This is a genomic window from Aeromonas sp. S18(2024) (assembly GCF_041402525.1).
GTDB lineage: Bacteria > Pseudomonadota > Gammaproteobacteria > Enterobacterales > Aeromonadaceae > Aeromonas > Aeromonas enteropelogenes.
Genome location: NZ_JBGLQV010000007.1, coordinates 114,939 through 170,596, shown reverse-complemented (window position 1 = coordinate 170,596; position 55,658 = coordinate 114,939). Strand labels below are relative to the sequence as shown.

At 61.6% G+C, this 55,658-nt stretch carries 54 protein-coding genes (2 of these 54 cut by a window edge); 20 read left to right on the top strand and 34 right to left on the bottom strand.

The window, feature by feature from the left end:
* Positions 1-230: the 5' portion of a diguanylate cyclase gene (locus ACB034_RS13685; RefSeq protein ID WP_371173045.1), read on the bottom strand. It extends 1,309 nt beyond the left edge of the window; only the first 230 of its 1,539 coding nucleotides appear in the window; its start codon is at positions 228-230; its stop codon lies beyond the left edge, outside the window.
* 167 nt (positions 231-397) lie between these two features.
* Positions 398-811: a large-conductance mechanosensitive channel protein MscL gene (mscL, locus tag ACB034_RS13680; RefSeq protein ID WP_371173044.1), complete on the bottom strand. Its 414-nt coding sequence runs from the start codon at positions 809-811 to the stop codon at positions 398-400.
* 275 nt (positions 812-1,086) lie between these two features.
* Between mscL and ACB034_RS13675 the strand changes: the two genes are divergently transcribed.
* The 4 genes from ACB034_RS13675 (at position 1,087) to ACB034_RS13660 (ending at position 5,342) form a co-directional block, all read left to right on the top strand.
* Positions 1,087-1,779, top strand: coding sequence for a disulfide isomerase DsbC N-terminal domain-containing protein (locus tag ACB034_RS13675; protein ID WP_371173043.1), 693 nt, complete (start codon positions 1,087-1,089; stop codon positions 1,777-1,779).
* Positions 1,745-3,475, top strand: a complete 1,731-nt coding sequence (recJ, locus tag ACB034_RS13670) for a single-stranded-DNA-specific exonuclease RecJ (protein ID WP_371173042.1) — start codon at positions 1,745-1,747, stop codon at positions 3,473-3,475. The genes ACB034_RS13675 and recJ overlap by 35 nt, the downstream gene beginning before the upstream one ends.
* Positions 3,476-3,625: 150 nt before the next feature.
* Positions 3,626-4,807 carry a MerR family transcriptional regulator gene (locus ACB034_RS13665; RefSeq protein ID WP_371173041.1) on the top strand — a complete coding sequence of 394 codons (1,182 nt, stop codon included), beginning with the start codon at positions 3,626-3,628 and terminating at the stop codon, positions 4,805-4,807.
* 31 nt (positions 4,808-4,838) lie between these two features.
* Positions 4,839-5,342 carry a GNAT family N-acetyltransferase gene (locus tag ACB034_RS13660; RefSeq protein WP_371173040.1) on the top strand — a complete coding sequence of 168 codons (504 nt, stop codon included), beginning with the start codon at positions 4,839-4,841 and terminating at the stop codon, positions 5,340-5,342.
* 93 nt (positions 5,343-5,435) lie between these two features.
* Here ACB034_RS13660 and lnt read toward each other — a convergent pair whose 3' ends face one another.
* From lnt to miaB, 5 genes are all read right to left on the bottom strand, one after another.
* Entirely contained in the window at positions 5,436-6,980 is a 1,545-nt protein-coding gene (lnt, locus tag ACB034_RS13655; RefSeq protein WP_371173039.1) for an apolipoprotein N-acyltransferase, read from the bottom strand.
* 132 nt (positions 6,981-7,112) lie between these two features.
* Positions 7,113-7,997: a CNNM family magnesium/cobalt transport protein CorC gene (gene corC / locus ACB034_RS13650; RefSeq protein ID WP_026455931.1), complete on the bottom strand. Its 885-nt coding sequence runs from the start codon at positions 7,995-7,997 to the stop codon at positions 7,113-7,115.
* A gap of 99 nt (positions 7,998-8,096) precedes the next feature.
* Complete coding sequence (gene ybeY, locus ACB034_RS13645) at positions 8,097-8,561, bottom strand: rRNA maturation RNase YbeY (protein ID WP_201940427.1); 465 nt, start codon at positions 8,559-8,561, stop codon at positions 8,097-8,099.
* Complete coding sequence (locus ACB034_RS13640) at positions 8,558-9,601, bottom strand: PhoH family protein (RefSeq protein WP_124238616.1); 1,044 nt, start codon at positions 9,599-9,601, stop codon at positions 8,558-8,560. Before ACB034_RS13640 ends, ybeY begins: the two co-directional genes overlap by 4 nt.
* Before the next feature lie 55 nt (positions 9,602-9,656).
* Positions 9,657-11,090 carry a tRNA (N6-isopentenyl adenosine(37)-C2)-methylthiotransferase MiaB gene (gene miaB / locus ACB034_RS13635; RefSeq protein ID WP_042025709.1) on the bottom strand — a complete coding sequence of 478 codons (1,434 nt, stop codon included), beginning with the start codon at positions 11,088-11,090 and terminating at the stop codon, positions 9,657-9,659.
* 263 nt (positions 11,091-11,353) lie between these two features.
* Here miaB and ACB034_RS13630 point away from each other — a divergent pair, with 263 nt between their 5' ends.
* Entirely contained in the window at positions 11,354-12,517 is a 1,164-nt protein-coding gene (locus tag ACB034_RS13630) for an FAD-dependent oxidoreductase (RefSeq protein ID WP_042025708.1), read from the top strand.
* A gap of 115 nt (positions 12,518-12,632) precedes the next feature.
* Here ACB034_RS13630 and ACB034_RS13625 read toward each other — a convergent pair whose 3' ends face one another.
* Both ACB034_RS13625 and ACB034_RS13620 read right to left on the bottom strand, forming a co-directional pair.
* The gene (locus ACB034_RS13625; RefSeq protein WP_042025707.1) at positions 12,633-12,860 is read right to left on the bottom strand and encodes a DUF333 domain-containing protein; all 228 of its coding nucleotides are present in this window, start codon (positions 12,858-12,860) and stop codon (positions 12,633-12,635) included.
* An 84-nt stretch (positions 12,861-12,944) separates the two neighbouring features.
* Positions 12,945-13,850, bottom strand: a complete 906-nt coding sequence (locus tag ACB034_RS13620) for a LysR family transcriptional regulator (protein WP_042025706.1) — start codon at positions 13,848-13,850, stop codon at positions 12,945-12,947.
* A gap of 111 nt (positions 13,851-13,961) precedes the next feature.
* Here ACB034_RS13620 and ACB034_RS13615 point away from each other — a divergent pair, with 111 nt between their 5' ends.
* Together ACB034_RS13615 and ACB034_RS13610 are read left to right on the top strand one after the other, a co-directional pair.
* Positions 13,962-14,207 (top strand): hypothetical protein, encoded by a 246-nt coding sequence (locus tag ACB034_RS13615; RefSeq protein WP_223380071.1) that lies wholly within the window; start codon positions 13,962-13,964, stop codon positions 14,205-14,207.
* On the top strand, positions 14,204-14,854 hold the full coding sequence (locus ACB034_RS13610) for an HAD-IA family hydrolase (protein ID WP_223380072.1): 651 nt from the start codon (positions 14,204-14,206) through the stop codon (positions 14,852-14,854). Before ACB034_RS13615 ends, ACB034_RS13610 begins: the two co-directional genes overlap by 4 nt.
* A 243-nt stretch (positions 14,855-15,097) precedes the next feature.
* On the opposite strand, the gene ACB034_RS13605 is transcribed toward ACB034_RS13610, so the two are convergent.
* Positions 15,098-16,546 (bottom strand): diguanylate cyclase, encoded by a 1,449-nt coding sequence (locus ACB034_RS13605; protein ID WP_371173038.1) that lies wholly within the window; start codon positions 16,544-16,546, stop codon positions 15,098-15,100.
* Between the two features lie 203 nt (positions 16,547-16,749).
* On the opposite strand from ACB034_RS13605, the gene ACB034_RS13600 reads away from it, so the two are divergent.
* Both ACB034_RS13600 and ACB034_RS13595 read left to right on the top strand, forming a co-directional pair.
* The gene (locus ACB034_RS13600; RefSeq protein ID WP_371173037.1) at positions 16,750-18,330 is read left to right on the top strand and encodes a diguanylate cyclase domain-containing protein; all 1,581 of its coding nucleotides are present in this window, start codon (positions 16,750-16,752) and stop codon (positions 18,328-18,330) included.
* Positions 18,331-18,529: 199 nt separating this feature from the next.
* Positions 18,530-19,015 (top strand): glycine zipper domain-containing protein, encoded by a 486-nt coding sequence (locus ACB034_RS13595; RefSeq protein WP_342010352.1) that lies wholly within the window; start codon positions 18,530-18,532, stop codon positions 19,013-19,015.
* A gap of 58 nt (positions 19,016-19,073) precedes the next feature.
* Here the strand turns inward: ACB034_RS13595 and ACB034_RS13590 are convergent, their stop codons facing one another.
* The 5 genes from ACB034_RS13590 to ACB034_RS13570 all read right to left on the bottom strand — a co-directional run bounded on the left by ACB034_RS13590 (position 19,074) and on the right by ACB034_RS13570 (position 23,971).
* Positions 19,074-20,030, bottom strand: coding sequence for a D-2-hydroxyacid dehydrogenase (locus ACB034_RS13590; protein WP_371173036.1), 957 nt, complete (start codon positions 20,028-20,030; stop codon positions 19,074-19,076).
* A gap of 142 nt (positions 20,031-20,172) precedes the next feature.
* Positions 20,173-20,925, bottom strand: coding sequence for a DUF3530 family protein (locus ACB034_RS13585; protein ID WP_124239546.1), 753 nt, complete (start codon positions 20,923-20,925; stop codon positions 20,173-20,175).
* A gap of 121 nt (positions 20,926-21,046) precedes the next feature.
* Positions 21,047-21,613 carry an elongation factor P gene (gene efp / locus ACB034_RS13580; protein WP_026457209.1) on the bottom strand — a complete coding sequence of 189 codons (567 nt, stop codon included), beginning with the start codon at positions 21,611-21,613 and terminating at the stop codon, positions 21,047-21,049.
* Positions 21,614-21,658: 45 nt separating this feature from the next.
* Positions 21,659-22,834: an elongation factor P maturation arginine rhamnosyltransferase EarP gene (earP, locus tag ACB034_RS13575; RefSeq protein ID WP_371173035.1), complete on the bottom strand. Its 1,176-nt coding sequence runs from the start codon at positions 22,832-22,834 to the stop codon at positions 21,659-21,661.
* 93 nt (positions 22,835-22,927) lie between these two features.
* Positions 22,928-23,971: a GMP reductase gene (locus tag ACB034_RS13570; protein ID WP_201976839.1), complete on the bottom strand. Its 1,044-nt coding sequence runs from the start codon at positions 23,969-23,971 to the stop codon at positions 22,928-22,930.
* Positions 23,972-24,350: 379 nt separating this feature from the next.
* Here ACB034_RS13570 and ACB034_RS13565 point away from each other — a divergent pair, with 379 nt between their 5' ends.
* Positions 24,351-24,851 carry an ATP-dependent zinc protease gene (locus tag ACB034_RS13565; RefSeq protein WP_371173034.1) on the top strand — a complete coding sequence of 167 codons (501 nt, stop codon included), beginning with the start codon at positions 24,351-24,353 and terminating at the stop codon, positions 24,849-24,851.
* 88 nt (positions 24,852-24,939) lie between these two features.
* Here ACB034_RS13565 and ACB034_RS13560 read toward each other — a convergent pair whose 3' ends face one another.
* The 7 genes from ACB034_RS13560 to ACB034_RS13530 all read right to left on the bottom strand — a co-directional run bounded on the left by ACB034_RS13560 (position 24,940) and on the right by ACB034_RS13530 (position 31,508).
* Positions 24,940-26,379, bottom strand: a complete 1,440-nt coding sequence (locus ACB034_RS13560; protein WP_371173033.1) for an ATP-binding protein — start codon at positions 26,377-26,379, stop codon at positions 24,940-24,942.
* On the bottom strand, positions 26,376-27,062 hold the full coding sequence (locus ACB034_RS13555; RefSeq protein ID WP_026457848.1) for a response regulator: 687 nt from the start codon (positions 27,060-27,062) through the stop codon (positions 26,376-26,378). Before ACB034_RS13555 ends, ACB034_RS13560 begins: the two co-directional genes overlap by 4 nt.
* A gap of 121 nt (positions 27,063-27,183) precedes the next feature.
* Positions 27,184-27,810, bottom strand: a complete 627-nt coding sequence (locus ACB034_RS13550) for a tetratricopeptide repeat protein (protein WP_371173032.1) — start codon at positions 27,808-27,810, stop codon at positions 27,184-27,186.
* A gap of 1 nt (position 27,811) precedes the next feature.
* On the bottom strand, positions 27,812-28,645 hold the full coding sequence (locus ACB034_RS13545) for an SDR family oxidoreductase (RefSeq protein ID WP_371173031.1): 834 nt from the start codon (positions 28,643-28,645) through the stop codon (positions 27,812-27,814).
* Positions 28,646-28,672: 27 nt separating this feature from the next.
* On the bottom strand, positions 28,673-29,326 hold the full coding sequence (locus tag ACB034_RS13540; protein WP_026457851.1) for a TenA family transcriptional regulator: 654 nt from the start codon (positions 29,324-29,326) through the stop codon (positions 28,673-28,675).
* Entirely contained in the window at positions 29,323-30,840 is a 1,518-nt protein-coding gene (locus ACB034_RS13535; protein WP_371173030.1) for an AMP-dependent synthetase/ligase, read from the bottom strand. Before ACB034_RS13535 ends, ACB034_RS13540 begins: the two co-directional genes overlap by 4 nt.
* Complete coding sequence (locus ACB034_RS13530; RefSeq protein WP_061475613.1) at positions 30,837-31,508, bottom strand: thermostable hemolysin; 672 nt, start codon at positions 31,506-31,508, stop codon at positions 30,837-30,839. The genes ACB034_RS13535 and ACB034_RS13530 overlap by 4 nt, the downstream gene beginning before the upstream one ends.
* Before the next feature lie 213 nt (positions 31,509-31,721).
* Here ACB034_RS13530 and ACB034_RS13525 point away from each other — a divergent pair, with 213 nt between their 5' ends.
* The 3 genes from ACB034_RS13525 (at position 31,722) to ACB034_RS13515 (ending at position 34,501) form a co-directional block, all read left to right on the top strand.
* Positions 31,722-32,363 (top strand): class I SAM-dependent methyltransferase, encoded by a 642-nt coding sequence (locus ACB034_RS13525; protein ID WP_371173029.1) that lies wholly within the window; start codon positions 31,722-31,724, stop codon positions 32,361-32,363.
* 66 nt (positions 32,364-32,429) lie between these two features.
* Positions 32,430-33,653 carry a winged helix-turn-helix domain-containing protein gene (locus ACB034_RS13520; RefSeq protein ID WP_371173028.1) on the top strand — a complete coding sequence of 408 codons (1,224 nt, stop codon included), beginning with the start codon at positions 32,430-32,432 and terminating at the stop codon, positions 33,651-33,653.
* Positions 33,654-33,712: 59 nt separating this feature from the next.
* Positions 33,713-34,501 (top strand): hypothetical protein, encoded by a 789-nt coding sequence (locus tag ACB034_RS13515; RefSeq protein WP_371143432.1) that lies wholly within the window; start codon positions 33,713-33,715, stop codon positions 34,499-34,501.
* A 67-nt stretch (positions 34,502-34,568) separates the two neighbouring features.
* Here the strand turns inward: ACB034_RS13515 and ACB034_RS13510 are convergent, their stop codons facing one another.
* The 3 genes from ACB034_RS13510 to ACB034_RS13500 are packed head-to-tail and all read right to left on the bottom strand — an operon-like array spanning position 34,569 to position 36,923.
* On the bottom strand, positions 34,569-35,693 hold the full coding sequence (locus ACB034_RS13510) for a M20 family metallopeptidase (protein ID WP_371173027.1): 1,125 nt from the start codon (positions 35,691-35,693) through the stop codon (positions 34,569-34,571).
* Positions 35,694-35,727: 34 nt separating this feature from the next.
* Entirely contained in the window at positions 35,728-36,195 is a 468-nt protein-coding gene (locus ACB034_RS13505) for a YjiG family protein (protein WP_026457021.1), read from the bottom strand.
* Positions 36,192-36,923: a nucleoside recognition domain-containing protein gene (locus tag ACB034_RS13500; RefSeq protein WP_342017597.1), complete on the bottom strand. Its 732-nt coding sequence runs from the start codon at positions 36,921-36,923 to the stop codon at positions 36,192-36,194. The genes ACB034_RS13505 and ACB034_RS13500 overlap by 4 nt, the downstream gene beginning before the upstream one ends.
* Before the next feature lie 40 nt (positions 36,924-36,963).
* Between ACB034_RS13500 and ACB034_RS13495 the strand changes: the two genes are divergently transcribed.
* Complete coding sequence (locus ACB034_RS13495; protein WP_201976848.1) at positions 36,964-37,146, top strand: hypothetical protein; 183 nt, start codon at positions 36,964-36,966, stop codon at positions 37,144-37,146.
* A gap of 45 nt (positions 37,147-37,191) precedes the next feature.
* Here ACB034_RS13495 and frdD read toward each other — a convergent pair whose 3' ends face one another.
* The 7 genes from frdD to mscM form a co-directional block, all read right to left on the bottom strand.
* Positions 37,192-37,548 (bottom strand): fumarate reductase subunit FrdD, encoded by a 357-nt coding sequence (gene frdD, locus ACB034_RS13490; RefSeq protein ID WP_026457019.1) that lies wholly within the window; start codon positions 37,546-37,548, stop codon positions 37,192-37,194.
* Between the two features lie 10 nt (positions 37,549-37,558).
* The gene (locus ACB034_RS13485; RefSeq protein ID WP_026457018.1) at positions 37,559-37,957 is read right to left on the bottom strand and encodes a fumarate reductase; all 399 of its coding nucleotides are present in this window, start codon (positions 37,955-37,957) and stop codon (positions 37,559-37,561) included.
* A gap of 16 nt (positions 37,958-37,973) precedes the next feature.
* A complete protein-coding gene (locus ACB034_RS13480) occupies positions 37,974-38,708 on the bottom strand; it encodes a succinate dehydrogenase/fumarate reductase iron-sulfur subunit (protein WP_026457017.1) in 735 nt (244 codons plus the stop codon).
* Positions 38,701-40,485 (bottom strand): fumarate reductase (quinol) flavoprotein subunit, encoded by a 1,785-nt coding sequence (gene frdA / locus ACB034_RS13475; protein ID WP_371173026.1) that lies wholly within the window; start codon positions 40,483-40,485, stop codon positions 38,701-38,703. The genes ACB034_RS13480 and frdA overlap by 8 nt, the downstream gene beginning before the upstream one ends.
* Before the next feature lie 511 nt (positions 40,486-40,996).
* A complete protein-coding gene (locus ACB034_RS13470) occupies positions 40,997-42,874 on the bottom strand; it encodes a methyl-accepting chemotaxis protein (RefSeq protein ID WP_042025687.1) in 1,878 nt (625 codons plus the stop codon).
* A gap of 132 nt (positions 42,875-43,006) precedes the next feature.
* Positions 43,007-43,714, bottom strand: coding sequence for a glycerophosphodiester phosphodiesterase (locus ACB034_RS13465; RefSeq protein ID WP_371173025.1), 708 nt, complete (start codon positions 43,712-43,714; stop codon positions 43,007-43,009).
* A 28-nt stretch (positions 43,715-43,742) separates the two neighbouring features.
* Entirely contained in the window at positions 43,743-47,015 is a 3,273-nt protein-coding gene (gene mscM / locus ACB034_RS13460) for a miniconductance mechanosensitive channel MscM (RefSeq protein WP_371173024.1), read from the bottom strand.
* 155 nt (positions 47,016-47,170) lie between these two features.
* Here mscM and ACB034_RS13455 point away from each other — a divergent pair, with 155 nt between their 5' ends.
* On the top strand, positions 47,171-48,508 hold the full coding sequence (locus ACB034_RS13455) for an MATE family efflux transporter (RefSeq protein WP_371173023.1): 1,338 nt from the start codon (positions 47,171-47,173) through the stop codon (positions 48,506-48,508).
* Between the two features lie 63 nt (positions 48,509-48,571).
* Here ACB034_RS13455 and ACB034_RS13450 read toward each other — a convergent pair whose 3' ends face one another.
* On the bottom strand, positions 48,572-49,396 hold the full coding sequence (locus tag ACB034_RS13450) for a M23 family metallopeptidase (protein WP_224211222.1): 825 nt from the start codon (positions 49,394-49,396) through the stop codon (positions 48,572-48,574).
* A 229-nt stretch (positions 49,397-49,625) separates the two neighbouring features.
* Here ACB034_RS13450 and ACB034_RS13445 point away from each other — a divergent pair, with 229 nt between their 5' ends.
* Positions 49,626-50,402 carry a BPSS1780 family membrane protein gene (locus ACB034_RS13445; RefSeq protein ID WP_042025682.1) on the top strand — a complete coding sequence of 259 codons (777 nt, stop codon included), beginning with the start codon at positions 49,626-49,628 and terminating at the stop codon, positions 50,400-50,402.
* Between the two features lie 46 nt (positions 50,403-50,448).
* On the opposite strand, the gene ACB034_RS13440 is transcribed toward ACB034_RS13445, so the two are convergent.
* Positions 50,449-51,348 (bottom strand): LysR family transcriptional regulator, encoded by a 900-nt coding sequence (locus ACB034_RS13440; RefSeq protein ID WP_371173022.1) that lies wholly within the window; start codon positions 51,346-51,348, stop codon positions 50,449-50,451.
* Positions 51,349-51,471: 123 nt separating this feature from the next.
* Between ACB034_RS13440 and ACB034_RS13435 the strand changes: the two genes are divergently transcribed.
* The 4 genes from ACB034_RS13435 to oxyR form a co-directional block, all read left to right on the top strand.
* Complete coding sequence (locus ACB034_RS13435) at positions 51,472-52,332, top strand: Vmh family MBL fold metallo-hydrolase (protein ID WP_371173076.1); 861 nt, start codon at positions 51,472-51,474, stop codon at positions 52,330-52,332.
* Positions 52,333-52,416: 84 nt separating this feature from the next.
* Positions 52,417-53,055 (top strand): DsbA family protein, encoded by a 639-nt coding sequence (locus ACB034_RS13430; protein WP_371173021.1) that lies wholly within the window; start codon positions 52,417-52,419, stop codon positions 53,053-53,055.
* A 168-nt stretch (positions 53,056-53,223) separates the two neighbouring features.
* Positions 53,224-54,864 (top strand): methyl-accepting chemotaxis protein, encoded by a 1,641-nt coding sequence (locus ACB034_RS13425; RefSeq protein ID WP_026456064.1) that lies wholly within the window; start codon positions 53,224-53,226, stop codon positions 54,862-54,864.
* A 155-nt stretch (positions 54,865-55,019) separates the two neighbouring features.
* Positions 55,020-55,658: the 5' portion of a DNA-binding transcriptional regulator OxyR gene (gene oxyR / locus ACB034_RS13420; protein ID WP_371173020.1), read on the top strand. It continues 261 nt past the right edge of the window; 639 of the gene's 900 nt are visible here — the first part of the coding sequence; the start codon lies at positions 55,020-55,022; the stop codon falls past the right edge of the window.

Sequence of the window (55,658 nt, the reverse complement as noted above, 5' to 3'; positions counted from 1 at the left end):
TCGGCCGCCAGAATGTTGAGCTGCTCCTCGACCGAACTCAGCGCGTTGTCCCACTGCTGGGCCGTGCTGCTGCTGAAAAACTCCATGCGATCGCGCACGATATCCTGTTGTTTGATGACAAACAGGTAGAAGCTGCTGGCTGTCATCAGCAACAGGGGCAGGGAGAGCAACAGCAAATAGCGCAGAATGAAACCATGTTTCGGTCTGGTCTTCACTGTTGGGGATGTCATGGCGATGACTCCTGTAGATTTTGCATTCATTCGGTCATGATGTTGCGCGAGAGCCGCGAGCGTTTAGCCCCGGGCTGGATTGTGCCGTAGTCTACGGTGTTGTGGCGCAGTGTCAGCAAAAAAACCGCCGAAAGGCGGTTTTTTGTACACACGACAGGGGCGGGTGCTTATTTCTCCTGCCGGGCCTTGAGCAGATCGCGGATTTCGGCGAGCAGTTCCTGATCCTTGGTCGGGCCGGCCGGTGCCGCCGCTGCTGCTTCCTCCTGCTTGCGCTTGAGGGTGTTGATGGCTTTCAGTCCCATGAAGATGGCGAAGGAGATAATCAGAAAGTCGATGATGGTCTGGAGAAACTTGCCATAGGCGATGACCACGGCCGGGGCCGATCCTTCCGCCGCCTTGAGAGTGATGACCAGATCGCTGAAATCCACCCCTCCCAGGATCAGACCTATGGGGGGCATGATAACGTCGCCGACGAACGAGGAGACGATCTTGCCAAAGGCGGCCCCTATGATGATACCGACCGCCATGTCGATCACATTGCCTCTGGATGCAAAGGCTTTGAACTCCTGGATAAGACTCATTATTTCCTCCGAAACCAAACAAGATAGAGTGTGGATCGCGTAGGCGATCCGCATCAGGAAAACGGAGGCCACGCCGCGTTGTTCCTGTCGTCTTCTCTAGCTTGCTGAGGTTGCATCTCCTTGGCAATCGGGGAACGCGGATTTTTTGGTGCCAAGGGAGTATTAATAATCAAGCAAATAACGGATTGAATAACAGGTGCCATCCATATTAGTGTGTTGGACTCAATCATTTATGCTGCAAGAGTAAAATGGTGAAGCATTTAATATCGATGGCAATGCTTCTATGCACATTTGCTGCCTATGCCGGGGTGAACCCGCAAACCCTGAAGGAGACGGTCTCCAGCCGGTTGGGGGTTCCCGTCTATCTGGTGGATCGCACCCCGATCCCCGGGCTCTACATGGTGGGCACCTCTCAGGGCGTGCTCTATAGCGATGCCAACGGAGACTATCTGGTGCAGGGGGTCATGCTGGACATGACCCGCGACATGAAAAACCTGACCCTCTCCGGCCTGCGTCATCAAAGGAGCATGGCGCTGGCGCAGATAGGTGAGCCTCCCATGCTGCTTCGGGCAACGAAAGAGACGCACCGGATCACCCTCTTTACCGATGACGCCTGTACCGATTGTCGCCGGGCGCTGGATCAGCTGCCCCGCCTGCAGGAGTTGGGTGTCACGGTGCAACTGCTGCCGATCGTGTCGCCCGCCGGCGGGCAGGATCGGATCTCGCCGGAGCAGTGCGAGGCTGGCGCCTGGCGTCACTCCCAATTCAGTGAACATTTGCCAGTGGCGCGCTGTAGTGAGATCCTCTCCCACTATATCGGCCTGAGCCAGTGGCTCGGGATCAAGGCGCTGCCGAGCTGGGTCCTGCCAAATGGCGACCTGGTGCGCGGTTACCAGAGCCCTGAACAACTGCTCAAGATACTGGATCACATCAATGCCCCTGCAAATCCGTCGTCGTCCGCGAGTTGATGATTCCCATCTGCCCGCCACCCTTCATCCCCTGCTGCGGCAAATCTTCGCCAGCCGTGGCGTAGCAGATCCCGCCCTGCTCGAGCGCAGCGCCAATCAGCTGCTGCCACCCCGGCGCCTGTTTGGCATGGCGCAGGCGGTGCCGCTGCTGGCGGATGCCCTGGCCGCACAGAAGCGGATCCTTATCGTCGGTGACTTCGACTGCGACGGCGCCACCAGCTCGGCCCTGTGCGTGCTGGCCCTGCGCGCCATGGGGGGCCGCCACATCGACTTTCTGGTGCCCAACCGATTCGAATTTGGCTATGGCCTCACCCCCGAGATCGTCGAGCTGGCGGTGGTCCGCGGCGCCGAGTTTCTCATCACGGTGGACAACGGCATCTCCAGCATCGCCGGGGTGGCAGCGGCCAAGGCGGCCGGCATGCAGGTACTGGTTACCGATCACCATTTGCCGGGCCAGGAGCTGCCTGACGCCGATGCGATAGTGAACCCCAACCAGCATGGCTGCGACTTCCCCTCCAAGTCGCTGGCCGGGGTGGGGGTGGCCTTCTACCTGATGGCGGCCCTCAACACCCACCTCAAGCAGGCGGGCTGGTATGAGCGCCACGGCATCCCGGCCCCCAATGTGGCGGACTATCTGGATCTGGTAGCCCTCGGCACCGTCGCCGACGTGGTGGCGCTCGATGGCAACAACCGCATCCTGGTCCATCAGGGGCTGCAGCGGATCCGGGCCGGCCGCTGCCGCCCCGGCATTCAGGCGCTGGTAGACGTGTCGGGTCGGGATGGCCGCCGCCTCACCGCCGCCGATCTGGGCTTCGCGCTGGGGCCACGCCTCAACGCGGTGGGCCGGCTCGATGACATGTCCCTCGGGGTCGCCTGCCTGTTGTGTGACGACCTCAACCTGGCGCGCCAGCTGGCGTCCGAGATGGACAGCCTCAACCAGGAGCGCAAGGAGATAGAGCAGGGGATGCAGCAGGAGGCCCTCGCCACCCTGGAGCAGATCCGTTTTCGCGATGGCGAAGTACCGTCGGGGATCGTATTGCATCGGGACGAGTGGCATCAGGGGGTGGTGGGGTTGGTGGCCTCCAAGGTGAAGGAGAAGTACTACCGCCCCGTCATCGCCTTTGCCGAGAGCAGCGAGACCGAGCTCAAGGGTTCCGGGCGCTCCATCCCCGGCGTGCACCTGCGCGATGCGTTGGAACTGCTCGATACCCGCCACCCGGGGCTGATGGGCAAGTTCGGTGGCCACGCCATGGCGGCGGGGCTGACCCTGCCCAAGGCCAATATCGAGGCGTTCGGTCGTGCTTTCGAAGCGGTCATCAGCGAGCTGGTGACGCCTGAGCTCTTGACCGGGGTGCTGCTCACCGATGGCGAGCTCTTGCCGGACGAGCTCAACCTCGAGCTGGCGGAGCTTATTCGTGCCTCCGGCCCCTGGGGTCAGGCCTTCCCCGAACCGCTGTTTGACGGCGAGTTCGTACTGGTGCAACAAAGGTTGGTGGGGGAGAAACACCTCAAGATGATGCTGACGACCGACTCTGGCCATGCGGTGGATGCCATCGCCTTCGGGGTCGATTTGCAGCGCTGGCCCGATGCCTCGGTCAAGCGGGTGCGGCTGGTCTACCGGCTCGATGTCAACGAGTGGCGAGGTAATCGCAGCGTGCAACTGCTGGTGGAGCATCTGGAGGCCGCCGGCCTCTGATCCCGTGAGTCTCTCTTGCTGCCGATAACGGTCACTCTGGGGTGGCCGTTTTTTTATGGAGTGAACCCGAATTTTGCCGTTGACCCGTCTATTGCTTCACGGTTTAAGCTTTCCTTCATCGGGTTACGGACCCCACTGCGAGTCGTTGTTATGAAAATATCCGAACTGGCCCGCCGCTGCGGTGTGGCCCGCTCCACACTGCTCTACTACGAGAAGTTGGGGGTGATTGCGGGAGTGAGAGCCGCCAACGGCTATCGCCACTACGACGAATCCGATCTGCAGCGTCTGCAGATGGTGCAGGCGCTGCAGGCGGGGGGGCTCAGCCTCAAGCAGTGCCTCGCTTGCCTGGCGGGGGAGATAGATCAGGAGGTATTGCAAGCCCGGGTCAGAGAGCTGGACGGCGAGCTGGCGTGGATGCAAAGAGCGCGGGATCTGCTGGCAGGCCTAGCTGGCTTGAGCACTCACTCCGGCGACGAGTTCAAGGCCTGGCAGTTGCAACTGCAGCGTGAAGCGCCAGAGGCCTACTTCGACTGGGTGATGAAGCAGGGATTCAGTGAAAAGGAGCGCTACCACTTGCAATGGCTCAGCAAGGACATGAACGAGCATGATCGCTACATCCGGGATTTTAAACAGTTGCTGGATGGCATGAGCTATTGGGGACCGGGAGATCGCGCCTTCACCCAGCAGCAATTCGCCGCGCTGCCTATTCAACCGCGCCGGATCCTCGACATGGGCTGCGGGCGGGGCGCCTCTACCCTGGCTCTGGCCCAGGTGACGGATGCTGCCATCGTGGCCATTGACCTCGACGAGGAGGCGCTGGCCGCCTTGGCCAGATCGGCCAGCGCGGCTGGCTTTGAGCAGGTCACTACCCTGTGCGCCAACATGGCGGCACTGCCGATGGATCTGGCCCCCGCCGATCTTATCTGGGCTGAGGGGAGCGCCTATACCATAGGGGTGTCCAATGCGCTCAAAGCCTGGCGGGCGCACCTTGCCGGCCCCGATGCCTGCATCGTGCTGAGCGAGCTGGTGTGGCTGACCGACACGCCGCCAGAGGAGGCGCTGGTGTTCTGGCAACGGGATTATCCCGCCATGCAGACCCTGGCTGGCCTGCTGAAGACTGTGCAGGAGGCGGGTTATCGCTGCTTGTGGCACACCCAGCTGCCGCAAAGGGCCTGGCACAACTATCTGGATCCCATCGAGCGCAATCTGGCTCGCCATCGCGCCGAGCTGGGGGATAGCCCAGCCTGGCAGGATCTGAGCCGGGAAGTGGCCATCCACCGCCAGTACCTGGGCAGCTACGGCTATGTGATCTGTTGCCTGCAGGTGGCCTGATCATCCCATCAAGCGAGAGAGAAAGAACAACATGAACATAATTATTCGACCCGAAACGGATGCTGACTATGATGCCATCGAAGCCGTGACCATCGCCGCTTTCCTTGAGGCGCCCCATACCGATCATAACGAGCAACTGATCGTTCGCGCTCTGCGCAAGGCGGAGGCGCTTAACCTGTCGCTGGTGGCCGAGCAGTCAGGTCAGGTGGTTGGTCACCTCTGCTTCTCACCGGTGACCATCACGGATGGTAGCAAGAACTGGTTTGGCCTTGGTCCCATCTCGGTACTGCCCGATCTGCACGGCAAGGGGATAGGGTCACACCTGATGGCGGAAGGGCTGGCCGCTCTCGAGGAACAAGGTGCGGACGGTTGTGTAGTGCTGGGGGATCCTGGCTTCTACGGCCGCTTTAGCTTTGAGCAGAACCCGGCGTTGGTGCTACCCGGTGTGCCGCCCGAGTACTTTATGGCCAGGTCGTTTGGTGCAACCAGTGCCCGTGGTGAGGTGAGCTACCACCCGGCTTTCAATCAGGGATAACAAGACAGAATTACGGTCAGCGGCCGCCGTGTCTGGATAAAAAATGAGGCGCCTTATGGCGCCTCTTGTCTATGGTACTTCCTTCACGCGGGATCAGCGCTCGCCGGCCCAGGGGTGAGCCTTGGGGCGCAGCGCCAGTGCCAGCACCAGCAGCAGGGCGGTCAGGCCGTACAGGGGCCAGTTGCCAAAGCGCAGGTAGGGAGTCTCGCCATGGGCGGGGCGCACTTCGCTGCGCAGCACCGCCGCCTCGAACTGCGGGATCTGGCCGATGATGCTGCCGTCGATCTCGGTGACGACCGTGATGCCGGTGTTGGTGGCGCGCAGCAGCGGTCGGGCCAGCTCGAGGGCACGCATCCGGGCGATCTGCATGTGCTGCCAGGGACCGATACTGGTGCCAAACCAGGCGTCGTTGGAGACGGTCAGCAGGAAGTCGGTCTCTGGCGTGACATTGCGGCGCACCTCTTCCGGGAAGATGATCTCGTAGCAGATGGCCGCCGCGAACTTGAGCCCCTTGGCGATCAGGTTGGGTTGGATTGCATCGCCCGGACTGAAGGAGGACATGGGCAGGTTGAAGAAGGGGGCGATGGGGCGCAGCAGATCTTCAAACGGCACGAATTCGCCGATGGGCAGCAGGTGATACTTGTTGTAGCGATTCGGGTGGTTGTAGAAGTAGGACTCCTTGCCGTCCGCATCCTGTACCCCCATGCCGAGCACGGTATTGTAGAAGCGCTGCTGCTCCTGGTCGTAATGAATGATACCCGCCAGCAGGCCGGTCTCGTTCACCTTCATCGCCTTGTCCAGATTCTCCAGATAGGGGCCCATCTGCTGCTCGAGGGCCGGGATCGCCGACTCCGGCCAGACGATGATGTCGGCATCCTGATTCTCGCGACTGAGATCCTGATAGGTGCGCACCGTGGGGGCCAGCGCCTCCGGATCCCACTTGAGGGACTGGGCAATGTTGCCCTGCACCAGCGCTACCTTGACCGGCTCGCCCCGGGTGACCCAATCAATCTGCATCAGGCTGTGACCACCGGCCACCAGGGCGGCGGGCAGCAACAGCCAGAAGGGAGAGCGGGACTTCCACACCATCCAGAGGGCGGAGCTGGCGAGCAGCAGCGCGAGCGTGATGCCCTGTACCCCCAGAACGGGGGCGAAGCCCTTGAGCGGGCCGTCGATCTGGGTGTAGCCGAACCAGAGCCAGGGGAAGCCCGTCATCACCCAGCCGCGCAGCCAGTCTGCTACCAGCCAGAGTGCCGGGAAGGCGAGCAGCCAGCGGCTCCAGTGACGGCCGCCAAAGAAGCGGGCGAAGACCCAGCAGGCCAGCGCCGGATAGAGCGCCAGATAGGCGGAGAGCAGGGCCAGCAGCACGAAGGCGACCGGCAGTATGATGCCGCCAAATTCCGTCATGCTGACGTGGATCCACCACAGCCCCGGCAGAAACAGCCCCATGGCGTAGCCAAAGCCGCGCCAGGCCGCCTGCCTGGGGGTTGCCTTGTCCAGCAGGGCGTAAAGGCCGAGCAGGGAGGGGATCACCAGCGGCCAGTAGTTGAAGGGGGAGAAGGCGAAGACGGCGCAGGCTCCGGCTGCCAGGGCACTGATACTTAACAGGATTTTGGATGTCACGGGTGATGTTTTCACGGGTGATGGATGCTCGTCTTGGGCTGCTGGGTTGAATGGGCGGTATCTTACCCCGTAAGGCGGGTGACCGCGAGCCTGCAGATAGCACAACGCCCCGTGGTCGGGGCGTTGTTGGTATCATCCAAAGCGGCGTTATTGTGGCTCTGATTGAGCCACCGCGTGGTTCTCCGGGATCTTCACCTGCAGTTGCTGCAAACGGCGCCGGTCGGCGTGCATCACCTTGAACAGGTAGCCATCCAGCTCGATCTCCTCGCCCTTCTTGGGCAGGTGGCTGAAGGCGTGCATCACCAGACCGCCCACCGTATCCACCTCTTCATCGCTGAACTTGGTGCCGAAGAAGTCGTTGAAATCCTCGATCTCGGTGAGGGCGCTGATGGAGAAGACCCGCTTGCTGAGACGACGGATCTCTTCGGGCTCGTCCTCGATATCGTCAAACTCGTCGTCGATCTCGCCGACGATGAGCTCCAGTATGTCTTCAATGGTCACCAGACCGGAGACGCCACCAAACTCGTCGACCACGATGGCCATGTGATAGCGCTCTTCGCGAAACTCCTTGAGCAGGCGGTCGACCCGTTTGCTCTCGGGCACGATCACGGTGGGGCGCAGAATGTTTTCGAGCTGCAGCGGCTCCTTGGCCAGATCGCCGCCGAAACCGAATGGCAGCAGATCCTTGGCGAGCAGTATGCCCTCGACGTGATCCTTGTCTTCGTTGATCACCGGGAAGCGGGAGTGGCCAGATTCGATGATCACCGGCAGGATCTCGTCCACCGGCTGGGATTTCTCGATGGTCACCATCTGGGAGCGGGGGATCATGATGTCGCGTACGCGCAGATCGGCGATCTCCAGCACCCCTTCGATCATGTCCTTGGTGTCCTGATCGATGAGGTCGCGCTCTTCGGCATCGGCTATCACGTCTACCAAATCATTGCGGTCTTTTGGCTCGCCCTGGAAGAGTTGGCTGAGTTTGTCGAGCCAGGTTTTCTTCGGCGAGCCGGTACTAGGGTGATCGTCGGTCATTTTTTCTCTTGGTTACTCATTGAAGATACTGATGTTTTGTCTTTGCTATATGAGGATGGCCAACATCCGTTTCAAGCTGCCGGCCCGCCCCTTTCGCCATTACACTTCGTCGTTCAGATAAGGGTCGGCATAGCCGAGTTCCTGCATGATGTCGCGCTCGAGCTGCTCCATCTCTTCGGCTTCCTCATCCTCGATATGGTCATAACCTAGCAGATGCAGACTGCCGTGCACAACCATGTGCGCCCAGTGAGCCTCCAGCGGCTTGCCCTGTTCGCTGGCCTCGCGCTCCACTACCTGGCGGCAGATGACGAGATCGCCGAGCAGCGGCAGCTCGAGGCCAGGGGGTGCCTCGAACGGGAAGGAGAGCACATTGGTGGGCTTGTCCTTGCCGCGATAGGTGAGGTTGAGCTCGTTGCTCTCCGCCTCGTCGACGATGCGTACAGTTACCTCGGCCTCGGTCTGAAAGCCGAGAATGGTGCCGTCGAGCCAGCCCTGCAGCTGGGCTTCGCTCGGCAGCCCCTCGGTGCTGGCACTGGCCAGTTGCAGATCCAGTGTCACGCTCATTGTTCGTTCTCCTTGCGGGTGTTTGCCGCGCTCTTCTCGGCTGCCTGAGCGGCATCGAATGCCTCGTAGGCTTGCACGATGCGGGCCACTACCGGGTGGCGCACCACGTCGGTGGACTGGAAGAAGTTGAAGGAGAGACCGTCGACATTCTGCAGCACTTCCAGGGCATGGCGCAGGCCGGACTTGGCGTTGCGCGGCAGGTCGATCTGGGTGATGTCGCCGGTGACCACCGCCTTGGAGTTGAAGCCAATGCGGGTCAGGAACATCTTCATCTGTTCCGTGGTGGTGTTCTGGGCTTCATCCAGAATGATGAAGGCATCATTCAGGGTGCGACCGCGCATATAGGCGAGCGGCGCTACCTCTATGATGTTGCGCTCCATCAGCTTCTCCACTCGCTCGAAACCCAGCATCTCGAACAGGGCGTCGTAGAGGGGGCGCAGGTAGGGGTCCACCTTCTGGGAGAGATCGCCGGGCAGGAAGCCGAGCTTCTCACCCGCTTCCACCGCTGGACGGGTCAGCAGAATGCGACGGATCTCCTGACGCTCCAGGGCATCCACCGCCGCCGCGACCGCCAGATAGGTCTTGCCGGTACCGGCCGGACCAATGCCGAAGCAGATGTCGTGGCGCACGATATTGGCGATGTACTGGGCCTGGTTGGGGCTGCGTGGCTTGATGAGGCCGCGTTTGGTCTTGACCGTCACCTCCTTGCCATAGGGGATGCTCGGTGCCGGCTCGTCATCCTGCTCCAGCACCCGCGACTCCAAAATGGCCAGATGAACCATGTCGGGGGTGATGTCGGTCACCTTGCCCCCCTTGAGGGGCTGGGTCTCGACGTAGAGATGCTTGATGATGACGGCGGCGGCATCCACCTGGGCCTGCTTGCCCAGCAGCTGGAAGTGGTTGTCGCGATAGCTGATCTCGATGCCGAGGCGGCGCTCCAGCTGCTTGAGGTTGTCATCGAAGGGGCCGCAGAGGCTGGCGAGGCGCTGGTTGTCGGCGGGCTCCAGATGCAGATTCAGGGTCGAGATGTGTCGGCTCACGGTATCCTCGTCTCAAGGAGCTCCCCCTGCGCCCGGGCACAGGGGGAGGAGGGGATTAATGGGGAGTGAAGGCGGCAACGCCCAGCTCGTCCGGCACGTTGTCGGGACGACGGGCCAGGATCTCGCTCGGGGCGGTGGCGATGCGCAGGTTCATCTCGCTCTCGCCGCGGATAAAGGTGCCGCGCAAGGAGTTGGGCAGCACCTCGGTGATCTCCACGTCGGCAAAGCCGCCGATCAGGGTGTGCGGGCCTTCGAAGTTGACCACCCGGTTGTTCTCGGTGCGACCGCACAGCTCCATGGGGTTGAGCTTGGAGGGCCCCTCCACCAGGATGCGCTGGGTGGTGCCCAGCATGGCGCGGCCAATCTGCATCGCCTGGTTGTTGATGGCGTGCTGCAGGCGGGACAGACGGGCTTTTTTCACCTCCATGTCGACATCGTCGGGCATGTCGGCGGCCGGGGTGCCGGGACGCGGGCTGTAGATGAAGCTGAAGCTCATGTCGAAACCGACATCCTCGATCAGCTTCATGGTGGCCTCGAAATCCTCATCCGTCTCGTTCGGGAAGCCGACGATGAAGTCGGAACTGATGGTGATGTCGGGACGGGCGGCGCGCAGGCGGCGGATCTTGGACTTGTACTCCAGCACTGTATGCGGGCGCTTCATCATGGTCAGGATGCGATCAGAGCCGCTCTGCACCGGCAGGTGCAGGAAGCTGACCACTTCCGGAGTGTCCTTGTAGACCTCGATGATGTCGTCGGTGAATTCGATGGGGTGGCTGGTGGTGTAGCGCACGCGGTCGATGCCGTCGATGGCCGCCACCAGGCGCAGCAGCTCGGCGAAGGTGCAGATGCCGCCATCGAAGGTGGCGCCGCGATAAGCGTTGACGTTCTGGCCGAGCAGGTTCACTTCGCGCACGCCTTGCTGGGCGAGCTGGGCGATTTCGTAGAGCACGTCATCCATCGGCCGGCTCACCTCCTCACCACGGGTGTAGGGCACCACGCAGAAGGAGCAGTACTTGGAGCAGCCTTCCATGATGGAGACAAAGGCGGTGGCCCCTTCGGCGCGCGGCTCGGGCAGGCGGTCGAACTTCTCGATTTCGGGGAAGCTGACGTCCACCTGGGCGCCACGGCCCTCCTGAACCTGTTTGATCATCACCGGCAGGCGGTGCAGGGTTTGCGGACCAAACACGATATCCACGTAGGGGGCGCGGCTGCGAATGGCGTCGCCCTCCTGAGAGGCAACGCAGCCACCCACACCGATCACCAGATCGGGCTTGCTTGCCTTGAGCTTCTTCCAGCGCCCCAGCTGGTGGAACACCTTCTCCTGCGCCTTCTCGCGAATGGAACAGGTGTTCAGCAGCAAGACGTCTGCCTCTTCGGGCTCTTCGGTCAGCGTGTAGCCATTGCTGGCATCCAACAGGTCAGCCATCTTGGACGAGTCATACTCGTTCATCTGGCAACCCCAGGTTTTAATGTGAAGTTTCTTGCTCATTGCTTCTCTTGACTGGTTTTGAAATCGGCATGGTCAAAGGACCGCGCATTTTACTCCGCAATCGGGGTGCTGACCAGTTAATATCCAGTCGCCATGGCGGCCAGAGAGCCTCTTGTTCAATCGAGGGTGTATTTATTTCCCCTTGATTTGACACGGCAATTCTCCGTTTGCCTCACTGTTTCCGGCGCGTCCTTGCGTTATGATGCCTCCATCAGGTTCAGGCCCGCATCATCGTCGGGCCACCCCTCTTCAGGAACAACGTTATGGAACACTGTGATATTGCCATCGTCGGTGCCGGCATGGTGGGCGCCGCCACCGCCTGCCTGCTGGCGGCCCAGGGCCTCTCGGTGCGGGTCATCGAGACCCGGCTGCCGGAATCCTACGACCCGGCGCAGCCGCTGGATCTGCGGGTCTCCGCCATCAGCCAGGCCTCGGTGGCGCTGCTGGAGCAAGCCGGCGCCTGGCAATACCTGCAGCAGATGCGGCTGTGCCCCTATCGCCGGCTGGAGACCTGGGAGCTGGACGGCTTTGCCACCCGCTTCAACGCGGCCGACCTCGGCCTGCCCCAGCTGGGCTACATCATCGAAAACCGGCTGGTGCAGTTGGCGCTGCTCAAACGGATGGAGGATTTTCCCAATATCCAGACCCATACCCCGGCGGCGGTGCTGAGCCTGCGCCAGAGTACCGACGATGTGATGCTGCAGCTGGACGATGAAACGATGCTCTCGGCGCGCTGGGTGCTGGCCTGTGACGGCGCGGAATCCCATACTCGCAAACTGGCCGGCATCGGCGTGTCGCGATTCGAGTATCGCCAGCACTGCATGCTGATCAATATCGATACCGAGTTCGCGCAAGAGGACATCACCTGGCAGCAGTTTACCCCGAGCGGTCCGCGCGCTTTCTTGCCGCTGCCCGGCCGGCATGGCTCCCTGGTATGGTATGACAGCCCGGCCCGCATTCGGGCCCTCGGTGCCATGAGCAACGAGGCGCTGGCGGCCGAGGTGCGTCGCCACTTCCCGGCTCGCCTCGGTGGTTTTACCGTAACCGGCAAGGGGAGCTTCCCGCTGGTGCGTCGCCACGCCAACGACTATCACGCCGGGCGGGTGGTGTTGCTTGGCGATGCCGCCCACACCATCAACCCGCTGGCGGGGCAGGGGGTCAACCTCGGCTTCAAGGATGTCGCCTGCTGGGCGGATTTGTTGCACAGTGCCGGTACCGGGTGGCACAAGCCCGAGCTGGCGACCCGCTATGAAAGGCGCCGACGCCCGGACAACCTGCTGATGCAGTCGGGGATGGATCTCTTCTACGGCGCATTCAGCAATGAGATAGGCCCGCTCAAGCTGGCCCGCAACCTGGCCCTCAATGTGGCGGACAAGGCGGGGCCGCTCAAGGAGATGGCGCTGCGCTACGCGCTGGGCCTGGTCTGAGACAGATTGGCAATAGATAGGTCGGGGCAGTTATCGCCAACATGGCCACAACGACAAGGGGGTCGGTTCTGGTGAACCGACCCCCTTGTGTATCAGGCCTGTCGTTGCTGCAAGATTACGGATGAGCCGCGCGATAGAGGGTCCACTCCTCGACCACCTGGCCATCCGGCAGATGGCAGTATCCCACGGCGCCATCGGCTTCCTGCTTGATGATGACCTTGCCTCCCTGCTCAGCGCAGTAGACCGAGGCCGGATTGGCCATGCCGACCGGGGCAGGCGCTTTCTCGGTGGCGCAGCCGGCCAGCAGCAGAACGGGTAGTAGCGCAATAACCGTTTTTATCATGTTGATCTCCCTTCATATGTTGACTGGGTACTTGCTGCCCCATCTTATGCCTCCCTCAGTGGCAAGGCAAAAGATGAGTCCGGCTTATCGTCCGGTTGCGGCGCAGACAGTCGGGTGGGCCTCCAGAACCAGTTGCAGGAAGCGATCCCGGATGGGATCGGCAAATTCCGGGTTCCACACCAGACTGATTTCCCACTCCGAATAGGGACCCGAGAGGGGGTAGAGGGTCACATCCGGGCCTGCAATGAAGCTGACGCTGCGCGGCAGTATGGCGTTGCCGATGCCGGCGGAGACCAGGGCGACCAGGGTCTGGACATCTTCCGTCTCCTGGATCATGCCGGTCAGCCGGTTGGCGCCGAGGAAACTGGCGATCTGCTGGCTAAGGCCGGGGCAGCGATGGCCGACCATCTGCAACAACGGTTGGCTGGTCAGAGCCCGTTCGACGTCGAAAGTGGCCGGATCCGATCCCGTGACCCGGGTGGGAACGGCCAGCACCAACCGGTCGGTCAACAACCTGTGTTCCTGCAGTTGCGGTGCCTGGGGCCGACGCATGAAGCCCAGTTGCAGTTGGCCACAGAGCAGCTGTTGGTGCTGAATGGCGGAAGGCATGTCCTGCAGATGGACCATCACCTCGGGAACCAGCTGCCTGAAGCGGGCCACCAGCGAGGGGGCCAGCGCGAAGCTGGACAGTCCGAAACCTATCTTGAGTCGCCCGGCGATGCCGCTCGCCAGCGCCAGGGCATGGCGCTCGAATCCCTTGCCGTGTTCGACCAGGGCGTTGGCCTGGGTAAGCAACTGGGCGCCGAGAGAGGTCAGCTCGGCGCCGTGCCTGCCCCGGTGGAACAGGGTGCAGCCAAGGGCCTGTTCCAGCCCCTGGATCTGCTTGGTGAGGGCCGGCTGGGTGATGAAGAGCCGGTTGGCGGCCTCCCGGTAGTTGGCAGTCTTTGCCAGCATCACGAAAGCCTGCAGTTGCCTCAAGTCGAATTTCATTCCAGTTGGTTATCCAATATGGCGATTTATTGATTATAAATTATCACACCTCCTTGCTGTAATGGATGTGCGGCGGGCCTGTTGCCCGTCCGGCACACAAGGAGTCACGCCATGTCTAGCAAACGCTATCTGTTCTTAATCAAGGGATCCCTGGTGATGGCACAGCCACTGGCTGCCCCCGAAACGGGAGAGCTCTTGACGAGTCTGCTGCAACAGGGTTTTGCGGTTGGTCCCCTGCAAGTCTGGGCAAGCAACGCCGAGCAGGCCCTCGCCTGCTACGAGCGAGCCGCCCAGCAGCGGGCCTTCGGCGATATCCTGGCGGGGGCCGAACCCGCCGTGGCAGGCGTTTTGTCATGAGCAGGCTAACCCTGCGGGCCGCTGCCCTGCTGCTGGACATGGATGGCACCCTGGTGCACTCCACCGGTGAGGTAGAGACGGTGTGGCGGCTCTGGTGCCGCCGCCACCGGCTGGCTCCCGAGCCCGTACTGGCCATCTGTCACGGGGTGCGCTCGCGGGAGGTGATCCGCACCCTGGTCCCGCAGCTGGACCTGGCGCAGGAGGTGGCCCTGCTCGATGAGTTGGAGATCCATCACACCGGCCAGGCTGAGGCCCTTTCCGGCGCCCGTACCCTGCTGGCAAGCCTGCCGACTGAGCGCTGGGCGCTGGTGACCTCGGCCAGCCAGCGGGTGGCCCGTCATCGGCTGCTGAGCGCCGGCTTGGCGTTGCCCACCCTGCTGGTGGGGGCTGACGATGTGGTAAACGGCAAACCGGATCCCGAGCCCTATCTGCTTGCGGCAGAGCGGCTGGGAGTGGCGGCCGCTGATTGCCTGGTATTTGAGGATGCACCGGCTGGCATCACCAGTGCCCTGCGGGCCGGTTGCACCGTGGTACAGGTGGGAGGGAGACAGTGGCTGGAGCACGGCGTCAGTGCGCTGATCCAGGATTGGCGTCAGGTGAGCATGGTGGAGGCAGATGACGGCCTGCAGCTGACGTTGTTGACCTGAGCGGTCATAAACCCCCCCGGCGAACGGGGCGGGCAGAAGGATCGCCTGTTGAGTGATGGCTGTCCGCGGTGTGGGAGACTTTGTCACCCTGTTGTTTGGATGGAGTTCCTGATGTCGGCCAGTGATGGATGTCTTTTGCCGCGCTCGCAACAAGCTTCTTTGGTTGAAGTTTGCGGAGAGCTCATGAGCTTCGCGCTTCCCAACACGCGATATTACCTGCGGGGGTGCCGGGTTTTGCCCGGCTCAGCGGCCATACTCCTGACTGCAGGTCGTGTCCTGATACCACTCTACCCGGTTGCGGCCGTTGTGCTTGGCGCGATAGAGCGCCGCATCGGCGTGGGAGAGCAGTTGTTCCAGGTTGAGATGGCCGGGCTCCCGATAGGCGAGCCCTATGCTGACCGTGATCGTGACGGGGCGCATGGCCTCGTCAATGACTTGCAACTGCGCCACCTCGCTTCGCAGCCGATCGACCAGCTCCCAGGCCTGGGACGGCGGCACATCGGGCAGTAGCAGTGCAAACTCTTCGCCACCGAGCCGTCCGAGCAGAGTGCTGCCGGGCATCCCCTGGCTGATGGCCATGGTGAATGCCTTGAGCGCACGATCCCCCGCCTCATGGCCGTGGTTGTCATTGAGTTGCTTGAAGTTGTCCAGATCCAGCATGCAGACGGCGACCGGTTTATGTTGCTGATCCAGCTGCGCCAGCATTTGTTGGGCGCTCGGCCAGAAGCCTGCGCGATTGAGGGCGCCGGTCAGGTGATCGTGGTGGGCCATATACTCCATCTGACGCAGCAGGGTGTTGCGGGTCGCCATGATGCTGGCTGCCGTGAGAGGGGTGAGGCCGATCAGCATGATCCCGATCCGCACCGAGAACATCCAGTACTGGGTCTGGGCGTCGTGGTTGATGACGAGATAACCGCTGGAGATGGCAAGCAGGGTCAGGGTTGTAAAGCTGAGCGACAGCAGGGTGGTGGTAAAGAGCGAATAGCTGACGGCGCACCACAGCAGGGCAGGAACCGGGAAGGCGAGGGAGCCCGGACCCGAGACGATCTCCGCCAGCAACAGGGAGCAGATAAACATCAGCAAGGGCAGCACTCTTGCCCAGGAGACGTGCGGCAGCCACAGTGCCTTGAACCAGGTTCGTATCGCGCCGGCATGGGGCAGCGTCAGGAGCACCGGCAGCAGGGCCATGTAGTTGACCAGTTCACTTGCAAACCAGAAACCCAGTCCGTGCAGCGAGCGGCCATTGAACAGGATGGGGTTGATCAGGGCGCCGACCAGTCCGGCGGCAAATGAGGCGGCAATGCTGATCAGCAGCAGGTAAACGATGGCGTTGGGGTGCCTGAGGCGCACATTATCCTTGCCCAGTCGCCGGTAGAGCAGATAGCCGACCCCGACGCCCACCAGGTTGCCCAGGGTCAGCAGGCCGGTTTTCAGCAGCGAGTCATCGGTGAAGAGGGCCGCCAGCAGATAACCGGCTATTCCGCCCAGCCAGCCAGCGGGTGAGGCCAGAATGGGGTAGCGGATCATGATGCCGAGGAACACTGCGTTGGCGGGCCAGAAGGCGGCCAGCATGTCGGGAGGACGGGTGAAGATCCCGGCCAGTGAAAAGAGGCATATCAGGGTGGCCATACACAAGAAGGCGGAGGGAGGGGCGCGGAGTGCGTCTATGTACGAGGGTTTTATCTCTTCCATGAGAGACTCCTGATGGCGACTTGGGCCATGGCGGTGTATGGGTATGGCTGCGAAAGAATCCATAAAAGCATAGAATAATCATCGCGTTAGGCAACTGTTGATTTCACTGTTATTTAGGGTGGAATGCTGATGCCGGTCAATGATTGATAGTATTTATTGCTTTTAGAATGAGGGCCTCTCCATGGTCATCCAGAGGTACATGCGTGAGTCCCGCTCTTCCCTGCAAACGGTATTACCTGCTGGTACCCATGACCCTGCTGCTGGGTGGCCTGGTGCTCATCACGACATTGACATTGGGCGTGCAGGGATTGCTGCGCGATATCGACAGGACGATCGCCAGCTATGACCGCATCGCCGCCTCCATCGAAGCCACCCTGATCCATGAGATGATACAGGTCAGTGAGCGCCAGATTACGGTGCTCGACGATTCGCTGGACAGGGAGGCGATCGCCCGTGGCGAGTCGGCCCTGAACCCTTACTGGACCATAGCGCACCGGATCCAGCCCGATGATCACTTCATCTATTTCTATAACCTGCGCCATGATCGCATCGATACCTATCCCGCCTGGGAGCGTCCGCCGCAATTCAAGGCCACCGAGCGACCCTGGTATGCCGCAGTCACCCAGGCCGGGGAAGAGCCATTATGGCTGGGCCCCTATCCGGAATATGACACCAGAGTCCAGACCCTCACTCTGGTCAAACGGGTCATGGACAAGGAGGATCGCCTGCTGGGACTGCTGATGGTCGACATGCAGTTCGCATCCCTGCAGCGGGCGCTGCAAAACTCCCTGGGCGATGAGCAGGCGGTGGCCATCTATCTGACTCCTGCCGGCGGTGATGATGTCATTGTTGCCAGCAACCTCGACTTGCTTGCCCGGCGCGGGGAGAGGCCCGAGGGTATCTGGAGCTGGCCGGGCTTCGGCGTGCTTGGCAACGGGGTGCATCTCACTCATCCCTTGCAGGACATAGGATGGGATCTGCATATCTATCTCTCCGCGCCCCTCTTTCGCGCCATCCTCGGGGAAGATCTGCGGATGCTGGTGTTGCCCCAGCTGCTGCTTGCCGTCATCTGGCTGCTGAGTCTGCTCGTGCTGGTCAGGATCTTCCGGCTGGAGCAGCGTCTGGTGGCCGGCTCCCTCAGCGAGATCTCCCGGGATGTCAAAAGTGGCCGGCGCTTCCCCGGTCACAAGACCTGGTTTGTCGATGACAGCCTCTCCAAGGTGGATCTGGTCAGGGCCAATCTGCTGCGCGGACAGGATGCCCTGCACCACGACCCTCTCAACGGGATCATGAACCGTCGGGCGTTCGATGCCAGGCAACAAGCCTTGCTAAAAGAGGGGCAGCCTCATTGGCTGCTCCTGCTCGATGTGGATTTTTTCAAGAACATCAACGACTCCCATGGTCATGCCTGCGGCGATCAGGTGCTGCGCCGGATCGCGGCTCTGCTGGCCGAACAGTTGGGCGAGGGGAATGTCTATCGCTTTGGCGGGGACGAGTTTGCCGCCTTGCTGACCATGGAGCGGGCCGATCTGGAGGAGAGATTGCGGCAGCTCTTCATTCGGGTGCGCAACCAGCAGTGGCGCGAGAAGCGGATCGTCGTCACCTTGAGCGCGGGGGGAGTCCACTATCCGGAGGAGCGCCACAACCTGTTCGAGCGGGCCGATGAGTACCTCTACCAGAGCAAGCGGCTGGGGCGTGATCGCTGGTTCCTGCCAGCACAGATCCAAAATGAGCAGAGTAACGCGGATAGTGCTGACAAATTCTGTCCGAGCGATGATGGCTAAATGCTCCCTGCCTGTCGGAGGACCTTGCCCCCAACCTCTTGCCAGCTTTCTGATAAAGTTATTTTTTTATTTAAATTCAATAAATTATAAACTCATTATCCAGTGCAAGAGAGGTATCTGTCGCTCTCCTGCGACACTGGCACATCCTGTCGTAAATCGTATAGTTCGGGAAAATTAATCAGCGTTGACAGGAGTATCCATGGGGATGAACAAACGTGGCCTGAGTGCCCTGGCTCTGTTGGGTGGCTTGTTGTTGGGAAGTTCGGTGGCACACGCCTCCGAGACGCTCAACACCATCCTGGGGGGTGGTGCCGGCGGCGTGGCGGGCACCATGATCGGCAAGGAGCTCGGTGGCGACACCGGGGCACTGGTGGGGGCCGCCATTGGCGGTGCGGCCGGTGGTGCCGCAACAGCCAACAGAGGCAACAAGAATGAAGCCGCTCTCGGCGGTGCCGTCGGCGCGCTCGGTGGCGCCGCCATCGGCAAGAGTGTCGGCGGTGATACCGGTCGGCTGATCGGGGCCGGGGTGGGCGGTGCCAGTGGCTCGGCCATCGGTGCCAAGACGGGGGATGGCCACAAGAGCCGGGACCGTTATTACGACGATGATCACCATCATCACCGCCACTACTACAAGAAACACAAGAAGCACAAGAAACACAGATGGCACGATGACGACGATGATTGATGCCATCCGGGGCGTGTGAATGAAGACGGGGCCTGCAGGCCCCGTTTCTGTTTCTGGCTCATACCAGCCGGTGTTGGCGCCGCCCGGCGGCGAAGGCATTGATGTTGTCAATCAGCTGATCCGCGAGGCGCTGCATCGACTCTTCGCTGGCCCAGGCCACATGGGGGGTCAGGATGAAGTTGGGATATTGCAGGGCCTGCATCAGGGGGTGATCGGGAGGCGGCGGCTCGACGCTCGCCACATCGAATCCGGCGCCGCCGAGGCGGCCGTTGGCCAGCGCCCGCAGCAGGGCGGCTTCATCCACCAGACCGCCGCGTCCCACGTTGATCAGCAAGGCGCCCGGTTTCATCAGCCCCAGTTCACGCTCGCCGATGAGGTTGCGGGTATAGGGGGTGAGCGGGCAGTGCAGGCTCACCACATCCGAGCTTTGCAGCAGGTCATCCAGCGGCAGCCGGTCGTCATCCGCGTTGCCTCCGATCTGGCTCTGGGCGTAACGCACCTCCATGCCTATTCCTTTTGCCCGCTCGCCCAGTGCTTGGCCGAGCGTTCCCTTGCCGATGATGCCAAGTCGCTTGCCGTGCAGATCCGCAATGGGGTGATCGAAGAAGCAGAACTGGCCGCTCTGTTGCCAGCGTCCCTCCAGCAGCGACTGGCGCCAGGCAAACAGGTTGCGCGACAGGGCCAGCATCAGTGCCATGGCGTGTTCCGGCACCGAGGGGCCCGAGTAGTTGCGGATGTTGCACACGCCGACACCGGCGGCGCGGCAGGCCTCCAGATCCACGTTGTCGCTGCCGGTGGCGGCCAGCGCGATGAGCTTGAGTTGGGGCAGCTTGGCCAGCTCCCCGTCCCCGATGCGCACCTTGTTGATGATGGCGATGCTGGCGTCCTGGAGCCGCTCGACCACCTGCTCTGGCGTCGTACTCGGATAGCTCTGCCAGTGATGGGGGAAGTCGGGATGGTGCAGGGTGATGCCTGCATCCAGGGTATCGCTGTCGAGAAACACAATCTGCTGCATGGTCCTTCCTGCCATGAACGGGGCCGAACGGTCATGATGCCAAAGAGGATGCAGCCAGAGCCAGTGTCGCGGGGCGCGAAGGGGGGCTTTCTGCGGCAGATGTGACCGTGCCCGCGCTTTGGCGTGCAGGGGCAGGGCTGGGTCAGAGCCAGCCCAGGTGGTTGAGCCAGCCCTGAATGCGGGTTGGCGTCTCCGCCAGTTCCATCAGGGCGTAGGGGCGATAGTTGAGCTTGTGGCTGCGACGGGTCTCGCTCAGGCGCTCTGCCGCTGCGAGCTGCGGCCATCTGCCGCCCTCTTCCTGATAGAGGTCCAGGGTGGGGATGGTGGCCTGGGCCACCTGCTTGGCCAGGGTCTGGTTGCTCTGTTGATCGGGGAAGAAGCCGTCAAGCAGTACCAGCGCATCGGGGGCGGGCAACTGCTCGCTGGCGATGAGGTTGGTGGTCCAGGCAGCCCCTGTGCCCTGGGCCAATATCAGCTTGAAGCCGCCATCCTGCAGCTTGGCCTCGGCCAGCTTGCTGATCCGCTCGGCAAACTGTTTGCGAAAGGCGTCGCTGTTTTTCGCTTTCTTCTCGGCGGCCGGGTCTAGCTCGGCCTGTTCTGGAGAGGGGAGCAGCAGCAGGGTATCGAAGCCCAGCAGGCGAAGATCCCGGGTGAGTTGCCATAGCTGGCCGCTGCGTTGCCAGTCCGGCAGCAAGATGGCGAGCCCCAGATAGTTTTCGCTGTCGTGCTTGGCGAACAGCACCGTCTGCTTGTCGATGCGGGTGACATCGGGCAGCCCTTGCCAGTCGCTCTCCTGCCAGTGATCGACGGGGGCGGGCGGCGCGACCTCGATGGCTTGCGCGCCATGGCTGGCCAGCATCGTCAGTAACAGCAGTGATAAGGATAATCTGGCCATAGTGTGCTCCCCCGGTTATCTGGGTTAGCGGCCACGGCGTCATTTTCTGAAGGTGCGAGCAAGGGGCAATAAAAAAGCGAGCCGGTGGCTCGCTTTTTTGCATCCTGTTCAAGGGGTCAACTTAGTTGACGCGACGCTTGAATTCACCGGTGCGGGTATCGATTTCGATCTTGTCACCGATCTCTACGAAGGCTGCCACAGACAGCTCGTAGGTAGTGCCTTTCAGACGGGCAGGCTTGGTCACTTTACCGGAGGTGTCGCCACGGGCAGCCGGCTCGGTGTATTCCACTTCGCGAACGATGGTGGTCGGCAGTTCTACGGAGATGGCTTTCTCGTTGTAGAAAGTCACTTCGCAGATGTCTTCCATGCCGTCTACCAGGTAGTTCAGCACGTCACCCAGGTTGTCTTTCTCTACGTCGTACTGGTTGTACTCGGTGTCCATAAAGACATACAGGGGGTCGGAGAAGTAGGAGTAGGTGCACTCTTTACGTTCCAGCTGAACCACGTCCAGCTTGTCATCGGCCTTGAAGACGGTCTCGGTGGCGCTGCCGTTCAGCAGACCCTTCAGCTTCATTTTGACCACGGCGGAGTTACGGCCGGATTTGTTGAATTCAGCCTTCTGGACCACCATCGGCTCGCTGCCGATCATGACTACGTTACCAGCGCGGATTTCCTGTGCGGTTTTCATGTAAAAAATTCCTGTTCGTGAAACGGACGGATAAAAACTGCCAGATTATATACGGCTTTCCAGAAATTTCACCAATCGTGTGACGAGATCCCCATCGTGCTGCAACTTCTGTGACCAGCTTCGCCCATGTTGCTGCCAAATGGCGCTATATCGTGGCCAGTGGGCCCAGAGTGCGCGGCAATCCTCGCCCCGATTGAGGGCGAGATTGACGTCGCGCAGCCACTGGCCGCACTCGGCGGGCAAGTCTGCCAGATAGTGATCGAGGAAGTGCGCCAGCTTGATCAGATGGGCCTCTTCCTCCTGTTGGTAGATGTGCCACAGGAAGGGGCGGGCGGCCCACTGGGCGCGCACGAAGGAGTCTTCCCCGCGCACCAGATTGAGATCGCAGCTCCACAGCAGCCGATCGTAGCCGGCCTGATCCGTCATCGGCAGCAGCTTGATGGCGAGGTTGCCAGAATGGAGCAGATCGCCCGCCCTGGCCGTAGGGATGGCATCTTCCAAACCTGCGCCACGCAGCACGTCGTGCAATGAGCGCCCCAGCGGCAGCAGCAAGGTGACCGGCGTGGCGCTCTGGCACCAGCTTTCGACCAGGCTTGTCAGCGCCTCGCTCTCGTAGGTAAAGAGGCTGACCCGCAGCTCGTTCTCTTGTTTGGGCGGCAGGCCCAGGCTCGCCCAGTAGGCGGCAAGGCCAGCGTCATCCTGTTGCCAGCGATCCCGCTCGGCCAGCAGCGCACGCTCGCAGAGCAGGCCGCCGGTTCTGGCGCTAAAGCCCGGGAAGAAGAAGTATTTGTCGAGGCTCCGGCTGCCCACTCGCTGGGGGGAGGCGAGGCCGTGGCAATCCTCGACCCAACTCTCGGCCGAGAGATATTCCAGATTGATCCAGCAGGGGGGCGGGCCCTGCTCGGCCATGCGTTCGATAAAGGGGGCGGGCAGTTCGCAGGCAAAGGCCTCGATGACGACCCTGGCCGGAGTCGTGTCGGCGGGCAGGGTTTTATGCCAGTGCTGGATATGGATACCCTCGACCCACTGGCCGTCCCGCGCAGGGTCGAGCCCCGGGCAGATGCGGGCGAAGCTGGCCAGATCGTCCACCCAGAGCCGCACCGCACCATGCCCCTCCTGCTCCAGCTGGCGGGCGAGTCGCCAGGTGACGCCGATGTCACCGAAGTTGTCCACTACGCAGCAGAAGATATCCCAGTCGAACCGGGGCAGGGGGCTTGTCATGTCGGGGATCCAGATGCAAAAAAACCGGTGCGCAGGGTAGCACACCGGTGGACTGGCTTCTAACCGTCAGCTGGTTGCGGGTGGTCTGGCGGATCACTCCTTGCCGTAGACGTTGTTCTCCTGCTCGCGCACCCGGATAAAGGTGGTGCGCTTGGTGAGCTCCTTGAGCTGGCTGGCTCCGACATAAGTGCAGGTGGAGCGCACGCCCCCCAGGATATCGCGCACGGCATTCTCCACCGGGCCGCGATAGGGCAGCAGCACCGTCTTGCCCTCGGAGGCACGGTACTCGGCGACGCCGCCGGCGTGCTTGTCCATGGCACTCGACGAGCTCATGCCGTAGAACTTCATGAAGGGCTCGCCATCCACGTCGATGATTTCGCCGCCGCACTCCTCATGGGCCGCCAGCATGCCCCCCAGCATCACGAAGTCGGCGCCGCCGCCGAAGGCTTTCGCCACATCCCCCGGGCAGGTACAGCCGCCGTCGCCGACGATCTGGCCGCCAAGGCCGTGGGCCGCATCGGCACATTCGATGATGGCGGAGAGCTGGGGATAGCCGACGCCGGTCTTGACCCGGGTGGTGCAGACAGAGCCCGGGCCAATGCCCACCTTGACGATGTCGGCGCCGGAGAGGATCAGCTCCTCCACCATCTCGCCGGTCACCACGTTGCCTGCCAGGATGACGTGGTTCGGGCAGGCTTCACGGATCTTGCGCAGGAACTCGACGAAGTGCTGGGAGTAGCCGTTGGCCACGTCCACGCAGATGAAGCGCAGCGCCTCTGACATGGCGAGGATCTGGCGGGTCTTGACGAAGTCCTCGTCCGAGGTGCCGGTCGATACCATCACATGACCCAGCAGAGCCGGGTCGGTCTCATCGACGAAGGTTTGCCACTGCTCGAGGCTGTAGTGCTTGTGCACCGCCGTCATCATCTCGAAACCGGCCAGGGCGCGGGCCATGGCGAAGCTGCCGACGGTATCCATGTTGGCGGCGATGACGGGCACCCCCTGCCATTGGGTCCGGGTGTGCTTGAAGGTGAACTGACGGGTCAGGCTGACTTGGGAACGGCTCTTGAGAGTAGAGCGCTTGGGGCGAAACAGGACATCCTTGAAACCGAGCTTCAAGTCTTCTTCGATACGCATTGCAAATTCCTTATTGAGCCTTGAGTGATGCGTCACTGTTGCAGTGGCAAATTTTCGGCAGGCACAAAAAAACCGGGGGTTTTCAGGGCCTCCGGTTTACAACAGTGTAGGCAAAAATCCCCCCGGAACAAGACTGATATTTCACCAACTGTTGTGGTAGCCTTTGGCGTCACAACCTGAGGTTGGCCGATGGTTTCATCCAAGGCTAACCCGGCGTTTCTCTTCCCCCGCCATTTCCCGTCGCCAGACATTGGTTGTCGCCTCGTCATCCCCCTCCGCCCTTCTGGGCTACCGCCCGGCACAAAGCGATGTTCCCTCGCAAGACAGTGTGATAAGTCTGGGCCTCACCTTGTGAAGATGAGACGGCTGAGGTTGTGGTATGAGCAAGTGGATAGCAGGCACGGCACTGATATTGGCCCTTTGCGGCAGCGCACTGGCGGCGCCGCAGGAAGGGTATGGCTGGGTGGAGAAGGGGCTGATCCTCCCCACCGGCGTGGCGGTCAAGATGAAGCTGGATACGGGGGCGCGCACCTCTTCGATGGATGCCCAGGATCTGGAGCAATTCAAGCGCGATGGCAAAACCTGGGTGCGCTTCTGGCTGCGGGTGACCGATGCCGACAGCGGCAAACAGGTATCCCGGCAGTTTGAACGGCCGGTGGAACGTCACGTGACGGTGCGCGGCGCCGGGGGCAAGGAGAAACAGAAGCGGCCGGTCGTGACCATGTCCGTCTGTGTGGGGAACCGGGTCTATGAGGGTTGGTTTACCCTGCGGGATCGCAGCAAGATGATCTATCCGGTGCTGCTGGGGCGCCGAATGCTGGAAGAGATGGGGCCGGTGGATGCAGGTCGCACCTTCACCCGCCAGCCGGATTGTCGCTAAATCTGCGCTGCCGATGTGCAGCCAAACAGATGTACAGCCAAACAGAGGGGCCGCAGCAAGCGGCCCCTCTGTTTATCTACCGAGTAATTTATTTGGCGCTGGCCGACAGCGGCAGCCAGAGACTCACTTCCAGACCCCTGTCCGGCAGGTTGTGTACATCGAGATCGGCACCATGCAGCTGGGCGATGCGCGAGACGATGGCCATGCCAAGGCCGACCCCGTCCCCCTGCTGGGGATTGACCCGATAGAAGCGCTCGCACAGTCGTGACAGGGCGTGGTCCGGGATGCCGGGCCCGTTGTCGCTCACATCCACTCTTACCCGGCTTCCCTCCCGCCGCACCTGCACCCGGATCTCGCCACCTGGCTGGGTGTAGCGCAGGGCATTGTCGATGAGGTTGCCAAACAGCAGCTCAAGCAGGGTGGCCTGTCCCATTACCCGCAGTGGCGTATCGCTCTCGAGCGACAATTGCTGATCCTTTTGCAGGGCGATGGGGGCCAGGGTTGCCAGGGTACCTTGCAGCAGGTGGCCGATCTCCAGTTCGACCAGCACGACCTCCTGCTGGTTGTCGATGCGCGCCTGGGTCAGCAGTTGGCGGATCAGGCGATCGCTGCGATCCAGGGCCTGCAGCATCTTGTGCAGCGACTGGCGGCGGCTCTCCTCATCGTCCGCCGCCAGGGCGTTTTCGCTGTGGATCCTGAGCACCGCCAGCGGGGTGCGCAGCTCGTGGGCCGCTTCGTTGGTGAACTGTTTCTCCCGCTCCAGGGTTTCGGCCAGCGCCTGCATCAGGCGGTTTATCTCGTTGACCAGCGGCGTCAGCTCCTGGGCGTCCGCCTTGAGGTTGAGGGGGGTCAGGTTGGCGGGGTGGCGCTCGCTGATGGCCTGGGCCAGTTGACGCAGGGGGGCCAGGCCATGGGTGATCAGCCACCACAGCAACCCCAGCAGGAAGGGCAGGGTGATGAGCAGCGGCAGCATGGCGAGGGTCGCCATCTTGCTGGCCAGCTCGCTGCGCTCGTCATCCCGCTCCGCCACCACCAGCCAGGTTCGCTCCTCCTCGTTGTAGAGGGTGAAGGTGCGCCAATGGTGGTGATCCTTTTCCACCGTATCGAAGCCGCGAGTCAGGGTGACCAGCGGCTGGCGCGGGGCGCTCGGTGAGCTCAGCAGCAGATTTCCCTGCTCGTTCAGCAGCTGAAAGTAGAGGTTGCGTTCGAACTCGTGACCATAGGGGGTGATCTCCCTGTCCTCGCCGGTGATATTGAGGCTCTTGTCTTTCTGCCAGTCATCGGGATTTTGCTGCTCCCACTCCTGATAGATAGTGCCATCCAGGGGGAGCGGCCCCTCCTGTGCCATGTAGCGGGCCAGCAGCTTGTTGGTGATGCGGGCCGACTGGGCAAGACGAGCGTCGAACAGCTCCTCCATCTCGTGGCTTGCCTCCATGTAGCCGATGAAGGTGCTGATGGTGAGGCTCACGCTCACCAGGGTCAGGATGCCGGTGAGCAGAAAGCGGCGAATGGAGCTCGAGCGTCTCATCGTGCCTGGGTCCGTCCTGCCTGATCGAGCTGGGGAATGATGTAGCCGACCCCGCGGATGTTGCGGATAAGGTCGCTGTAGAACTTCTTGCGCAGGTGGTGGATGTGAACCTCCACCGCGTTGCTCTCGGCCCCTTCATCCCAGCCATAGAGGCTCTGCTGCAACTGCTCCTTGCTCAGCACCCGGCCGCTTTGGCTGAGCAGCTCCAGCAGCAGCTTGTACTCGTGGGGAGTGAGCTTGACCGCTTCCCCCTGATAGGTGACCTGCTGGGATTCGGGATAGATGAGGATGTCGCCATACTCCACCATCGCCTGGGCCTGCCCCTTGCTGCGGCGCACCAGAGCGCGCAGACGGGCGTTGAGCTCCTGCAGGGCGAAGGGCTTGACCATGTAGTCGTCAGAGCCCGCATCCAGCCCGATCACCCGATCGTCGAGGGCATCGCGGGCGGTGAGGATCAGCACCGGCAGCTGGTGCCCCTCCCGGCGCAGCTTGCGCAGCAGACTGAGGCCGTCGATGTCCGGCAGGTTGAGGTCGAGGATGAGGGCGGCAAATTCGTCGCTCTTGAGGGCCGCCAGGGCGGGCAACCCCTGTTGCAACCAGTCCACCGTGTATCCGCTGTGGCGCAGGGCATCCTGCATGCCATCGCCCAGCATCACGTCATCTTCTACCAGCAGGATCCGCATCTCTCTCTCCATCACGTCAGGGAACAAGCCGGTTACCCGGCTTTACGACATAAACGACCCTGCCCACCAGTATGCAAGCTGGTGGGCAGAGTTTAAATAGCTGTCTGATCAGGCTGGCTTTTTACAGCTTGGCGAGGCGTTCGCGAATTTCGCTGCGGCGCCCCTCGTCGGCCAGCTCGCGCCCCGGGCGGGCTGGGGCGGCCAGCGCCTTGTCCAGATAGGTTTTTGCTTCTGCCTTGCGCCCCTGATCGAGCAGGAAGTCGCCATAGAAGAAGTTGGGGTCGATGCCGGCGGGGTTGATGGCGATCGCCTGCTTGAGCAGCTGCTCCGCTTTTTCGTCATCGCCAAAGCCGACCGGCCAGCCGGGCACCTGATAGTAGAGGGAGCCCAGGCTGGTGTAAGCCGAGCCGTCGAGGGCCTTGGGATCCTGCTTGAGGGCCAGCTCCAGCTTGGCCTTGGCCTCTTTCACCAGCCCGAGCGCCCCCAGGCCGCCCTTGGCGCCGGCCCAGGTGCTCTTGACGATGGCCGACCAGATCAGCAGATCGGTGCGAAAGGGCTCCTTGGCACTGGCCTGTTCGGCCTGGCCGCTCAGGGTCTCCAGGCAGCGCTCCTTGGCCTTGTCGACCTGCTGGTACTGGCAGACGGCCCATTGCTGCTGGATGGGGATCAGGGCATCGTCTGCCGCCTGGGCGCCGGCGGCCCCCAGCAGGATGGCGAGGACGCCGTATTTGCAAGCAATCCGGGTCATATCAGGACTCCTTCTTGGTCGGGATGGAATGGGGCAGCGCCTCGTGCGGCAGATGCCGGGCATAGCGTTTGATGATGGGCAGCTGCTTGGCCAGTGCCTTGTCGACGATGCCGGGCAGCAAGGCGTTGAGACGCACGAACAGCTGCTCCGGCCAGCCGAGCCAGCGGCGGCGAGTCTCGTTGCACAGGGCGATAACCGCCTCTTCGGCCACCTCCTGGGGGCTGTCGGTGTGGGTGCCGAGCTCGGCATTCAGATCAAAGGCGGCCTCCGAGTTGAGACGGGTGCGGGTGGCGCGGGGGGCAAAGTGGAGCACCTTGATGCCGCTTCCCTCCAGCTCCCGTCCCAACGCCTCGCTAAAACCACGCAGGGCGAACTTGCTGGCGCAGTAGACGCTGTAGCCGGGGTAGCCGATGCTGCCAAAACTCGACCCCACGTTCATGATGATGCCGGGTTTGCGCATCTGCGGGAGCAGGGTCCGGGTCAGCTGGATGGGGGCCTCGATGTTGAGCCGCAGCTGCCGCTCCACCTGTTCGCTGCTCTGATCCTCGAGCCAGGCAAACTGGTTGCAGCCTGCGTTGTTGATCAGCACGTCGATCCCCTCTTCCAGCAGGGGATGCTGCAGCAACCTGGCCCGCTCCTGGGACGATCCCAGATCGGCGATCAGCACCTGGTGGCGCTCCGGATGGGGCAGGGACTTTCGCAGCCGCTCCAGTGCCGGACCTCGTCGTCCGTTTAACAGCAGATGGGCCCCCTGGGCCGCCAGCTCCTGCGCCAGCTCTTCCCCTATGCCGCCGCTGGCTCCGGTGAGCAGTACGCGTTTCCCTTCAAGTTGCATGGTATGTGCTTCCTTCACTGTGGGCGTTCACGCCCGGGCGGTCAGGTTGTAGAGCATCTCGCCATAGAGGCGGTAGACCACGCGGGCGGCATGGATGATGGCGGCCTGATCGGCAGGGTTCTCCACCCGGTTCATCAGGGATTCGAAGAACTTGAGATGCTCCTGATCCAGGGCACCATGGGAGCTCAGGTAGCTCATCGCCTGGGGAGGTAGCCCGAGCCCGCTCTTGATCTGATCCGCCACCGTCAGGGCGATGGCGACGCTGGTTCCTTCCAGCACCTGCACCATGCCGAAGAAACCCATGGGATTGCCCCGCTGGATCTGGTCGTAGAGGAAGGCCACCATCAGCTCGATGGGCAGACCGGGCTGGCCGTGGCGCACCGCCTCGGCATCCCCGCCGCAGGCGCGGATGTCGCTTAAGATCCACTCCTGATGGCCGTACTCCTCCTCTATGTACTCCTTGATGGCCGCGCGCACCCACTCGTACTCCTGACCCAGCTTGCCACCGGTTGCCATCAGCAGGGGAACCGTGTGGCGCACGTGGTAATAGGCTTCGGTCAGGAAGGCGAGGTAGGTCTCGCGCTGGATGTCGCCACGGCGGCAAGCCTCGATGATGGGCGCATTGAACAGGTGCTCGCGCTCCTGGGAAGTGGCTTGTTGCAGGGTCTGGTAGAAGCTCATGCTGATTCTCCTGTGAGGCCTTCGCTGAGGCACTGGCTGATCTGCCGGGAAAAGTGTTGATAAATCTCGTTGCGACGGGGCCGACCGTTGGCGGTCAGCAGCCCGGGGGACTGATCCAGCGCCACCGGCAACCAGTGGTGCAGGCGGGCGTAGTCGGGCAGCCGGCTGTTCAGCTGCGCGATCTGGCGAGGCAGATCCGCTTCGCTGCCGGGCAGGGGCTGGATCAGCGCCACGTTGGCCGGCTGGCCGTCGCCAAAGACCACGATGCGGGCGATGGCGGGGCAGAGCTGGGCCTCGGCCTCTACCCACTCGGGGGAGAAGTTGCGACCAAAGGCGGTGATCTGGACACTCTTCTTGCGCCCGGTGATGTGCAGGTAACCATCCTCATCCAGGTAGCCGAGATCGCCGGTGGCGATGGTGGCGGCCTCATCGTGGGCGGCATCCCCATGGCCGAGATAGCCCAGCATGGCGTTGCCGCTCACCAGGATCTCGCCATCTCCGGCGATGGTGACCCGGCAGTGAGGCAGGGGGCGACCGACGCTGCCGGGCCTGTCCGCCTGCGGGTTGTTGAGCGCCACCACGGAGCAGCATTCGGAGAGGCCATACCCTTCATAGACTGGCAGGCCGGCGGCGCGGGCGCGAGCGATCAGCTCGGGGGCCACCTTGCCACCCCCGACGGCGATGAAACGCAGCCCCTGCAACTGGCGCAGCAGCGCCGGGTTGTTGCCGGCCAGCACCAGCAGCAGGCGCAGCAGCTCGGGCACCAGCACCAGGCTGTGGCTGGGCCAGCGCAGCAGCGCCTGGGCCAGCATGGCTGGGTTGAGGGCACTGGAGCCGGAGAAGCCGATCTCCCCGAGTGACGGGATGCGGCTGCAGGCACCGGTCAGCAGGGGCACGTAGAGGCCGGTCAGGTTTTCGAGCAGGGTCGCCAGTGGCAACAGGGTGAGATGCTGCTCCACCCGGGCCGGGGCGACCCGTTCTGCCAGTGACTGGCAGACCGCCATCATCCGGGCCAGGGAGAGGCAAACCCCCTTGGGTTGCCCCGTGGTGCCCGAGGTGTAGGTGATCTTGGCGGTGCCTGCGGGCAGGGCCGGCGGGTTGAGCGGGACATGCCGCCACAGGGGGATGGTCAGCTCGCCGGGCGTACCGTCGGCGAGGGAGCTCACCGTCAGCGCCAGGGGGGCGGCCGGGTGCCAGTCAGGATGGGCCGGGCCCACCAGGGCATCGGCGCCGCTGCTCTCGAGCAACCACGCCTGCTGGGCCTGGCTGAAGAAGTGGGGGACGGGGATCACCACGATTCCCGCCCGGGTGCAGGCCAGATCGATCAGCGCCCAAGGCAGGCCGTTGTCCAGTTGTAGGGCCAGGCGCCGGATCTGCGCCTGTTGCAACTCGTTGGCCAGGCGCAGGATCTGCTGCCACAGCTGGCGGTAATCCAGCTGCTGCCGGCTATCCATCAGGGCCGGCTGTGTCGGGTTCTGCTTCGCCGTGCTGGCGATGGCATCAAACAGCGTCATTGGGCGCACCTTTTATCACGAGCCATACGGCAGGCCTCTCGGGAGTCGTCGAACAGGGCGGGCATGGGGGCCAGCAGGTTGAGCAGCAGGCTGCTCTGGGCGAGCACCTCGCGCCCCTGATTGAGGTCACCCACCATCACTCTGGGCTGGCAGCGGTAGTATTCTCCCCAGGCGGCGGCATCTTCTCCCACCTGATGCGCCTGGGCGGGAGCCAGCTCCACCGGATCGAGGCGCAGGCGATGAAAGCTGTTGCGCAGCTTGGCGGTGCCGGTGAACACCACGTAGTCGAGGGCGTTGTCGCACAGCAGGCGACAGAGCGCGGCAAACATCAGGCGGGCATTGCCCGGCTCGCTGCAGGCCAGATTGCCCACCTCTATGATGCGCTGGCGCTCCGGGCGTACCCCGAGGCGGGTCTCGATGGCCGCCTCTACGGGGTGCTCCAGATATTGCTCCAGATAGAGCGCCCCCGCGCTGGCCAGGTTGAGACCACAGGCGCCGACCAGCACGCCGTCGGCACGGTAGAGCCCAAGCAGGCAGGGCAGGAAATGGGGAATGCGGGCGTTGAATTCCTGGGTGTAGGCCGCCTGGATATAGGCCTGCAACGCCATGACCTGCTGCGGGGAGTCGGCCAGCATCAAGCGGTAGGGTGCCTGGATCTCTGTGGTCATGGAATGCTCCTTCTCTTGCGATGAGTTGAGCCTAAAAGGGCAAACTTAAGAAAGCCTTAAGGGGAGCAAAAAGTTGCCATGACCGGATGGCGGTCATGACGGCTGGCAAGGGCTGCTGGTCTCGATATGCAGTGGCCTGGCGGCGATAAAACAGTTGCCAGCGGCGGGGCGGGCAGGCAATCTGCCCGGCTGTCACTTGCCAGAGGTATCGTCATGTCATCCACCCCCTGCTGCCCCCTGTGTGCCAGCCATCAGGCCTACCCCCTGCCGGTGGCGGGCAAGCGTTATTACCGCTGCGAGCGGTGCGAGCTGGTCTGGCTGGATGCGGCGGATCATCTGGATGCCGAGGGGGAGAAGGCGGTCTATGACGGCCATGACAACCGGGTGGATGATCCCCGTTATCGTGCCTTTTTGATGCGGCCCTTTGGCGAGGTGCTGGCCCGGGTGCCAGCGCCTGCCAGCGGCCTCGATTTTGGTTGTGGCCCGGGGCCTGCGCTCATCGCCATGGGCCGGGAAGCGGGCTTTGAGATGGCGGGCTACGACAAGTTCTATGCCGATGAGCCCGAGTTGTTGACGAGACAGTATGACTTTATCACCAGCACAGAAGTGATCGAACACATCGCCGAGCCACGGGTTGCACTGGATCTGCTGTGGCGCTGCCTCAAGCCAGGCGGCATTCTGGTGTTGCAGACCCAGCGAGTGCTCGGTGACGAGCGCTTCAAAACCTGGCGCTATCGCCACGATCCGACCCACATCGTCTTCTTCGCCAAGGCGTCGTTTCGCACCCTGGCGGCCAGCTGGCAGGCAGAGGTCGAGTTTCCCCACGCCGATGTGGCCCTGTTCACCAAACCCTGACCCCGCCATTTTCATTTGGCGATGAGTTGGGCATGCTGATGATCTGATACCAAGGAGCGGTGATCCATGTCCATTCCCCATCTGTCGTTGCAGGATGCCCGTCATCTGCAACTGGCAGCCCAGGGCCTGCTCGCCCCGCGCCGCAGCAAGGCGCGCCCGGCGGATCTGCTGGCCACCATCCGCCGCATGGCGTTGTTGCAGATAGACACCATCTCGGTGGTGGCTCGCAGCCCCTATCTGGTGCTGTTCAGCCGGCTCGGACAGTACGAACCCGGCTGGCTCGAGCAACTGCTGGCAGACGGCGACATTTTCGAATACTGGGCTCATGAGGCCTGCTTCATTCCCCGCGAGGATTACCGGCTGCTGCGTCATCGCATGCTGGATCCTGCCGCCATGGGCTGGAAGTTTTCTGCCCACTGGCTCGCTACTCATCAGCAGGACATTGACCGGCTACTCGAGCAGATCCGCCAGCAGGGGCCGGTGCGAGCAGCCGACTTTGCCCGCCAGGGAGAGAAGGGCAACGGCTGGTGGGACTGGAAGCCGGAGAAGCGCCATCTCGAGGTGCTCTTCACCGCGGGGCGCCTGATGGTGCGCGAGCGGCGCAACTTCCAGCGGGTCTATGATTTGGCAGAGCGGGTCATGCCCGGCTGGTGCGACGAGCGGGATCTGCCGAGCCCTGAGACGGCGCAGCGAGAGATGGTGCGTGCCAGTTGCCGGGCGCTGGGGCTGGTCAAGGCCGGCTGGGTGGCCGATTACTATCGGCTGCGGCGCGGCAAATATGATGCCCTGCTCCATCAACTGGCCGACGAAGGAGAGCTGTTGCCGGTGCGGGTGGAGGGATGGCAACACGGCGCCTTCGTCCACGCCTCGCTGGCTGACGAGCTGGCCAAGGCGCAGGCGGGCAACCTCAGGGCGACCCATACCACGGCCTTGTCGCCCTTTGATCCTCTGGTGTGGGATCGCAGGCGGGCCCGCGAGCTGTTCGGGTTCGACTACCGCATCGAGTGCTATACCCCGGCGCACAAGCGCCAGTACGGCTACTTCGTGCTGCCGCTGCTGCATCGCGGCAAACTGGTGGGCAGGATGGATGCCAAGGCCCATCGCCAGCAGGGGATCTTCGAGATAAAGAACCTCTATCTGGAGGCCGGGGTCAGGGTGACTCGCACCCTGGCAAGGGAGTTGGCAAATGCGCTGCAAAAGCTGGCGCAGTGGCACCAGACGCCGACGCTGGCCTATGGCGATATTCCGCCCCCCCTGTTGGCGCTATGGCGCCCGGAGCAGGGGCTGTGAGGGGAGCGCAGAGGGAAAGACGCTCTGCACTCAGGGGATTGGCACATGGGAGAAGAGGGATGAAGGGATTCTGGCTGCTGTCGGGCGTGATCCTTGCCATGCTGATGCCGGTCGCCTCGGCACAGGAGAGTGACGCGCCGGTGCGGATCTGCCTCGGCAATGGCAGTGAATGGCCTCCCTACACGTATTGGGTGCGCCACAACGGCGTGCCGGAACCCGAACGGCTGACCGGGGCGGCGGCGACCCTGGTGCTCGATGCCCTGCGCCAGAATGGCCTGTCTCACCAGATCCGCTACCTGCCATGGGCCAGGGTCAAGCAGGAACTGGTCGACTATGACCAAAACGGCCTGTGCGAGCTGACCTGGGATGCCAGCTACAAGCCGGAGCTGGCGGCCCATGTTTACTACAGTGTTCCCCTCTATCACACCCGTCTCGGCCTCTTTTATCTCAAGCGCCGCTTCCCCGAGGCACCGGATCTGGAGGTGGCCAGCCGCGGCCGGATGTGCGGACTGCTCGGCTACAACTATGCCCCCTATGGCATCAACAAGAAGCTGCGGCGGGTCAAGCGGTTGCAGCAGGCACTCGACCTGCTGGCGCGGGGGCGCTGCGATTTTCTGCCAAATTCGGTCGAGCCGCTGCTAAGCGGCCTCAGCCTTGGCATCTACCAGAGCGAGCCCGGCTTGACCCATCTGCGCCTACCCAATCGCAAGGGGTTCTATCTGATAGTGAGCAAGGGATCGCCACGGGCCCGGGAGCTCATTACTCAGCTGGATCAGACGCTGGTGGCCTTTGAGGAGGAGGGGCATACCCGCGAGGTGATGGCGAAGTTTCTGCCGCCGCTGGAGTGACGGCGTCGCCGGATATAAAAAAGGCCAGCCGGTGCAAACCGGCTGGCCTTGGTCATGGATGGGGATATCACGCGGCCAGGCGGGTCAGTACCTTCACCAGCAGCTCGATGCGCGGAGCAATGCTCGCCAGATCCAGATACTCCTCGTCACTGTGGAAACCGGCGCCGATAGGGCCCAGACCATCCAGGGTCGGAATGCCGAGGGCGGCGGTCAGGTTGGCATCCGAGCCGCCACCGACCTCTTGCCAGCGGATGGGCAGACCCAGCTCTTGACCACACTCCTCCACGATGGCCATCAGGGCCTTGGTTCCTTCTGACGGCACCATGGCCGGCTTGTGGGCCTCGCGAGTCAGCTTGATGGTGACCCCTTCCAGATGAGGGCGCTCGGCCAGGGTCAGCAGCCGGTCGTTGACCTGGCTGTACTCCTGGTTGTCCCAGAAGCGCACGTCCACCACGGCGCTGGCGTGGGCCGGCACTATGTTGGCGCCATTGCCCCCCTCGACGATGCCGATGTTGAGGGTGGTGCCGCTCTCGAAGTTGGTAAGGGCATTGATGGCCAGGATCCAGTGACCCAGCTCGGTGATGGCGCTGCGCCCCTTCTGCGGCTCGTTGCCTGCGTGAGCTGCCTTGCCGGTGAAATCGATGCGATAGCGAGCCATCCCCTTGCGCGCCTTGACCAGGGAGCCGTCGGCACGGGCTGCTTCGGCCACCAGCACTTGACGGGCCTGTTTGGCCACCGAGGCCAGCCAGTCGCTGGAGTGCAGGGAGCCAATCTCTTCATCCGGGTTCATGCAGACGCAGATGCTCAGGCTGTCGCGCACCTCGCGGGGCAGGGCGCGCAGGGCATGGACGATGTTGAGCAGGCCGGATTTCATGTCGGAGACGCCGGGACCGTAGGCCCGCTCGCCATCGACGCTCATCGGGCGGGCGGCGGCGGTGCCGAGGGGGAAGACGGTGTCCATATGGCCAATCAACATCACATCGATCTGCTCGGCATCAGGCTGGTTGCGAATTTCCAGTCCCACCCCGGCTACCCCGCAGTCGACCCGCTTGATGTGCCAGCCACCCATGACCTCGTATTTGGCGGCCATCAGATCAGCCACTGCGGTTATGCCAGGCTGGTGCAATGAGCCGCAATCCAGGTTGATGAGAGGGGCCAATTCGGCCAGGTATTCATCCAGAGAAAAAGTCATCGGTTGCTCCACTTGTGTGGTTGTACGAAAAGGGTCAGAGAAGGATGTTCATCACCAGCATGGCGCCGAAGGCGTTGAGCACTGAGATGGCGACCATGATGGGGATGTAGCGCCCTTCGGTGCCGATGCAGCCGAGGATGCGGCCCATGTATTGCACCTGGGAGCCCATCAGGTAGATGGCGGGGGCCAGAATGGCGATGTGGGTACCGTTGAGGATCCCCTGATCGAACAGGGTGATAACCACGCCGACCGCGCCGCCCATGGACATCCAGGCGCCGATCAGCACGGCAGCTGCCTCACCGGGCAGACCGAACACCGCCATGATGGGGGAGAAGATGGCCCCCATGGCGTCCAGGGCACCGGTGATCTGCAGCGCCTTGATGATGACGAAGGCCATCAGCACGTTGGGCACGGTGGAGGTGGTGGCGATGACCCATCCCTTCTTGGCCCCTTCGACGAAGATATCGGTGACGATGGGTTTCTTGACGTTGGCCTGGCTCATTTGGCTTGCTCCTGGGTGCTGGGGGTCGTGGCGTGCTGGGTGTTGTCGCTGTTTTTGCCTTCGGTCAGGTTGAGGTAGACCCGAAACAGGTTGGCACCGACAAATTTGAAGGCAAACATTACCACCACGGCGAGACCGATGGAGGAGCTGACTGCGGGGCTGCCATCGGCCAGGGTCAGGGTGAACAGCACGGCGCCGGAGGAGAAGAAGTTGACTATGGTGGCACCGGCAGAGAACTGGAACATGGTGAAGACATCGGTCTCGCGCTTGCTGATGAGCCCTTCATCCTTGAGCTGGCGGGTCATGGCGGCGCCGGCATCGGTACTCTGCAGGGAAGCGATCAGCGCCAGACCCGTGTTGCCCGGGATCCCCATCAACGGGCGCAGCAGCGGGGTCAGCAGCTTGCGGGCGGCATCCAGGGCGCCGTAGTGTTCCAGCACATTGATCATGCCGAGGGCGAACATCACGGTGGGGATCAGGGTCAGGGCAAACAGGAAGCCGTCGCGGGCGCCATTGCCCCCCTTGCCGCGCATGTCGGTCATGGCGGTCTTGAGGCCGTCGCCGTTCTCGCTGACGCTCTGTACCATGGTGCCGAACGAACCGTTCAGCGTGGTGAAGTCGAACACTCCGTACCACTGGTTGGACTGCAACAGTCCCGAAAAGAAGACGATGGCGAACGCCAGTGCCAGGTAACTGCCTATCGTTACCGAGCGTGATTTGTCAGTCATGATTTAGCTCCATCTGAATAAATATTTAATCGCTCGCAGTATGAATGATGCAATTATCAGTAAATTGATGGCGGTCAAACTGGCGCACTGTCTTTGGTGTTTGTTGTGGTTTTATGTGATGGTGATCGTTGCTTTGATGGATAAAAATCCGGTTTTTACATGGATTTTTGAATGGCAGTGTTATGCGGGTGGTATGACAGGGGCGCCGGATGGCGGGAAATAAAAAACCGGGCGCGAGGCCCGGTTTGGTCATGCAAGTCGGTGGTGATTACTGGAATACCAGTACCATCAGCAGACCGATGGTGATGGCGGACACCAGGAAGGCGAAGCCATAGAACACATAGTGGTGCAGCTTGGTGGTGTGGATCCCCAGGTCATGCAGACCATGGTAGATACGGTGCATGCCGTGCCAGATGGGCAGGGCTATGATCACCAGCAGGATGCAGGCACCCCACCAGGAGCTGGCGAAGGCGTGCACGCGATCGTAGCTCATGGTCTCCACGTCCATGATGCCCATGGGCACCAGCAGACCGGTAATGAGGACAATGACCGGCAGCAGCATGGCGACGACCATGCCGCCTGCACCAAACAGACCCCAGTAAATTGGTTCGTCAGAACGTCTCATTGTTTTCTCCTCAAGCCACGATGATCAGGACAAGCAGGGATACCACCGCCAGCGCCACATACTGGGCCAGAACGATCGGTTTCTCCGGCACCAGGTCTTCACCCCGGAAGATGCGCATGGCTTTCGGCGCCAGGGCAAACCAGGTCTTGGCATGGAACAGGCAGGCCGCCAGGGCAATCACATGGAACAGGATGGCGATCGGGCTTTGCAGGGATTCCAGCCAGCCGTTGAACGCTTCCTGACCCTGTACCAGACGCATCAGACCCCACATCAGCACGACGGCATAGATGGAGACGAAGATACTGGTACCCTCGCGGATCATGTAACCGGTGTAGAAGGCATTCTTCAGCCACCAGTCTTTCTTCATTTCGCGGACGTAAGGCTTACGTTTGCTTTGGGTGTTGTTCATGGTCTCATTCCTGATCTCAATCTGGCTTGAACATGGCGATCATGTAGTCCTTGGCGCTCTCGACCTTGCCAAGCTGGATGGCAGCGGCCGGATCCACGCCTTTCGGGCACACTTCGGAGCAGTAGCCCACGAAGGTACAACCCCAGACACCTTCGTCCTGGCTCAGGATCTTCATCCGTTCTTTGGACGCGCTGTCGCGGTTGTCGGCGTTGTAGCGATAGGCCAGAGCCAGTGCCGCCGGACCGGTGAACTTCTTGTTGATGCCATATTGCGGGCAGGCTGCGTAGCACAGACCGCAGTTGATGCACATGGAGAACTGGTGATACTTCGCCATGTCAGCCGGAGTCTGGGTGTACTCGCCATCGCACAGGCTGCGCGGCTCGCTCGGGATGATGTAGGGCTTGATGCTCTCCAGCTTCTCGATGAAGTCGGACATGTCGACCACCAGATCGCGCTCGATCGGGAAGTTGTTGAGCGGCTCGATAGTCATCTTGCCCGGCAGGTAGTCGCGCAGGAAGGTCTTGCAACCCAGCTTGGGCACGCCGTTGACCATCATGCCGCAGGAGCCGCAGATCGCCATCCGGCAGGACCAGCGGAAGCTCAGGGTCGAGTCCAGGTGATCCTTGATGTACTGCAGGGCATCCAGCAGGGACATCTCTTTGAGGTAAGGCACCTGGAAGGTCTGCATCCAGGGCTCGTTATCCTGCTCGGGACGGTAGCGCAGGATTTCAATTTCGATCATCTCAGCCATTCTTCTTAGCCTCGTCTTGTTTCTCACCCTCGGAACCGTACACGCGTTTCGCCGGTTGGGATTTAGTGATCTTCACATCGGAGTAATCGATGGTCGGGGCCCCTTCATCGTTGTAGAAGGAGAGAGTGTGCTTGAGGAAGTTCACGTCATCACGCTCCTCATAACCGTCCAGACGCTGGTGGGAACCACGGGACTCTTTACGGTTGATGGCGGAGTGCGCCATGGCTTCGGCCACGTCCAGCATGTAGCCCAGTTCGATGGCGTACAGCAGGTCGGTGTTGAAGACAGAGGACTTGTCGTTGATCTTGATCTTCTTGTAACGGGCTTTCAGCTCGTTGATCTTGTCGATGGTGCCCTGCATCAGCTCTTCGGTACGGTAGATACCGACACCGGCTTCCATGGACATGCCCAGCTCGTTGCGGATATCGGCCGGGTTTTCGGTGCCGTCGATATCGAGCAGGGAGAGGTGCTGCTTGATGAGCACCTCGGCCTTGGCGACCAGTGCCTGGGTGTTGCCGTGCGGCTGGGTAGCGGCAAATTCGGCAGCCTGTTCACCGGCCACTTTACCGAATACCACGATCTCGGACAGGGAGTTGGAACCCAGACGGTTGGCACCGTGCAGACCGACGGAGGCACACTCACCGGCGGCGTAGAGGCCGGCCAGACGGGTGGCGCACTTGCCGTCAGTTTCGATACCACCCATGGTGTAGTGGGCGGTCGGACGTACCGGGATCGGTTCCTTGACCGGATCCACACCCACGTAGGCCTTGGCCAGTTCGCAGATGAAGGGCAGACGCTCTTTCAGGTACTTCTCGCCGAGGTGGCGCAGGTCGAGGTGAACCACGTCGCCCATCGGGCCCTGGATCACGCGGCCTTTTTGCTGCTCTTGCCAGAATGCCTGGGAGAGACGGTCACGGGGACCCAGCTCCATGTGCTTGTTCTTCGGCTGGCCGACCGGAGTTTCCGGGCCCAGGCCGTAGTCTTGCAGGTAGCGGTAGCCATCCTTGTTCAGCAGGATGCCGCCTTCACCACGACAACCTTCGGTCATCAGGATGCCGGTGCCAGGCAGACCGGTCGGGTGATACTGGACGAACTCCATGTCGCGCAGCGGTACGCCGTGACGATAGGCCAGTGCCATGCCGTCACCGGTGACGATGCCGCCGTTGGTGTTGTAGCGGTAAACACGACCGGCACCGCCGGTAGCCAGTACCACGGACTTGGCCTGGATGAAACGGGTGATGCCGTTCTGGATATCGAAGGTCAGCACGCCCTGGACGCGGCCATCTTCCACGATCAGATCAAGGCAAAAATGCTCGTCGAAACGCTTGATGCTCGGGTACTTGATGGAGGTCTGGAACAGGGTGTGCAGAATGTGGAAACCGGATTTGTCAGCGGCAAACCAGGTGCGCGGGATCTTCATCCCGCCGAAACGACGGACGTTGGCCTTGCCATCCGGCTTGCGGCTCCAGGGGCAGCCCCAGTGTTCCAGCTGGATCATTTCGTTGGTGGCGTTTTCGACGAAGTATTCCACCACGTCCTGTTCACACAGCCAGTCACCGCCAGAGACGGTATCGTTGAAATGGTTTTCCAGGGAGTCATCATCACGGACGACGCCGGCGGCACCACCTTCGGCAGCAACGGTATGGCTGCGCATCGGATAAACCTTGGAGATCAGCGCGATCTCCAGTTCCGGGTGGGCTTCAGCAATGGCGATTGCGGCACGCAGGCCACCACCACCGGCACCGATGATGGCAACATCGGTCTTGATAATATCCACATCTGCCTCCTTAGGGATAGATTTGCTGGGCACGATTTTGCTCTATGAAAAAAATTCAAGTTTGATACAAGTCAAACAGCTTGGTTTTATTCCATTTTTACTAGTGATTTTTCTATCAAACACCCTGTTCCCTGGATGAAAATGTTGCAATTATCGCCGGTTTTCAGTGTTACTGAGCAATCGAACACACAGCCGCGAAAACTTTAACTACCGGATTGTACGTAGTTTTCTTTCAACAAAATGAGAATTACCTCTCTTTTTGGGTATCCGCAAAAAAGTTTTTAAGTTTTTTATTAAAAATGTTTATTGAGAATTATTACCAGTCACAGTTTTGGATTAGTAAATCTAATTTATGTTGTGGGTGTGTGGCGAGGTGACCGGGTGTGGTACCGTCCCGGGAATCGGGAAGGGAAGGGGGAGAGGTAAATCTGGCTGGTATTGGATTAATCACTGAAAAATAAGGGCTATTATGAAATGCAAGGGGGCCGGTGTGGCCCCCTTTTTAGCGCATTCAGATGCGGAACATACCCACCTGATTGTTCAGTTCACCCGAAATATTTTTCAGTTGTTCCGAGAGATGACGCGAGCTGTCGGCGTCTACCGCCAGTTCGTCAGAGACATCTTTCACCGCCTGAATGTTGCGACTGACCTCGTCGGTCACGGCCCGCTGCTCTTCGGCAGCGCTGGAGATCTGGGTTGCCATGTCGGAGATCTGGTTGATCGAGAGGGTGATCTGCTCGAGCGCCTGGGTGGCGTTGTTGGCATCATCTACGCTGTTTTGCGCCAGCAGCTGGCCCTCGTGCATGGTGCTGACCGCGCCCTGGGTGTTGCGTTGCAGGGTTTCGATCATGTTGCGGATCTCGACGGTGGAGCTGTGGGTGCGTTGTGACAGCACCCGCACCTCGTCGGCTACCACAGCGAAACCACGACCCTGCTCACCGGCACGGGCAGCCTCGATGGCGGCGTTCAGAGCCAGCAGATTGGTCTGCTCGGCGATGCCCTGAATAGTGGAGAGGATGGTGTTGATCTCCTGGGCGTTCTTCTCCAGTTCCTGAATGATGTTGGAGGCCTGCTCGACCTGGGTTGCCAGATCCGTGATGGAGCGCTGGTTGCGGGCGATGACCTGCTTGCCGTGCTCGCAGCTGCTGGAGGAGGAGCGCGCCGCCTCGGCGGTCTGTTCGGCATTGCTGGCCACTTCCACTGCGGTGGCGGACATTTCGTGCACGGCGGTGGCAATCTGGGAGATCTCGTTCTGCTGGCGCGCCAGCCCCTGACTCGATTTCTCGGCCATGTTGTGGGAGGACTTGGCCTGCTGGTTGAGCTGGGTGGAGGAGTTGGAGATATCCTGCACCATGGTGTGGATCCGATCGATGAAGGTGTTGACGTGTTTGGCTACAGTTCCCACCTCGTCGTCCCGCTCGATCTTGATGCGGCGGGTCAGATCGCCATTGCCACGGGAGAGATCGGCAATGGCCTCACCCAGGGTTTTCAGCGGTGCCAGGGAGCCGTGGATGGCCACGTAGGAGAAGCCGGCCACTATGATGATGGTGATCAAGCCTTGCAACAGGGCCGAGGTGACCATGCGTCTGACTGACTGATAGGCCACCGCATCATCCACCACTATGCCGTAGTACCAGTTGGTGTTGGGGATAAGGTTCAGGTCGAACACGCTCAGCTTGCCGCTGATATCCATCTCGGAGATGGTGCCGTCATTGGCAATCCGGTTGACGCCGGCAGCCGTCAGCTCGGGGGAGAGCTCGGTGGCCGGTTTCAGGGTCAGCGAGGTGTCAGGGTGGGCGATGATGGTGCCATTGCTGTCGATCAGCACGGCGTAGGTGCCCTCGGTGTTGACCGCCAGAATGTCGGAGACCAGACCGCTGATGGAGACGTCACCGGCGATCACCCCCTGGGTGTTGCCGCGCTGGAATGGCTCGGCGATGGTGATGATGAGCTGGCCCGTGGTGATGTCGGCATAGGGAGAGGTGATGGTCATCTTGCCCGCAGTCGTGGCGTCCTGATACCAGGGGCGCTTGCGGGGATCGTAACCGGCTGGCAAGTCGGTCGGTTTGCTCTGGATCATCCGGCCATCTGTGGTGCCCACATAAACCAGATCGAAGCCGCCTGCATTCATGGATTGGGCGAGATGGCTGATGGGCTCGTCTTCCTTGGCAAAGGCTTCTTTGGTGGAGCTGACCATGTTCACCCTGGCGTCGAGCCAGCGGGAGATCCCCTTGACGTTGGCAGCAGAACTTTCGTCGATGAAGTTCCAGATCAGTCGTTGAGTCTCGCTGCGCAGTTGCGAGGTGTTGTACCAGACCTGCAGACCGGTGATCACCAGAATGATGACCCCGATGGCGAGGACGAGTTTGTTTTTGATCGACAAGTTCATAATTACATCCTTGTGAGCGTCAGTCTGAAGTAGGTGTATTGCGTTGTTATTGTTGTGAGCCAACTCTTATCGGCCGAGTTTGAACTTTTTGTATCCCGATCAGCTTTCTAAAGTTAGTGCTGATCGGGCGTCTTAGCCATCTACAGGGTCAGGGTGGCCGGATGGGAGGAAGCGATCCGGACGATTGGTGAAAATACCGTCGACGCCCCACTGCGCCAGCCGCTGCTGATCGGCGATATGATCCACGGTATAGACCAGCACCTTGAGCCCCCGTTGGTGGGCATCCTCAATCAGCATCTCGTCGACAAAATCCACATCGCAGTTGATGGACCATGCCCCCAGACGCTCGGCAAACAGTGCCTGGTTGAGGGGCAGGTTGGCAGTGAGGGCGCCGAGGCGGATCTCGGGCCGCAGGCCGCCAAACCTGGCCAGCTCGGGGTGATGAAAGGAGGAGACAATCCACTGGGCAGTGGTAAAACCAAGCTCGGCCTCTGCCTTTCTGGTCAATGCCGCGACGGGCTTGGCGGTATTGGCCCCCTTGAGCTCGATATGAAGCTCGCAGCGGCCTCTGATCAGGCTCATCACCTGCCACAGGGTCGGGATGGGCTCGCCGTCGCCTGCATCCAGACTCTGCAGATAGGCGCAGGATTGCTCGCTCAGTACTCCCTCGCCATTGGTACAGCGTTCCAGCCGCCGGTCATGGAAGACCCACAATTCGCCGTCAGCGACCTGTACGTCGATTTCGATGGCCTCTGCTCCCTGTGCCAGCGCCAGGGCGATCGCCTTGAGGGTGTTTTCGGGCGCCAGGCCGCTGGCCCCACGATGGGCAATGATCTGCATGCTTGCTCCTCTTGCGTGCCGGGCCGGGTCAGCCCCGGGTCAGGTGAATGTCTATCTGCTGGTGGGGCAGGGTAAGCCCCTGCTGCTGCAGTTTATCCAGCACCAGCGAATGGACCTCGTGGGTGATGGGCATCCGGTGATCCATGTTGTTGACGTAGAGACGGATCTCGTAGATCAGCGCCGAGTCGGTGAACTCGACCAGGAACACCTCCGGGGTCGGGCTCTCCAGCACCAGGGTCGATGCCTGTATCGACTCTTCCAGAATGCGCTGCACCAGCTTGGGATCACGGGTCAGGCCGATGCGGATGCGCAGTTTGACCCGGGTGATGGCATCCGACAGCGACCAGTTGATGAACTGCTCGGTGATGAACGCCTTGTTGGGGACGATGATCTCCTTCCTGTCCCAATCCACTATGGTGGTGGCCCGGGTCTTGATCTTGGTGACGGTACCGGTCAGATCCCGGATGGTGACGGTGTCGCCGAGGCGGATCGGTTTTTCGAACAGTATGATGAGGCCGGAGACGAAGTTGGCGAAGATCTCCTGCAGGCCGAAACCCAGGCCCACCGAGAGGGCCGCCACCAGCCACTGGGTCTTGGACCAGTCGATGCCAAGCATGGAGAAGCCGGTGAGGGCGCCTATCAGGATCACCAGGTACTTGCTGACGGTGGTGAGCGCAAAGCCGGTCCCCGGCGAGAGACTCAGGTGCTGGAGCAGGGTCAGCTCCATCAGGCCGGGCAAGTTGCGGGCCGTCACCACCGTCAGGATGAAGATGAAGGCCGTCATCATCAGATCCTGCAGGGTGATGGCGGAGAGCTGCTCGATGCCGCCTATCTTGTTGCTCACCTGCCACACCTCGATGTTGCTCAGGAAGCTGAAGGCGGAGTTGAGATCCGACCATTGCACCAGCAGCAACATGGTGAAGCCCAGCATCAGCAGGGTGCGCACCAGCCCGAGGGACTGGGCGCTGATGGTGTCGAGATCCAGCTCCGCCTCTTCCACCACATCGGGGATCTCCGAACTGAGATCGCTGTTGGGATCGTCCCGCTGGGCGAGGATCTCGGCCCGTTTGCTCTTGGCCCGTTCGAAGGCGAGGCGGCGGCGCTGGATCAGCATCCAGCGTCTGGCCAGGTAGTAGACGAGCAGGGCGCCGAGCCCCATCAGCAGACTCAGTTCCAGCTGCCTGAGCAGGGTGCGGGAGGTGTAGAAGTAGCCGAACAGGGAGCCGATCACCGCCAGCAGGGGGGCCAGCATCAGGCTGTTCCAGATGAAATGGTGCAGCAGATGGGGCTTGCTCATGTCGCTCTGGCCCCAGGTCAGCGGCAGACGCTCCCGGTTGAGGCGGGCGAAGAACAGCAGCAGCCAGAGGGCACCGATGATGAAGGCCAACCTGCCGAGGGAGTCGTAGAAGGCGTGCTCCTGGTAGCTGTTCGCCATCCCCTGCACGAAGAAGCTCGGGATCAGCACCAGCAGCAGGGTACGAAATTGCCCCCAGACTCGCTGTACCCGCTCTTTGGACCAGCGGAAGTGGTGGATCAGGATCCCTTTCTCCAGAGTGAGGTGGCGCGCCATCATCAGGGCCAGCAGCAGGAACCAGATCTCGCCAAGCCCCCGGCCCACCGCCACCGCGAAGGGATATTGCCAGACCCCCTCGAGCAGGCCGCGCACCATCAACACCATGGCCGGGAACGGCAGCGAGGCGATCAGGGTACGCAGCAGCAGGCGACTGGTGAGGCTGAACTTGTCCTGGGTGACCTTGCCGATGCGCGGCGCCACGTGTTCGCAGAAGCGGACCAGGTGACCGGCCAGCTTGAACCAGCTCCAGGCCAGCACCAGCAGGCCGAGGCCGGCCATCGTGAGGGTCAGGGGATTGTTCTCGGCGATGGCACGGGGCAGTTGCAACCAGTTGTTCGGGTTGAAGGCCAGCGCCAGGGCGGCGGGGATGCCGAGGATGACCTGGGGAGTGAAGGGGCGTACGTCCGGTAGCCAGAACAGGTGGCTGGCGCTGAGCTCGCGGATCTCGTCGATCTTGCTGTTCTGGCGGCTGTAGAGCAGCTTGAGTCGGGTCTGTTCCTGGATCAGGGTATCGGAGGCATCGTTGAGACGGGTCAGCAGCTGGCGACGGGCCTTGAGCAGGTTGTCGAGCACCGCCAGTTGCGAGCGATCCAGAGTCACCTCTTCGCCAGCCAGCAGTTGTTCGCGCAATTGACGAGGATCGGCGAGGTCATCCTGCTCGGTCTCGTACTGGTATTTGGCCCTGCGGGCGTTGACGATGGCCGACTCCAGCTTGTCCAGCGGGAAGTAGGCGGGCAGATCCGCCAGCTTGCTGCGCAGGTTCTCGCCGTAGGCGTTGCTGATCTGCAGCCACTCCAGTTGTTCGCGCACCGAGTTGACCAGCTCGTTGAGGGTAAACAGGTTCTTGTCGATGGTGCGCTGCTCGTCCTGAACCCGCTCTATCTCGTCTTCGAGACCGCTGAGTTGCAGGGAGAGGGCCTGGTTCTGCTTTTGTTGCTCCAGCAGCAGCGGCATGTCGGAGGTGAGCTGTTTGCGCAGCCGCTCGCTCTCCGCCAGCGCCTGTTCCGTTTTCTCACGGCGCAGCTGGTTCTGCTGGTTCAGCAGGCTGGTCTGCCACTCATCCTCGTCGGCGATGGCCAGGTTGAGCTCCTGCAGCTTCAGCTTGCCAAGATCGTTGCGTTGCTGAGCCGAGAGCTGCTCCAGCTCCAGCATCTGGATCCGGTCAGAGAGGCTTTGCTCCTTCATGCGGGTCACCAGCTGCTGGGCCTCCAGCAGCCGATCCGACTCGCTCCCCAGACTCAGGCGATCCAGCTGACTGCGAGTCAGCTGCAGCTGCTTGCGCAGATCGTCCACCCGCAGGTGATACTCCTGGCCCGTGCTCTCAAGCTGGTTGAGGCTGTCCATCACCCCCTGGCGCTCCTTGCGCAGGTTGAGCTGGCGGTTGTTGCTCAGGCCAATGGCCTGGCGCAGGGTCTCCTCCTTGAGGCGGGAGAGGGGAGGCCGGGCGGCGGGTTGATAGTTGTGCAGGCTCTCCTTGAGGCGGCTCGACTCCTGGGGATAGTCGATGAGGAGCTGCTGGTAGGCCTTGCTCTGCTCCCGGTAGCGTTCGGCCTCGCGGGCAAACTGCAGTGCCTGCTGATAGCTCTCGCGCAGCTTCTGGTTTTCGGGGGTATCGCTTTTGGGCACGCTTTGCAGCAGGGCTTCGGCCTGGGTGACGGCGTCCTCGGCCCAGGCGGATGACAAGGGGACAAGACAGAACAAAAAGAGGGTGAGCAGGCGTTGCAACATGAGGCTCGTTTCTGGTCATGAAGGATGGCCCTAGCCTAAAGCAGTGAAGGGCGGTGGGTAAAGGTGGTTACCCTTAATGACTCATCACATAAATAACAGGAACTCATCCGGACGTTCCGCTATGATGCCGCCGCTTTCTCCTCTTTGAGCCGATTATGTCAGCTGTTGATCTGGGCACCGCCCCCCTCTCTCGCCTCTTCTGGCGTTACGTTACCCCGACCGTGGCCACCATGCTGGTCACCGGCATCTATGTCACCATAGATGGCATCTTCGTCGGCCATGTGCTCGGGCAGGATGGCTTGGCCGGTCTGATGCTGGCCTATCCCATCTGCGCCATTCCTTATGCGGTGGGAGCCCTGATCGGCATGGGGGCCTCCTCGCTGGTCTCCTTCCATCTGGGGCGGAGCGACCCGGCCAGAGCGCGCCGTATCGTGGGCAACGCGTTGGTGCTGGTGGTGTTTTTGTCGCTCCTGCTCAGTGTCATAGGGCTGCGCTATGGCGGCCCCATGCTGGCCTGGATGGGGGCCGAGGGGGAGATCTTTACCGCAGGCCTCGTCTATCTGCAGGCTTATGCCTGGCTGGGCGGCTTTGCGGTGCTCTCGATGACGTTCAGCTCGCTGCTGCGAAATGACGGGCGGCCCGGCTTTGTCAGCCTCATCATGGTGCTTGGCGGCCTGATCAATGTGCTGCTCGACTATCTGTTGATGGTGGTGTTTCCGTTTGGCCTGGCCGGGGTTGCCACGGCCACCATGCTGGCCCAGGCGGTCACCGGTCTGTGCTGCCTGTGGCACTTCTTCACCCCCCGCAGCCAGCTGCGCATCGGTCTGGACAGCCTGCGCCCCGACCCGGCACTGATGGCCGACACTCTGAGGCTCGGTGTCTCCAGCTTTCTAATGTACCTCTATCTGTCTGTGGTGTTGGCGCTGCACAACAAGGCGCTGCTCTCGGTCGGCACCTCCCTCCATGTGGCTGCCTACGGGGTGATCAGCTACACCGAGGCCTTTTTCTATCTGGTATTCGAGGGGATAGCCATGGGCATCCAGCCCATCGCCAGCTTCAACGCCGGGGCTGGCCACTGGCAGCGGGTGCTGCGCATACGCAATCTGGCGCTCGGGGTGACCCTGGGCATCGCCCTGTGTGGCATGGTGCCGCTCTACCTGTGGCCGGAGGCGGCTGTCTACCTGTTCGCCGGCGACAACGCGGATCTGCTGCCGGTGGCGAGCCTCGGGATCTGGCTCTACTTTTGGGGCCTGCCGATGGAGGGATTGCTGCTGGTGGGGGCGACCTATTTCCAGGCCATCAACCGGGCCCGTATTGCCTCTCTGCTGACCGGTGGCAAGCTGGTGCTGATCGGTCTCTTCTTGTGGGGATTCTCCTCCTTGTGGGGCGTGCCCGGGGTATGGCTGGCTCTGCCCGGCTGCAGCACCTTGCTGGTGCTGCTGATGTGGCGTGCCATGCGCGGGGAGGCCAGTGCTCACGGGGTGGCGAGCTAGTCGTAGTGATCGGATGGTAGGCAACAAAAAGGCAGCCATTGGCTGCCTTTGTCGTCGTGGGGCTTAAGGTTTGAAAGCCCCGATAAAGATGGCGGGATCGACCCGGGTATCGTTGAGGCTGACGTTCCAGTGCATATGAGGGCCGGTGGCGCGGCCGGTGGCGCCCACCCGGCCGACGATGCCGCCGCGGGGCAGGCTCTGGCCCAGCTTCACGTCGACCCTGGACATATGGCAGAACATGCTGATGAGCCCCTGGCCGTGATCGACGAAGACGGTGTTGCCGTTGAAGAAGTAGTCGCCGATGAGGATCACCTTGCCCGCCGCCGGTGACTTGATGGGGGTGCCGGCACCCACGGCAAAGTCGAGGCCGGAGTGGGGATTGCGCTCCTCGCCGTTGAAGAAGCGGCGCAGGCCGAACGGGCTGGAGAGGGGGCCATTGACCGGTTTGTCGAACAACAGGTTGCTGGGCTGGTTGGGGCTGAAAGTCTGGTAGGCACGGGTCTGCTCCGCCAGCTCGCGGTTGATGCGCACCATGTCCTCGGCCAGCGGATTGACCTGGCGACCGTTCTTGAGCTTGATGTGCTGTTCGCGGTAGTGCTTGGGAATGACGGTGAAGTTGAGTGTTCGACCATCATTTACCTGCAGTTGGTGGGCACCTGTCTTGCTCTTGAGGGAGATGCCGACGATGGCGATCCAGCGCTTGCCCTCTTCACGCACCACCAGCACCGGCTTGCCCTGATAGCGGGCTGTCGGCGCCTGCGCTTCACTGCCCAGCGGCACCACGGCGACACCGCCCGGCACCGGATGATTGAGCAGACGGCTGATAAAGCCTTCGGCCAGTGCCGACTGGCTGGCCAGCAACAACAACAGACAACAAACAACTCTCATGACGATACCACTCGCGATCAAAACAGGGGGGAAACAGAACTGCTGCAAGGGGCTGATTGTGCCTCGTTCCCGCTGGGACGGCCAGCCTGTGAGCCTTCCCGCACCGGATTTGTGGCGCGGCTGCGTCAGGTTTGTGTGATGAGGGCAGGGCGTTGCCATTGAGTCGTATCCGCCCTGCCTCTAGAATCGGCATCCAGTACTGATGCCCACGATACACAGAGGAGACGACATGAACGGATTACCCACTTTGCGCACAAACCCGGCACGCCACCCGATCGGCCGTGGCTGGGTCTGGGTCCGCAGCGGGTTCGATATCTTCAACAAGGGGATGGGCGTCAGCGTGGCCATGGTGCTGGTCTGGTTTTCGGTCGGCATGGTGCTGGATCAGCTGCCGGCGGGCAGCCTCATCTCCCAACTGCTTTATATGGTGTGGGGGGCGGGTTGGGCCGTGGTGGCCGCTCGGGGCTATCGGGGTGAGGCCCTCAACTTTGCCGATCTGTTTGCCGGATTTCGCCACAAGCTGACCCCGTTGATGCTGGGTGGCCTCCTGGTGCTGGGGCTGTTCAGCCTGATCGGACTGGTGTGTCTCGGACTGCTCTCCAGCTGGGGATTGCTTTCCGTGCTGAGCCAGGATCCAGAGACCATGGTGGTATCGCCCGGCCAGCTGCAACAGCTGTTGCTGGTGCTGCTGGTGGGCACGGCGCTGCTCATTCCGGCGCTGATGGCCGTGACCTTTGCCCCGGCCCTCATCTATTTCCACGATGTGGGCATTGTGCAGGCCGTGCGTCTGAGCTTTGCTGGCTGCTGGCGCAATATGTGGCCCTTCTTCTGGTGGGGGGCCCTGTGCGCCATCCTTTTGCTGTTCGGTGCCGCCTTGATGCTGGTCGGTCTGCTGGTGGTGATCCCGGCGCTCAACTACTCCATCTATGTGGCCTATCGGGATATCTTCCTCGATGAGAGCGAAGAGGCGCAGCCGCCCGTCACACCGTTCGGCTTCGAAGCCTGATGCAAGATGAAAAAGGGGCCTCAAGGCCCCTTTTTCATTGTGGTGGTTACTCCTGCCAGAGAGGATCGTCCGCCATGCGCGCCACCAGAAAGTCGAGGAAGCTGCGCAGCAGCGGCGACATCTGCCTGCGGGTGGCATAGACCCCGTAGACGCCGAGCCGCTTGGGCTGCCACTGGGGCAGCAGGGCAATCAACTCGCCCCGTTCCAGATAGGGCTGCGCCGAGTAACGGGGCTGCAGGCTGATCCCGGCGCCTTTCAGGGTCGCTTCCAGCAGCAGGTTGGAGATATTGGCGCTGAGGTTGCCGCTGACCGGCACCGACTCCGGCCCATCCGGCCCGCTGAACTCCCACAGGCTCTTGCCGAAATAGGTGTAGGTCAGGCAGTTGTGCAGCGCCAGATCCTGGGCCTTGTGCGGAGTCGGGTGGCGAGCCAGGTAGTCCGGGCTGGCGCACACCACAGAGTGGCAGGTGCCGAGACGGCGAGCCACCAGATTGGGATCCAGATCGTTGGTGATGCGCACCGCCAGATCGATCCGCTCCTCCACCAGGTTGACGGTTCTGTCGAGCAGCAGAATGTCGACGGCAGTGCCCGGATAGCGGGCCAGGTAGTCGTTGGCTGCCCCTACCAGCAGCGCCTCGGAGAGGGAGTAACTGCTGGTGATCCTCAGCTGTCCCTTGGGGGCGTCATCCCCCCGTATGGCGACCTGCTCCATCTCCTCGCCCAATGCCAGCATGAGGCGGGCGCGGCCCAAGGTCTCTTCCCCCAGGCCGGTCAGGCTCAGACGCCGGGTGGTGCGGTGCAGCAGGCGTGCCCCCATCCAGTGTTCCAGTTCTGCCAGATAGCGGGAGACCATAGCCCGCGACATCTCCAGCTTTTCGCCAGCCCCGCTCAGGCTGCCCTGCTCCACGACGGTGACGAAGACCCGCAATGCGGTCAGTCGATCCATGTACGTCCCTCAATATGCTCGATATACGCAACAGTGATGCGCGTTACATGCTGTATTTGCAACTTAATCGTTCCAATAGACTGTGTCCATCCAATGACCCGAATGATGAATGAGGAAAACATGATGAACAGCACCCTGATCCGCAACCTGACCCTGGCCACCACTCTGTTGAGCGGCGCTGCCCTGGCCGGCCCTTTGAGCGTGACCGTTTACAACCCGGGCGAGCAGGGGATCTTCCCCGTCTCCTCCTCTCTGGTGGCGGGCGACAAGGAGGCGATCCTGATCGATGCCCAGTTTGACGTAGAGAATGGCCAGGCACTGGTGGATCTGATCAAACAGAGCGGCAAGAAGCTGACCACCGTCTACATCAGTGGCGGCGACCCGGATTTCTACTTCGGCCTGGAGCCCATCAAGGCGGCCTTCCCCGACGTCAAGGTGCTCGCCGATCAGCATGTGGTGGATCACATCAACAAGACCAAGGATGACAAGCTGGCCTACTGGGGCCCGATCCTGGGTAAGGGGGCCCCGAAAAGCCTGACGGTGCCCGAGGTGATGACCGCTAACCATCTGACCCTCGAAGGACAGCAGATCGAGGTGCGGGAGATGAATACCCCGAATGCCTACCTGTGGGTGCCCTCCATCAAGACGGCGCTGGGCGGCGTGGCGGTATACGGTGGAGTTCACGTCTGGATGGCGGATAGTCAGACCAAGGCGGCTCGCACCGGCTGGGTCGAGGCCCTGAACGGCTTGCTGACGCTCAAGCCCGAGCGCGTGGTGCCGGGCCACTTCCTGGGCGCCGAGCCCAAGGGTAGCGATGCAGTGACCTTTACCCGCGACTATGTGCAGCGTTTCGAGCAAGAGTTGGCGCAGGTCAAGCACTCAGGCGAGCTGGTCGAGCGTCTGCAGAAAGCCTACCCCGCCCTGCCGGTCGATGACGGCCTGGCCATCGGCGCCAAGGTCAATACCGGCGAGATGAAGTGGTAATACACCGAGCCGTTTCCCTGTGTTTTTTACCGGGCCTTGGGGCCCGGTTTTTTGATCCGGACGATATTCAAGGAAAATTACACCATGAATGCACACACTCTCACTCTGCATTACGTCTATGACCCCCTCTGTGGCTGGTGCTATGGGGCCGCCCCCTTGCTGGCCGCCGCCGCAGGCATCCCGGGGATTGCCATCGAGCTGCATGCCGGCGGCCTCTGGCTGGGGGCCCGTCGCCAGCCGATGGGGATGGCGCTGCGTGACTATGTTCGCCCCCACGATGAGCGGATTGCGGCCTTGACCGGTCAGTCCTTTGGCGAGCGCTACTTCAACGACTTGTTGCTGCGGGAAGGATATATGCTGGACTCCGAGCCTCCCATTCGCGCCATCCTGGCGGTGACAGCTCTGGGGGGAGATGGACTTGCCATGTTGCACCGGCTCCAGCAATCCCACTATCGGGACGGCATCTGGATTGGTGCCCTCGACGCACTGGCCGCCTTGGCGGCGGAGCAGGGCATATCGCAAGAGGCGTTTATCAATGTCTATCAGGAGGCGGATCTGGCCGCTCATCTGGCAGATAGCCAGGGCTGGATGGACCGGCTGGGTGGCCAAGGGTACCCCACTCTCGGAGTGGAGCAGAATGGCCGGATCCTCGGCATTCGAGTCGCCGATTTTTACGGGGATCCGGAGAGTCTGCGCCGCCAGTTGATGGCCCTGATGCGCTGATCCCACAGGCTCGATTCAGAGACGCGGAAGAGAGTTTTTTTCATGTGAAATAACATGATGGCAGAAGCGCTATGAGGGACTTCTGTTTTCTGCATGCGGGCTATGCTCTATATGACCATTTCCGGGAGATATTTCGGGAGTGAAGACTCATATCAAGGAAGCCCTCATATGTTCAAAAACATGTCTATTGGCCAGAAGTTGAGTGCCGGATTCGCCATTCTGGCGTTGCTTGTCCTTGGGTTGGCCTGGTTTTCCAGCAGTCAGCTGGCGCGGCTTTATGATGATACCGAAACCATCACCAGCAACCTGTTGCCATCGACTCGTCTGGCCGCCCAGATGCATGTTTCCATTCTGGATGCCCGTCGCTCTGAGCTGGCCCAGGTGATCGCCAGTCTCAACAAGGATGATGAGGAAGTGAACGAGCGGGCCCGTACCTTTGATCAGGCGAAACAGGAGTTCGAGAAGGCTATTCAGGCATATGGCGCCCTCACGTTCAGTACCAGCGAAGAAAAACAGGTCTATGAGCAGGCGAAGGCGGCCGGAGCCAAGTATTTTGCGGTGCATGACGAGTTAATGAAGGCTTTTGCCGCCGATGATCTGCAGAAGGTCAAGAGTTTGCGTCGTAACGAGACCCGGGTCGCATTGGAGGAAGTCGGAGCCAAGGCATTTCAGTTACGGGAGATCAATACCGAAATAGCCAACAAGATGACCCAGAATGTGGCTGCACTCTACAGCAGTGCCAAGACCATGAGCATCATCGTCAGCCTGGTGACCCTCGGGTTTGTGGTGGCGATAGCCTGGTTGCTGACGGGGCAGGTCCGCAATCCTGTGATGGCGCTGCTTGAGCAAACCCGCAAGGTGTCGGCGGGGGATCTCACCTCGCACCTCGACATGCATAAATTCAACAACGATGAACTGGGTACACTGGCCAAAGGGTTTGGCGAGATGCAGGGCAATTTGCGAACCCTGGTCAGCGAAGTGTCGGGCTCTGTGGTGCAGCTGAGCTCCGCCGCCGAGGAGATAAGTTCGGTAGCCAGCCAGTCCGCCAACAACATGAATGCCCAGCAGCATGAACTGAACCAGCTGGCGACTGCGATGAACGAGATGCAAGCCACGGTACAGGAGGTGTCTCGCAACACCAGCGATGCGGCGAGTGCCGCCACCTCGGCCAGTGAAACGGCCGAGCTTGGCGCTAGGACGGTCAATGATTCCATCCAGCGAATCGAGCGGGTGGCCGGCGCCATCGAAAGCACGGCCGTGGTGATCCGCCAACTGGGGGATGACAGCCGCAATATCGGCATGGTGCTTGAGGTGATCCGCGGCATTGCCGAACAGACCAACCTGCTGGCACTGAACGCCGCCATCGAAGCCGCCCGGGCCGGTGAACAGGGGCGCGGGTTTGCGGTGGTGGCCGATGAAGTACGTACCCTGGCCAAGCGTACCCAGGATTCCACCTCCCAGATCAACACCATCATCGCCGAGCTGCAACAGCGCGCAGAGCAGGCGGGCACGACCATGATGCAGAGCCAGGAGCTGATGAATGCGACGGTCGCGACGGCCCGTGAGGCCGGTGAGTCCATCTCCCAGATCAGTGGCTCGGTCAGCAGCATCTCCCACATGAACATCCAGATCGCCACGGCAACCGAGGAGCAGGGGGCGGTGAGCGAGGAGCTCAATCGCAACGTGGTCAATATCAGTCACGCTTCGGAGGAGGTTGCGGCCGGCGCCACCCAGATGGCGCAGGCGTGCAACGAGCTCAACCATCTGGCCACCCAGTTGCAGGATATGGTTCGCCGCTTCCGTGTTTGAGGACACTTGAAGGCAAGCCCGGTTACCGCAAGGTGGCCGGGATTTTGTTATCTGGAGATCGGGTACTTTCCCTTGATGACCTGGGGGCCATGCTTGTTCCAGAGGCCAATCTTGTGCATGCTGATGGCTCTTTTGCCAGTCAGGACTCTTGTTGTATGAATCTTCGCGATCTCGAATATCTGGTGGCACTGGATGAGGAGAAACACTTTCGCAAGGCGGCGGAGCGCTGCTTTGTCAGCCAGCCGACCCTCAGCGGCCAGCTGCGCAAGCTGGAGGATGAACTGGGGGTGATCCTCATCGAACGCACTTCGCGCAAGGTGCTGTTCACTCCGGCCGGTGATGCCATGGCGCATCAGGCCAGGCGGGTACTCAAGGAGGTGCGTGAACTCAAGAGCATAGGTCAGCACTTCTCCGACCCCATGTCGGGAGAGATCCATATCGGTTTCATCCCCACGGTGGGACCTTATCTGCTCCCTCGCATCATCCAGACCCTGCGTGAAAGCTTTCCCCAGCTCGAGTTTTATCTCTATGAAGAGCAGACCCACGTACTGCTGAAACGGCTGGAAGAGGGGGAGCTGGATTGCGTCATCCTGGCCGAAATGGAGGGGATGGAGGGATTTGGCTCCATCCAGCTCTACCATGAGCCGATGTGGTTGGCCGTCCCAAGCCACCACCCGGAGGCCCAGGCCAGACAGGTACCGCTCGGCAATCTCAAGGGCAAGAAATTGCTGATGCTGGAAGATGGCCACTGCCTGCGGGATCAGGCGATGGGTTTCTGTTTTGCCGGTGGGATT

Bases quoted from the DNA above. Each gene is read 5' to 3' on its own strand.
- mscL (WP_371173044.1), bottom strand. From the start codon at position 811: ATGAGTCTTATCCAGGAGTTCAAAGCCTTTGCATCCAGAGGCAATGTG.
- ACB034_RS13675 (WP_371173043.1), top strand. From the start codon at position 1,087: ATGCTTCTATGCACATTTGCTGCCTATGCCGGGGTGAACCCGCAAACC.
- recJ (WP_371173042.1), top strand. From the start codon at position 1,745: ATGCCCCTGCAAATCCGTCGTCGTCCGCGAGTTGATGATTCCCATCTG.
- ACB034_RS13665 (WP_371173041.1), top strand. From the start codon at position 3,626: ATGAAAATATCCGAACTGGCCCGCCGCTGCGGTGTGGCCCGCTCCACA.
- ACB034_RS13660 (WP_371173040.1), top strand. From the start codon at position 4,839: ATGAACATAATTATTCGACCCGAAACGGATGCTGACTATGATGCCATC.
- corC (WP_026455931.1), bottom strand. From the start codon at position 7,997: ATGACCGACGATCACCCTAGTACCGGCTCGCCGAAGAAAACCTGGCTC.
- ybeY (WP_201940427.1), bottom strand. From the start codon at position 8,561: ATGAGCGTGACACTGGATCTGCAACTGGCCAGTGCCAGCACCGAGGGG.
- miaB (WP_042025709.1), bottom strand. From the start codon at position 11,090: ATGAGCAAGAAACTTCACATTAAAACCTGGGGTTGCCAGATGAACGAG.
- ACB034_RS13630 (WP_042025708.1), top strand. From the start codon at position 11,354: ATGGAACACTGTGATATTGCCATCGTCGGTGCCGGCATGGTGGGCGCC.
- ACB034_RS13625 (WP_042025707.1), bottom strand. From the start codon at position 12,860: ATGATAAAAACGGTTATTGCGCTACTACCCGTTCTGCTGCTGGCCGGC.
- ACB034_RS13620 (WP_042025706.1), bottom strand. From the start codon at position 13,850: ATGAAATTCGACTTGAGGCAACTGCAGGCTTTCGTGATGCTGGCAAAG.
- ACB034_RS13615 (WP_223380071.1), top strand. From the start codon at position 13,962: ATGTCTAGCAAACGCTATCTGTTCTTAATCAAGGGATCCCTGGTGATG.
- ACB034_RS13610 (WP_223380072.1), top strand. From the start codon at position 14,204: ATGAGCAGGCTAACCCTGCGGGCCGCTGCCCTGCTGCTGGACATGGAT.
- ACB034_RS13605 (WP_371173038.1), bottom strand. From the start codon at position 16,546: ATGGAAGAGATAAAACCCTCGTACATAGACGCACTCCGCGCCCCTCCC.
- ACB034_RS13595 (WP_342010352.1), top strand. From the start codon at position 18,530: ATGGGGATGAACAAACGTGGCCTGAGTGCCCTGGCTCTGTTGGGTGGC.
- ACB034_RS13590 (WP_371173036.1), bottom strand. From the start codon at position 20,030: ATGCAGCAGATTGTGTTTCTCGACAGCGATACCCTGGATGCAGGCATC.
- ACB034_RS13585 (WP_124239546.1), bottom strand. From the start codon at position 20,925: ATGGCCAGATTATCCTTATCACTGCTGTTACTGACGATGCTGGCCAGC.
- efp (WP_026457209.1), bottom strand. From the start codon at position 21,613: ATGAAAACCGCACAGGAAATCCGCGCTGGTAACGTAGTCATGATCGGC.
- earP (WP_371173035.1), bottom strand. From the start codon at position 22,834: ATGACAAGCCCCCTGCCCCGGTTCGACTGGGATATCTTCTGCTGCGTA.
- ACB034_RS13570 (WP_201976839.1), bottom strand. From the start codon at position 23,971: ATGCGTATCGAAGAAGACTTGAAGCTCGGTTTCAAGGATGTCCTGTTT.
- ACB034_RS13565 (WP_371173034.1), top strand. From the start codon at position 24,351: ATGAGCAAGTGGATAGCAGGCACGGCACTGATATTGGCCCTTTGCGGC.
- ACB034_RS13560 (WP_371173033.1), bottom strand. From the start codon at position 26,379: ATGAGACGCTCGAGCTCCATTCGCCGCTTTCTGCTCACCGGCATCCTG.
- ACB034_RS13555 (WP_026457848.1), bottom strand. From the start codon at position 27,062: ATGCGGATCCTGCTGGTAGAAGATGACGTGATGCTGGGCGATGGCATG.
- ACB034_RS13550 (WP_371173032.1), bottom strand. From the start codon at position 27,810: ATGACCCGGATTGCTTGCAAATACGGCGTCCTCGCCATCCTGCTGGGG.
- ACB034_RS13545 (WP_371173031.1), bottom strand. From the start codon at position 28,645: ATGCAACTTGAAGGGAAACGCGTACTGCTCACCGGAGCCAGCGGCGGC.
- ACB034_RS13540 (WP_026457851.1), bottom strand. From the start codon at position 29,326: ATGAGCTTCTACCAGACCCTGCAACAAGCCACTTCCCAGGAGCGCGAG.
- ACB034_RS13535 (WP_371173030.1), bottom strand. From the start codon at position 30,840: ATGACGCTGTTTGATGCCATCGCCAGCACGGCGAAGCAGAACCCGACA.
- ACB034_RS13530 (WP_061475613.1), bottom strand. From the start codon at position 31,508: ATGACCACAGAGATCCAGGCACCCTACCGCTTGATGCTGGCCGACTCC.
- ACB034_RS13525 (WP_371173029.1), top strand. From the start codon at position 31,722: ATGTCATCCACCCCCTGCTGCCCCCTGTGTGCCAGCCATCAGGCCTAC.
- ACB034_RS13520 (WP_371173028.1), top strand. From the start codon at position 32,430: ATGTCCATTCCCCATCTGTCGTTGCAGGATGCCCGTCATCTGCAACTG.
- ACB034_RS13515 (WP_371143432.1), top strand. From the start codon at position 33,713: ATGAAGGGATTCTGGCTGCTGTCGGGCGTGATCCTTGCCATGCTGATG.
- ACB034_RS13510 (WP_371173027.1), bottom strand. From the start codon at position 35,693: ATGACTTTTTCTCTGGATGAATACCTGGCCGAATTGGCCCCTCTCATC.
- ACB034_RS13505 (WP_026457021.1), bottom strand. From the start codon at position 36,195: ATGAGCCAGGCCAACGTCAAGAAACCCATCGTCACCGATATCTTCGTC.
- ACB034_RS13500 (WP_342017597.1), bottom strand. From the start codon at position 36,923: ATGACTGACAAATCACGCTCGGTAACGATAGGCAGTTACCTGGCACTG.
- ACB034_RS13495 (WP_201976848.1), top strand. From the start codon at position 36,964: ATGAATGATGCAATTATCAGTAAATTGATGGCGGTCAAACTGGCGCAC.
- frdD (WP_026457019.1), bottom strand. From the start codon at position 37,548: ATGAGACGTTCTGACGAACCAATTTACTGGGGTCTGTTTGGTGCAGGC.
- ACB034_RS13485 (WP_026457018.1), bottom strand. From the start codon at position 37,957: ATGAACAACACCCAAAGCAAACGTAAGCCTTACGTCCGCGAAATGAAG.
- ACB034_RS13480 (WP_026457017.1), bottom strand. From the start codon at position 38,708: ATGGCTGAGATGATCGAAATTGAAATCCTGCGCTACCGTCCCGAGCAG.
- ACB034_RS13470 (WP_042025687.1), bottom strand. From the start codon at position 42,874: ATGAACTTGTCGATCAAAAACAAACTCGTCCTCGCCATCGGGGTCATC.
- ACB034_RS13465 (WP_371173025.1), bottom strand. From the start codon at position 43,714: ATGCAGATCATTGCCCATCGTGGGGCCAGCGGCCTGGCGCCCGAAAAC.
- mscM (WP_371173024.1), bottom strand. From the start codon at position 47,015: ATGTTGCAACGCCTGCTCACCCTCTTTTTGTTCTGTCTTGTCCCCTTG.
- ACB034_RS13455 (WP_371173023.1), top strand. From the start codon at position 47,171: ATGTCAGCTGTTGATCTGGGCACCGCCCCCCTCTCTCGCCTCTTCTGG.
- ACB034_RS13450 (WP_224211222.1), bottom strand. From the start codon at position 49,396: ATGAGAGTTGTTTGTTGTCTGTTGTTGTTGCTGGCCAGCCAGTCGGCA.
- ACB034_RS13445 (WP_042025682.1), top strand. From the start codon at position 49,626: ATGAACGGATTACCCACTTTGCGCACAAACCCGGCACGCCACCCGATC.
- ACB034_RS13440 (WP_371173022.1), bottom strand. From the start codon at position 51,348: ATGGATCGACTGACCGCATTGCGGGTCTTCGTCACCGTCGTGGAGCAG.
- ACB034_RS13435 (WP_371173076.1), top strand. From the start codon at position 51,472: ATGAACAGCACCCTGATCCGCAACCTGACCCTGGCCACCACTCTGTTG.
- ACB034_RS13430 (WP_371173021.1), top strand. From the start codon at position 52,417: ATGAATGCACACACTCTCACTCTGCATTACGTCTATGACCCCCTCTGT.
- ACB034_RS13425 (WP_026456064.1), top strand. From the start codon at position 53,224: ATGTTCAAAAACATGTCTATTGGCCAGAAGTTGAGTGCCGGATTCGCC.